The 52,992-nt window shown below is 71.2% G+C and carries 58 protein-coding genes and 1 tRNA gene (2 of these 59 running past the window's edge); 24 read left to right on the forward strand and 35 right to left on the reverse strand.

Going from position 1 to position 52,992, the window contains the following annotated elements:
- Positions 1–733, forward strand: the 3' portion of a protein-coding gene (locus tag ACQPZA_RS03310; RefSeq protein WP_433278256.1) for a LysR substrate-binding domain-containing protein. Its footprint begins 179 nt before the window's first position; the window shows 733 of its 912 coding nt (coding positions 180–912); its start codon lies off the left edge, out of view; it ends in the stop codon at positions 731–733.
- Here ACQPZA_RS03310 and ACQPZA_RS03315 read toward each other — a convergent pair.
- From ACQPZA_RS03315 to ACQPZA_RS03345, 7 genes are all read right to left on the reverse strand, one after another.
- Complete coding sequence (locus ACQPZA_RS03315; protein WP_433278258.1) at positions 723–1,985, reverse strand: class I SAM-dependent methyltransferase; 1,263 nt, start codon at positions 1,983–1,985, stop codon at positions 723–725. The two genes, ACQPZA_RS03310 and ACQPZA_RS03315, sit on opposite strands and share 11 nt — an antisense overlap.
- Positions 1,986–2,018: 33 nt before the next feature.
- Positions 2,019–2,765, reverse strand: coding sequence for a hypothetical protein (locus tag ACQPZA_RS03320; RefSeq protein ID WP_433278260.1), 747 nt, complete (start codon positions 2,763–2,765; stop codon positions 2,019–2,021).
- An 11-nt stretch (positions 2,766–2,776) separates the two neighbouring features.
- A complete protein-coding gene (pip, locus tag ACQPZA_RS03325; RefSeq protein WP_433278262.1) occupies positions 2,777–3,733 on the reverse strand; it encodes a prolyl aminopeptidase in 957 nt (318 codons plus the stop codon).
- Between the two features lie 72 nt (positions 3,734–3,805).
- Positions 3,806–4,618, reverse strand: coding sequence for a hypothetical protein (locus tag ACQPZA_RS03330; protein ID WP_433278264.1), 813 nt, complete (start codon positions 4,616–4,618; stop codon positions 3,806–3,808).
- 266 nt (positions 4,619–4,884) lie between these two features.
- Entirely contained in the window at positions 4,885–5,367 is a 483-nt protein-coding gene (locus ACQPZA_RS03335) for a GNAT family N-acetyltransferase (RefSeq protein ID WP_433278266.1), read from the reverse strand.
- A 7-nt stretch (positions 5,368–5,374) separates the two neighbouring features.
- Positions 5,375–6,094 carry an anti-sigma factor family protein gene (locus ACQPZA_RS03340; RefSeq protein WP_433278268.1) on the reverse strand — a complete coding sequence of 240 codons (720 nt, stop codon included), beginning with the start codon at positions 6,092–6,094 and terminating at the stop codon, positions 5,375–5,377.
- On the reverse strand, positions 6,094–6,630 hold the full coding sequence (locus tag ACQPZA_RS03345; RefSeq protein ID WP_169396112.1) for a sigma-70 family RNA polymerase sigma factor: 537 nt from the start codon (positions 6,628–6,630) through the stop codon (positions 6,094–6,096). Before ACQPZA_RS03345 ends, ACQPZA_RS03340 begins: the two co-directional genes overlap by 1 nt.
- A gap of 496 nt (positions 6,631–7,126) precedes the next feature.
- Here ACQPZA_RS03345 and ACQPZA_RS03350 point away from each other — a divergent pair, with 496 nt between their 5' ends.
- Positions 7,127–7,849, forward strand: coding sequence for a hypothetical protein (locus ACQPZA_RS03350; RefSeq protein ID WP_246266310.1), 723 nt, complete (start codon positions 7,127–7,129; stop codon positions 7,847–7,849).
- Positions 7,850–7,962: 113 nt separating this feature from the next.
- Here the strand turns inward: ACQPZA_RS03350 and ACQPZA_RS03355 are convergent, their stop codons facing one another.
- Positions 7,963–8,670, reverse strand: a complete 708-nt coding sequence (locus ACQPZA_RS03355; protein ID WP_433278270.1) for a hypothetical protein — start codon at positions 8,668–8,670, stop codon at positions 7,963–7,965.
- A gap of 116 nt (positions 8,671–8,786) precedes the next feature.
- On the opposite strand from ACQPZA_RS03355, the gene ACQPZA_RS03360 reads away from it, so the two are divergent.
- Positions 8,787–9,476, forward strand: coding sequence for an ATP-binding protein (locus tag ACQPZA_RS03360; RefSeq protein WP_433278272.1), 690 nt, complete (start codon positions 8,787–8,789; stop codon positions 9,474–9,476).
- Here ACQPZA_RS03360 and ACQPZA_RS03365 read toward each other — a convergent pair.
- Positions 9,473–9,841, reverse strand: coding sequence for a winged helix-turn-helix transcriptional regulator (locus tag ACQPZA_RS03365; protein ID WP_433278274.1), 369 nt, complete (start codon positions 9,839–9,841; stop codon positions 9,473–9,475). The two genes, ACQPZA_RS03360 and ACQPZA_RS03365, sit on opposite strands and share 4 nt — an antisense overlap.
- Before the next feature lie 160 nt (positions 9,842–10,001).
- Between ACQPZA_RS03365 and ACQPZA_RS03370 the strand changes: the two genes are divergently transcribed.
- From ACQPZA_RS03370 to ACQPZA_RS03380, 3 genes are read left to right on the forward strand one after another with little or no spacing between them, the layout of a single operon-like run.
- The gene (locus ACQPZA_RS03370; RefSeq protein ID WP_433278276.1) at positions 10,002–10,988 is read left to right on the forward strand and encodes an NADP-dependent oxidoreductase; all 987 of its coding nucleotides are present in this window, start codon (positions 10,002–10,004) and stop codon (positions 10,986–10,988) included.
- A complete protein-coding gene (locus tag ACQPZA_RS03375) occupies positions 10,985–12,091 on the forward strand; it encodes a Gfo/Idh/MocA family protein (protein ID WP_433278278.1) in 1,107 nt (368 codons plus the stop codon). Before ACQPZA_RS03370 ends, ACQPZA_RS03375 begins: the two co-directional genes overlap by 4 nt.
- Complete coding sequence (locus ACQPZA_RS03380; protein ID WP_433278280.1) at positions 12,088–12,534, forward strand: nuclear transport factor 2 family protein; 447 nt, start codon at positions 12,088–12,090, stop codon at positions 12,532–12,534. The genes ACQPZA_RS03375 and ACQPZA_RS03380 overlap by 4 nt, the downstream gene beginning before the upstream one ends.
- Positions 12,535–12,552: 18 nt before the next feature.
- On the opposite strand, the gene ACQPZA_RS03385 is transcribed toward ACQPZA_RS03380, so the two are convergent.
- The 5 genes from ACQPZA_RS03385 to ACQPZA_RS03405 all read right to left on the reverse strand — a co-directional run bounded on the left by ACQPZA_RS03385 (position 12,553) and on the right by ACQPZA_RS03405 (position 16,541).
- Positions 12,553–13,785, reverse strand: a complete 1,233-nt coding sequence (locus ACQPZA_RS03385; protein WP_433278282.1) for an acyl-CoA dehydrogenase family protein — start codon at positions 13,783–13,785, stop codon at positions 12,553–12,555.
- Positions 13,786–13,831: 46 nt separating this feature from the next.
- Entirely contained in the window at positions 13,832–13,894 is a 63-nt protein-coding gene (locus ACQPZA_RS03390; protein WP_433282661.1) for a putative leader peptide, read from the reverse strand.
- A gap of 3 nt (positions 13,895–13,897) precedes the next feature.
- Complete coding sequence (gene sfnG / locus ACQPZA_RS03395) at positions 13,898–15,028, reverse strand: dimethylsulfone monooxygenase SfnG (RefSeq protein ID WP_433278284.1); 1,131 nt, start codon at positions 15,026–15,028, stop codon at positions 13,898–13,900.
- 225 nt (positions 15,029–15,253) lie between these two features.
- Positions 15,254–16,093 carry an oxidoreductase gene (locus tag ACQPZA_RS03400; protein WP_433278286.1) on the reverse strand — a complete coding sequence of 280 codons (840 nt, stop codon included), beginning with the start codon at positions 16,091–16,093 and terminating at the stop codon, positions 15,254–15,256.
- A gap of 34 nt (positions 16,094–16,127) precedes the next feature.
- Positions 16,128–16,541, reverse strand: coding sequence for a hypothetical protein (locus tag ACQPZA_RS03405; protein WP_433278288.1), 414 nt, complete (start codon positions 16,539–16,541; stop codon positions 16,128–16,130).
- 124 nt (positions 16,542–16,665) lie between these two features.
- On the opposite strand from ACQPZA_RS03405, the gene ACQPZA_RS03410 reads away from it, so the two are divergent.
- Positions 16,666–17,211, forward strand: coding sequence for a TetR/AcrR family transcriptional regulator (locus ACQPZA_RS03410; RefSeq protein WP_169396094.1), 546 nt, complete (start codon positions 16,666–16,668; stop codon positions 17,209–17,211).
- 3 nt (positions 17,212–17,214) lie between these two features.
- On the opposite strand, the gene ACQPZA_RS03415 is transcribed toward ACQPZA_RS03410, so the two are convergent.
- The 6 genes from ACQPZA_RS03415 to ACQPZA_RS03440 form a co-directional block, all read right to left on the reverse strand.
- Positions 17,215–17,556, reverse strand: a complete 342-nt coding sequence (locus ACQPZA_RS03415) for a hypothetical protein (RefSeq protein WP_433278290.1) — start codon at positions 17,554–17,556, stop codon at positions 17,215–17,217.
- Positions 17,557–17,660: 104 nt separating this feature from the next.
- Positions 17,661–18,620, reverse strand: coding sequence for a hypothetical protein (locus ACQPZA_RS03420; RefSeq protein ID WP_433278292.1), 960 nt, complete (start codon positions 18,618–18,620; stop codon positions 17,661–17,663).
- Positions 18,617–19,498 carry an ATP-binding cassette domain-containing protein gene (locus ACQPZA_RS03425; protein WP_433278294.1) on the reverse strand — a complete coding sequence of 294 codons (882 nt, stop codon included), beginning with the start codon at positions 19,496–19,498 and terminating at the stop codon, positions 18,617–18,619. The genes ACQPZA_RS03420 and ACQPZA_RS03425 overlap by 4 nt, the downstream gene beginning before the upstream one ends.
- The gene (locus ACQPZA_RS03430; protein WP_433278296.1) at positions 19,491–19,886 is read right to left on the reverse strand and encodes a GntR family transcriptional regulator; all 396 of its coding nucleotides are present in this window, start codon (positions 19,884–19,886) and stop codon (positions 19,491–19,493) included. The genes ACQPZA_RS03425 and ACQPZA_RS03430 overlap by 8 nt, the downstream gene beginning before the upstream one ends.
- 176 nt (positions 19,887–20,062) lie before the next feature.
- Positions 20,063–21,124, reverse strand: a complete 1,062-nt coding sequence (locus ACQPZA_RS03435; RefSeq protein ID WP_433278298.1) for an isopenicillin N synthase family dioxygenase — start codon at positions 21,122–21,124, stop codon at positions 20,063–20,065.
- A gap of 27 nt (positions 21,125–21,151) precedes the next feature.
- The gene (locus ACQPZA_RS03440) at positions 21,152–22,597 is read right to left on the reverse strand and encodes a purine-cytosine permease family protein (RefSeq protein ID WP_433278300.1); all 1,446 of its coding nucleotides are present in this window, start codon (positions 22,595–22,597) and stop codon (positions 21,152–21,154) included.
- Between the two features lie 152 nt (positions 22,598–22,749).
- Here ACQPZA_RS03440 and ACQPZA_RS03445 point away from each other — a divergent pair, with 152 nt between their 5' ends.
- The gene (locus ACQPZA_RS03445; RefSeq protein WP_433278302.1) at positions 22,750–23,355 is read left to right on the forward strand and encodes a helix-turn-helix domain-containing protein; all 606 of its coding nucleotides are present in this window, start codon (positions 22,750–22,752) and stop codon (positions 23,353–23,355) included.
- Positions 23,356–23,378: 23 nt separating this feature from the next.
- Here the strand turns inward: ACQPZA_RS03445 and ACQPZA_RS03450 are convergent, their stop codons facing one another.
- Positions 23,379–24,263, reverse strand: coding sequence for an AraC family transcriptional regulator (locus ACQPZA_RS03450; RefSeq protein WP_433278304.1), 885 nt, complete (start codon positions 24,261–24,263; stop codon positions 23,379–23,381).
- A 112-nt stretch (positions 24,264–24,375) separates the two neighbouring features.
- Between ACQPZA_RS03450 and ACQPZA_RS03455 the strand changes: the two genes are divergently transcribed.
- Positions 24,376–25,458: an aldo/keto reductase gene (locus tag ACQPZA_RS03455; RefSeq protein ID WP_433278306.1), complete on the forward strand. Its 1,083-nt coding sequence runs from the start codon at positions 24,376–24,378 to the stop codon at positions 25,456–25,458.
- On the opposite strand, the gene ACQPZA_RS03460 is transcribed toward ACQPZA_RS03455, so the two are convergent.
- Positions 25,455–26,447: a helix-turn-helix transcriptional regulator gene (locus tag ACQPZA_RS03460; protein ID WP_433282663.1), complete on the reverse strand. Its 993-nt coding sequence runs from the start codon at positions 26,445–26,447 to the stop codon at positions 25,455–25,457. The genes ACQPZA_RS03455 and ACQPZA_RS03460 overlap by 4 nt on opposite strands.
- 69 nt (positions 26,448–26,516) lie before the next feature.
- On the opposite strand from ACQPZA_RS03460, the gene ACQPZA_RS03465 reads away from it, so the two are divergent.
- Positions 26,517–26,978 carry a VOC family protein gene (locus ACQPZA_RS03465; RefSeq protein WP_433278308.1) on the forward strand — a complete coding sequence of 154 codons (462 nt, stop codon included), beginning with the start codon at positions 26,517–26,519 and terminating at the stop codon, positions 26,976–26,978.
- A gap of 174 nt (positions 26,979–27,152) precedes the next feature.
- Entirely contained in the window at positions 27,153–27,740 is a 588-nt protein-coding gene (locus ACQPZA_RS03470; RefSeq protein ID WP_433278311.1) for a hypothetical protein, read from the forward strand.
- 33 nt (positions 27,741–27,773) lie between these two features.
- Here ACQPZA_RS03470 and dnaE read toward each other — a convergent pair whose 3' ends face one another.
- From dnaE to ACQPZA_RS03485, 3 genes are all read right to left on the reverse strand, one after another.
- Positions 27,774–31,337 (reverse strand): DNA polymerase III subunit alpha, encoded by a 3,564-nt coding sequence (gene dnaE / locus ACQPZA_RS03475; RefSeq protein WP_433278313.1) that lies wholly within the window; start codon positions 31,335–31,337, stop codon positions 27,774–27,776.
- A gap of 168 nt (positions 31,338–31,505) precedes the next feature.
- Positions 31,506–32,042, reverse strand: a complete 537-nt coding sequence (locus tag ACQPZA_RS03480) for a GNAT family N-acetyltransferase (protein ID WP_433278315.1) — start codon at positions 32,040–32,042, stop codon at positions 31,506–31,508.
- A 161-nt stretch (positions 32,043–32,203) separates the two neighbouring features.
- Positions 32,204–33,448 (reverse strand): alpha/beta fold hydrolase, encoded by a 1,245-nt coding sequence (locus ACQPZA_RS03485; protein WP_433278317.1) that lies wholly within the window; start codon positions 33,446–33,448, stop codon positions 32,204–32,206.
- A gap of 179 nt (positions 33,449–33,627) precedes the next feature.
- Here ACQPZA_RS03485 and ACQPZA_RS03490 point away from each other — a divergent pair, with 179 nt between their 5' ends.
- Positions 33,628–33,903, forward strand: coding sequence for a DUF4440 domain-containing protein (locus ACQPZA_RS03490; protein WP_433278319.1), 276 nt, complete (start codon positions 33,628–33,630; stop codon positions 33,901–33,903).
- Between the two features lie 539 nt (positions 33,904–34,442).
- Here the strand turns inward: ACQPZA_RS03490 and ACQPZA_RS03495 are convergent.
- Together ACQPZA_RS03495 and ACQPZA_RS03500 are read right to left on the reverse strand one after the other, a co-directional pair.
- Positions 34,443–35,141, reverse strand: a complete 699-nt coding sequence (locus ACQPZA_RS03495) for an alpha/beta hydrolase (RefSeq protein ID WP_433278322.1) — start codon at positions 35,139–35,141, stop codon at positions 34,443–34,445.
- Between the two features lie 217 nt (positions 35,142–35,358).
- Entirely contained in the window at positions 35,359–36,177 is an 819-nt protein-coding gene (locus ACQPZA_RS03500; protein ID WP_433278324.1) for an NAD(P)H-binding protein, read from the reverse strand.
- Positions 36,178–36,265: 88 nt separating this feature from the next.
- On the opposite strand from ACQPZA_RS03500, the gene ACQPZA_RS03505 reads away from it, so the two are divergent.
- Both ACQPZA_RS03505 and ACQPZA_RS03510 read left to right on the forward strand, forming a co-directional pair.
- Entirely contained in the window at positions 36,266–36,655 is a 390-nt protein-coding gene (locus ACQPZA_RS03505; RefSeq protein WP_433278326.1) for a winged helix-turn-helix transcriptional regulator, read from the forward strand.
- A gap of 93 nt (positions 36,656–36,748) precedes the next feature.
- The gene (locus ACQPZA_RS03510) at positions 36,749–37,126 is read left to right on the forward strand and encodes a DUF4440 domain-containing protein (RefSeq protein WP_433278328.1); all 378 of its coding nucleotides are present in this window, start codon (positions 36,749–36,751) and stop codon (positions 37,124–37,126) included.
- Positions 37,127–37,163: 37 nt separating this feature from the next.
- Here ACQPZA_RS03510 and ACQPZA_RS03515 read toward each other — a convergent pair whose 3' ends face one another.
- Positions 37,164–37,784: a TetR/AcrR family transcriptional regulator gene (locus ACQPZA_RS03515; protein WP_433278330.1), complete on the reverse strand. Its 621-nt coding sequence runs from the start codon at positions 37,782–37,784 to the stop codon at positions 37,164–37,166.
- Between the two features lie 106 nt (positions 37,785–37,890).
- Here ACQPZA_RS03515 and ACQPZA_RS03520 point away from each other — a divergent pair, with 106 nt between their 5' ends.
- On the forward strand, positions 37,891–38,910 hold the full coding sequence (locus ACQPZA_RS03520) for a hypothetical protein (RefSeq protein WP_433282664.1): 1,020 nt from the start codon (positions 37,891–37,893) through the stop codon (positions 38,908–38,910).
- A gap of 54 nt (positions 38,911–38,964) precedes the next feature.
- On the opposite strand, the gene ACQPZA_RS03525 is transcribed toward ACQPZA_RS03520, so the two are convergent.
- From ACQPZA_RS03525 to ACQPZA_RS03535, 3 genes are all read right to left on the reverse strand, one after another.
- Entirely contained in the window at positions 38,965–39,405 is a 441-nt protein-coding gene (locus tag ACQPZA_RS03525; RefSeq protein ID WP_433278332.1) for a VOC family protein, read from the reverse strand.
- Positions 39,406–39,679: 274 nt separating this feature from the next.
- Positions 39,680–40,528, reverse strand: a complete 849-nt coding sequence (locus tag ACQPZA_RS03530) for a CPBP family intramembrane glutamic endopeptidase (protein ID WP_433278334.1) — start codon at positions 40,526–40,528, stop codon at positions 39,680–39,682.
- Between the two features lie 300 nt (positions 40,529–40,828).
- Positions 40,829–40,904 (reverse strand) — tRNA-Arg (locus ACQPZA_RS03535).
- Positions 40,905–41,073: 169 nt separating this feature from the next.
- Between ACQPZA_RS03535 and ACQPZA_RS03540 the strand changes: the two genes are divergently transcribed.
- A complete protein-coding gene (locus tag ACQPZA_RS03540) occupies positions 41,074–41,796 on the forward strand; it encodes an SIR2 family NAD-dependent protein deacylase (RefSeq protein WP_433278336.1) in 723 nt (240 codons plus the stop codon).
- Here the strand turns inward: ACQPZA_RS03540 and ACQPZA_RS03545 are convergent.
- Entirely contained in the window at positions 41,777–42,550 is a 774-nt protein-coding gene (locus tag ACQPZA_RS03545; protein ID WP_433278338.1) for a TetR/AcrR family transcriptional regulator, read from the reverse strand. The two genes, ACQPZA_RS03540 and ACQPZA_RS03545, sit on opposite strands and share 20 nt — an antisense overlap.
- Before the next feature lie 110 nt (positions 42,551–42,660).
- Here ACQPZA_RS03545 and ACQPZA_RS03550 point away from each other — a divergent pair, with 110 nt between their 5' ends.
- The 6 genes from ACQPZA_RS03550 (at position 42,661) to ACQPZA_RS03575 (ending at position 49,018) form a co-directional block, all read left to right on the forward strand.
- Positions 42,661–43,611, forward strand: a complete 951-nt coding sequence (locus ACQPZA_RS03550; RefSeq protein ID WP_433278340.1) for an ATP-binding cassette domain-containing protein — start codon at positions 42,661–42,663, stop codon at positions 43,609–43,611.
- A gap of 29 nt (positions 43,612–43,640) precedes the next feature.
- Positions 43,641–44,441: an ABC transporter permease gene (locus ACQPZA_RS03555; RefSeq protein ID WP_433278342.1), complete on the forward strand. Its 801-nt coding sequence runs from the start codon at positions 43,641–43,643 to the stop codon at positions 44,439–44,441.
- 100 nt (positions 44,442–44,541) lie between these two features.
- Positions 44,542–45,300 (forward strand): alpha/beta fold hydrolase, encoded by a 759-nt coding sequence (locus ACQPZA_RS03560; protein WP_433278344.1) that lies wholly within the window; start codon positions 44,542–44,544, stop codon positions 45,298–45,300.
- 98 nt (positions 45,301–45,398) lie between these two features.
- Entirely contained in the window at positions 45,399–46,097 is a 699-nt protein-coding gene (locus ACQPZA_RS03565; RefSeq protein ID WP_169396071.1) for a response regulator transcription factor, read from the forward strand.
- A gap of 260 nt (positions 46,098–46,357) precedes the next feature.
- Positions 46,358–47,695, forward strand: a complete 1,338-nt coding sequence (locus tag ACQPZA_RS03570; protein ID WP_169396108.1) for a sensor histidine kinase — start codon at positions 46,358–46,360, stop codon at positions 47,693–47,695.
- A gap of 72 nt (positions 47,696–47,767) precedes the next feature.
- Positions 47,768–49,018, forward strand: a complete 1,251-nt coding sequence (locus ACQPZA_RS03575) for a S1C family serine protease (RefSeq protein ID WP_433278347.1) — start codon at positions 47,768–47,770, stop codon at positions 49,016–49,018.
- 142 nt (positions 49,019–49,160) lie between these two features.
- Here the strand turns inward: ACQPZA_RS03575 and ACQPZA_RS03580 are convergent, their stop codons facing one another.
- Genes ACQPZA_RS03580 through ACQPZA_RS03590 form a run of 3 tightly spaced genes read right to left on the reverse strand, consistent with a single transcriptional unit; the run spans position 49,161 to position 51,162 of the window.
- On the reverse strand, positions 49,161–49,796 hold the full coding sequence (locus ACQPZA_RS03580) for a methyltransferase domain-containing protein (RefSeq protein ID WP_433278349.1): 636 nt from the start codon (positions 49,794–49,796) through the stop codon (positions 49,161–49,163).
- On the reverse strand, positions 49,793–50,506 hold the full coding sequence (locus ACQPZA_RS03585; protein WP_433278351.1) for a TIGR04282 family arsenosugar biosynthesis glycosyltransferase: 714 nt from the start codon (positions 50,504–50,506) through the stop codon (positions 49,793–49,795). The genes ACQPZA_RS03580 and ACQPZA_RS03585 overlap by 4 nt, the downstream gene beginning before the upstream one ends.
- Positions 50,503–51,162, reverse strand: a complete 660-nt coding sequence (locus ACQPZA_RS03590; protein WP_433278353.1) for a glycosyltransferase family 2 protein — start codon at positions 51,160–51,162, stop codon at positions 50,503–50,505. The genes ACQPZA_RS03585 and ACQPZA_RS03590 overlap by 4 nt, the downstream gene beginning before the upstream one ends.
- Before the next feature lie 125 nt (positions 51,163–51,287).
- Between ACQPZA_RS03590 and ACQPZA_RS03595 the strand changes: the two genes are divergently transcribed.
- Together ACQPZA_RS03595 and ACQPZA_RS03600 are read left to right on the forward strand one after the other, a co-directional pair.
- Positions 51,288–51,995, forward strand: a complete 708-nt coding sequence (locus tag ACQPZA_RS03595) for a response regulator transcription factor (RefSeq protein ID WP_433278355.1) — start codon at positions 51,288–51,290, stop codon at positions 51,993–51,995.
- Positions 51,992–52,992, forward strand: partial view of a sensor histidine kinase gene (locus ACQPZA_RS03600; protein WP_169396065.1) — the 5' portion only. Its footprint extends 25 nt past the window's final position; the window shows 1,001 of its 1,026 coding nt (coding positions 1–1,001); its start codon is at positions 51,992–51,994; its stop codon lies off the right edge, out of view. Before ACQPZA_RS03595 ends, ACQPZA_RS03600 begins: the two co-directional genes overlap by 4 nt.

A 52,992-nucleotide genomic window follows, 5' to 3' on the forward strand; every position in this document is an offset into this window, starting at 1 on the left:
CGGGCGAGCTCTCCTCCCCGAGGCCCGCGCGACGCTCGCCGCGGCGACGGCGGCCAGGGAGTCCGTCGAGCAGGTGGCCGGCGGTCTGCGGGGCACCGTGACGCTGGGAGTCATGCAGGCGATGCGCACGATCAGCGTGCCCGGCGTGCTCAGCGTGTTCCGCACCGAGCATCCGAACGTCACCGTCGAGGTCCGCCACGCCGGCGGCTCGCCCGGCAACGCCGAGCAGGTGCGTGACGGCCGGCTGGACCTGGCGTTCGTCTCCCTGCCCGACGGGCGGATGCCCGGCCTCGCCGTGACCCCGCTGACCCGGGAGCCGATGCTGCTCGCCGTGTCGCCCGAGCACCCCCTGAGCGGCCGCCGGTCGGTGGAGCTCGGCGCGCTGAGCGGGGAGGTGTTCGTGGACTTCCCCGCGGGATGGGGCATGCGCGAGGCCAACGACCGGGCCTTCGCCGCGGCCGCGGTGCAGCGCACGGTGGCCTACGACATCAACGACGCGGCCACCGTTCTCGACTTCGTCGGCCATGGCCTGGCAGCCGGGATGATCACGGCCTCGGCGGTGGAGGGACGGCGCGACATCGTCCTCGTCCCGGTGCGCCACCACGTCCCGCACTTCGAGACCGCGGTCGCGGTCGCGGCGGGCAGGCGGCTCGGTGCGGCCGCCGATGCGCTGCTGGCCACGATCTGCCGGGCCGCCGGGGTGGGCGATCCCGACGGGTGTCTCAGACGGTGATGAGCTCGGTGGTGTGCAGGCCGAGCTCGTCGATCAGGGACCGCACCTCACCCGCGTAGACGGGGTTCATGAGCAGCACGGTGCGAGGCGGTGCCGGGACGAGGTCGTGCGGCGCGACGATGGGGAGCCCCAGGCCGCCGATGTAGTGGTGCTGCAGGCCGGGGTTGATGTCGACCACCGCGGACACCGCGGCCGCGTGGTCCCGGAGCATGTTGAGGAACGTGAGGCCCTTGGCCCCGCCGCCCCAGACGACCACCCGCTCGCCTGCGGCGGCGCGGTCGTCGAGCCATGAGCCCCAGTGGGCGATCCGGCCGAGGGTGTGCGTGGCGAAACCCTCACAGAGCAGGTGCAGCCGGTCCAGCTCGGCGGCCGGGCCCGGCTCGCCGGAGGGCGCGGGGTGACGGGCCGGTGCGGCCTCGGCGACGACGTACTGGTCGGTGTAGGTCGTCCGCACGTCGAGCACGTCGAACCCGAGGCCGCGGAGGTAACCGGCCAGCGTGTCCGGGGTGAAGTAGGAGCAGTGCTCGTACTGCAGGTCCCAGAACGCCCCGTCGGTGAGGATGCGGCCGAGGTCGGGCACCTCGGCCAGCAGCACCGGCACGCCGGCCGCCCGCATCCCGGCCATGATGTCCGACCCGAACACGGCGAGCTCCGGGATGTGCTCGAGCGTGTGCCGGCAGACGATCGCCGCCGTGCCGGGCTCGACCATCCGGGGTGAGTAGAACGCGGGCACCGCGCTCAGCCGCTCGGCGAGGTCGGCCGGAACGCGGTCGGGACCGAAATGGGGGTCGATGCCCGTGACGGTGCCGACGCCGGCACGGAGCAGTTCGGCGGCGAAGTCGCCCGCGCCGCAGCCGATCTCGACGACGTGCGCGCCGCGCAGCCCGTGCCGCTGCACCCACTGCCCGCTCAGCTCCGCTGCGTACGCGGCGAAGCGGGGGGAGAGGTGCTGCGACTCCTCGTGCTCTCCGGTGTAGTCCAGCTTCGACATGTCGAAGGACCGGTTGAACACGACGCCGCAGGTGCCGCACAGGGCGAGCTCCTGGTCTCCCGTGGTGACCGCCCGGGCCTCGTCCGGGGTGGTGAAGACCGCGGTGCCGTGGACCGGCAGGCCGGCCAGGCGGATGAACGCCTCGGGAGCCGGAGCGGCACAGGCCGGGCAGGCGGCCGGCTCGCTGCGCGCCGCCGCACCGGCCGTCGCCGAGGCGGTCAGGTCGATCATGGTCACCTCTGCGTGCGGATCAACAGCCATCGCAGCGGAGGGTAGTGGGGCGCGCCGCCGTTCTCAGATGCGGTCGTCGAACGCCGTCCGGAACCGGCGGTCCCCGACCTTGAGCAGCACGTCCTGGAGGGAGAAGGTGCTGTCGAGCACCTGCCGGATCTCCTCCAGCAGTGACCGGATCTCGCGCACACGCTCCTCGGGACGCTCGTTCTCCAGGTACCGGACGACGTCGCGGTACACGTGCTCGTCCCAGCGGTGCTCGGTCGACACGGCCCCGTTCTCGAGAACCGACCGCACCGCGTCCACGCGCATGAACGCCTCGTGGTCGTCGACCCCGGCCTGGTCCTGGAGAAGCGCGATCTGCCTCGGCGACGGTTCGGCCATCGGGAACCGGCCGCGGGCCATGACGGCCAGCAGGATGTCGAGGGCGTTCACCTTCCCGCGGAGCAACGGTGCGAGGCGGGCGATCGACCCGGGAGCGAGGATGTTGAGCTGGGTGCTCAACCGGCTCATCGTCGAGCCGATCCGGTCGAGCGTGAAACGCTGTTGCTGGACCATGTCGCGGATCCAGGCGCCGCCCGTGACGGCGGAGGGATCGTCGCCGTGCTCCAGGTGCCGCGCCATCCGCCTGGTGTAGGTCCGGAGACTCTGGACGATGTCCTCGGCACAGAGCATCGCCTCGTTCAGCTGCGCGTACAGCATGAACAGCTCGGCGCCCATCTCGTTCAGCCGCCTGGTCCGCGCGGCGGCCCCCGCAGCAGGCAGCGCTCTGGTCACCGTCTCGATGAGCACTTTCAGCAGCTCGAGCACGCCTCTCGCTCCTAGCGCGCGAAGGCGTCGAGAGCGCCGAGCAGCCGGTCGCGCAGGCCGTCGCTGCCCTTGTGCCCGGAGTCGCTGATGGCGAAGAGCTCCGCGTCGGGCCAGGCGCGGGCGAGCTCCCACGCCGTGTGCAGTGGCCCGCTCATGTCGAGGCGGCCGTGGATCAGGACGCCGGGGATGCCCGCGAGGCGGCCGGCGTCCCGCAGCAGCGCGCCCTCCTCCAGCCACGCGCCGTGGGAGAAGTAGTGCGCGCAGATGCGGACGAGGGCCAGCACGTCGTCCGCCGGGCGGTCGCTGAAGACGTTCGGCTTCCCGTTCGGCTCCAGGGAGAGGATCGCGTCCTCCCAGGTGCACCAGTCGTTCGCGGCGCGGTGCCGCACGAGCGGGTCGGGATGCTCCATCAGGCGCGCGTAGGCGGCCACGAGGTCGCCGTCGCGCTCGGCTTCGGGGACGCCCGCCCGGAACTGCTCCCACTCCTCGGGGAAGAACCGCCCGACGCCCCGGTAGAGCCAGTCGATCTCCGAACGCCGGCTGGTGGTGACGGCGACGAGCACGATCTCGGACACCCGGTGCGGGTAGCGCTCGGCGTAGGCGAGGGCCAGCGTGCTTCCCCACGAGCCGCCCGAGAGCAGCCAGCGTTCGATGCCGAGGTGCTCGCGTAGCCGCTCCATGTCGGAGAGCAGGTGCTCCGTGGTGTTGACCGACATGTCCGTGGCCGGGTCACTCGCGTGCGGACGGCTGCGGCCGCAGCCGCGCTGGTCGAACAGGACGGCGCGGTACCGGTCGGGGTCGAACTGCCGCCGCATGTTCGTGGAGCAGCCGCCCCCGGGGCCGCCGTGCACCAGGACGGCCGGTTTGCCGTCGGGGTTGCCGCACGTCTCCCAGTACACGAGGTTGCCGTCGCCGACGTCGAGCATCCCCTGGTCGTACGGCTCGATCGGCGGGTAGCTCTCGACCATGTCCGTCCCCTTTCGCCCGCCGGTACGGTACGGGCGGAGGGGACGGGTCGCGAAGATCGGGTCGGGTCGTGCTCAGCGCAGGTCGGCAGGGTCTCCCCGGCCGGGCCATATCTTCGAGCCGAGCGCCCCGCCGAGTGCGGCGGCGGCCACCGACACCCCGAGCCCGAGCGCGGCCCAGCCCGCCATCTGCCGGGCGGAGTTGAGCACGAGCACCGGGTCGAACCCGATGTTCTGCTGCTGCCCCGCGCCGAAGAGGTCGGCCAGCGGCCCCACCAGCGCGCCGCTGCCGACCACCGCGAGGGTGACGATCACGATCAGGCTCAACGCCCAGACGAGGACGCCGTGCAGCAGGCCGTCGCCCACGCGCCGCCACATCGTGGACGCCCCGGCGAGCAGGCCGCCGACGAAGAACGCGACCAGCGCCAGGATGCCGGCGACGATGCCCCCGGTCGTGGTGCCGCCGCCGTAGCCCATGCCGAGCAGGCCGAGGGCGAAGAACAGCAGCTGCAGGACGATGAACGTCGCCAGTGCGACCAGAGCACCGGCCCACACCGCTCCCCACCGCACCCGGTCGTGCCATGGCGCCGCCGCCTCCGCGGTTGCTGCTGCAGCCCCCGTCGCCCAGTTGGTCGTCGACGCTCTCGGCGGTGTCGTCTGTGTCGTCTGCGGCGCTGTCGTCTGCGGCGGTGTCGGCGGCGGGGTGGGAGTCGGCATCGGAGCCGGAGCGGGGGTCGCTCGGGGGGTCGGGCTCGGGGTCGCCGCCGTCGGCGCGGTACCGGCCTGGTCGTAGCCGCCTGCCGGGGCTCCCTGCTCCGCCAGCCCGCCCTGCCCAGCCCGAGGGTCGACCCCGGTTCTCGCGGCGCCCGTCTCATCCGGTGTGGTCATGTGGATCTCCTGCTCTTCCGAGAAGCCGGGATCACCCATTCGGGCCGCCTCGGGCGGCCGTCGGGATCCATTTCTCTGCGGCTGAGGACAACGGAGAACTGCCTACGCCGTCTGATCCGGCAATTACTCACCCCGGCGCAGGTGAAGGGATGTTAGAACCGGACGTTGCGGGCCGCAACGGCGTCACCCTATCGATGCGCGCGTACTCGGCGACCTGATCTACGAATGCGTCCGGAATCTCACCGAACTGATTCGTCCCGGGACCATTACGAGCGCCCGGACGGGTGGGGGCGCCCCGGGAAGTCGATCCGTCCCAGCGGCCAGTCCGCGGCGAGCCAGTGCGCCACGGCCTCGTACAAGGGGTGGTCCAGCTCGGCCCGGTCGGCCCGTACCCAGCAGCGCACCACGGTGTCGAAGTCGGCTCCGCGCGCGGGGTAGATGTAGACGCACCCGATCACGTCACCACCGGCTGGCTCGATGACGGTGTAGGTGAAACCACTGCGCCGGGCGAAATCCTGCGCGTGACCGCGCAGGTCGGCGAGATTCGCCTCCGGGGTCATGCCGGTGGCCGGAGGCCAGTCCCGGCCCGCGAACCCCGGCGTGGCGCGGATGTGCTCGATGCTGCTGGTCCAGGCGGCGAGATCGGCCTCGTTGTGCTCCGGCCCGAGGGGCTCCAACCGGAACCGCGGGGCGAGAAGCTCCCGCGGAACCGTGAATCCCTCGGGCACGAAGGGCCGATCCGTCGTCATGTGCCGGTCAGACCTTCGCCTCGACGAACTGCTTCCCGGCGGTGTTCTGGACGGCCACTCCCGCGACGTCGTCGGGAGCGATCAACGCCGACCCGTCGAGTGTGGTGCCTCCGGTGGCGCTCTGCGCGGACACGAGCCACCCGCCTGCCATCTCCCTGCTGCCGTCCTTTCCGATGACGATCAGCTGGCAGCGCTCTCCGGCCGGTATGCCGGTGACCGCCACGTTGACCCGAACCCATCCGGCTGCCGGCGTGATCGCCGCCGTCAACCGTGCGCCGGTGCCGGGATCGAGCGCGCTCGCGTACCGGATGCCGGCCTGGACCGGTGCAGCCGGCTGGGTGGTGGAGGCGGGCGGTGCCGCGGCGATGACCGTCTGCTCGCCCAGGGTGACGCGACCGACGAGTACACCCCCGACAAGCGCGACGGCCGCCACGGCCGCGGCGGCCGCGGCGGCCAGGTGTCTGCGCCTGCCCTCTGCCGCTGATGACTCGGATCTCACCTGCCGGAGGGTGCGTTGCAGGAGGAGGTCCGCGTCATCCGGAGGTCCGTCGAGCAGCACCTCGGGCGGCATGTCCGCCAATAGCTGCTGGAGTTCCCGGAGCACGGCCGCCTCCTCCCGGCACTCGGTGCACGTCTCGAGGTGTTCCTCGACGGCCCGGATCTCGTCCGGGGTCAGTTCGTCGGCGACGTAGGAATCGATGTCCGCATGGTCACGCCCCGCACTCATCAGGCTGCTCCTTCCATCCCTAGCCGCCGTTCGGGAAACATCTGGCGCAGTGCCCTCAGCGCGTAATGCGATCGGGACTTCACGGTGCCTGCCGGGATGCCCAGCTCCTTCGCGGTCTCGTCGACCGACCGGCCCTGGAGGTACACCTGCTCGAGCACCTCCCGGTGCTCGACGGAGAGCCGTCCGAGCACGTCGAGCACCACCATGCTGTCGACCACGCGGTCCGCGTGATCCCTCTCGACAGGACCCGTGGTGGGCGACTCGGCCACCTCGGCGGGCCGCGCGTTGCGTGCCCGAACCCGGTCCGTGACGATGTTGCGGACCACGGTCAGCAACCAGCCGCGCACCGAGCCCTTCCCGTTCACCAGGACGTCCGGATTGCGCCACGCTCTCACGAGAGCCTCCTGGACGATGTCCTCGGCGGCGGCGCGGTCATTGGTGAGCCTCGTGGCGTACGCGAGCATCGCCTTCCCGTGCTCGTCGAACAGGGACCGCACGAGTGCCTCGTCGGCTCCCACCGGCCGCCTCGTCCTCATCCCGACCACGCACGTGTCCCTTTCCCCGCCACCCACGACGTGGGTACCCCGCACGTCGTACCGACGGCCATCGTGATGTTCGTCCGCCCACCCGGGGGATCTGGAGGGTGGTGGCGTCTTCGTCGAACGCCGGCGGCCGCTGGGACGGGCGGCGCGGCCGGGGTGGGCGCCGGGAGCCTCGTCATGGATCGAACCCCTCAACTCGGAACTGGGACCGGAGCACCGGCCACCCCCCACACGTCGCGTACGGCGGTGAGGTTCAAATCTTCTTTGCCGGATCTTCGGAGGCTCATCCATCGCCGGAGAGCCGCAGACGGGCTACGGCACACCGAACTCCCGACCTTCCATGGAATACGTCCTCGGGCGCGGGTCGGTTCGTTCTCCGAGGGGTGTCATGGATCACCCCGAATGCCGGAACCGCAATGCGGCACGGATCCGTGTGTTACTCCGAACGGGTCGGAGCGACCGGCCCGCAGATCTCCCCGAGGAACTCACCATGATGCTCCGCTCCGTTGCCCGGCATGCCGTCATCGCCGCCGTGGGCCTCGCGGCGCTGGCTGCCTGCGGCACTGCGGCCGCCCCGCCCGCTGCGCTGCCGGCAGCGGCCGCACCGCCCTCCGCCGAGCAGCAGGCCCCGGACCAGACGCAGCAGCAGTTCGGACAGGTCATCGCCACCGAGGCACCCACCATCACCCGCACCCAGGGCAAGGTCAAGATCTACACCGGGGCGTCGACCGCGGCGATCACCCCGCCGACCGACCACGCGTCGAACACGATCCAGCTGCAGGTGATCGCCAACACCCAGATCGGCCCGTACGTCAGCGACAGCTCCGGCATGACCCTGTACCGCTTCGACAAGGACACCGCGAAGCCGTCGAAGTCGAACTGCACGGGCGACTGCGCGACGACCTGGCCGCCGCTGCTGGTGAAGTCCCCCGGTGACATCTACACCGTCGGCCTCGACGCCAAGACCGTCGGTTACGTCGAACGTCCCGACGGCACCTGCCAGGTGACCATCGCCGGCTGGCCGATCTACTACTTCTCCAAGGACCAGCAGCCCGGCGACATCAAGGGTCAGGGCGTGGGCGGCACCTGGTTCGCGGTGAACCCGAAGGGCGGCAAGACCGCGGCCACGCAGGAGCCGGCGGCAGCGGGCACCCAGCCGGGATCCGGCAGCGGACAGCAGCAGTCCTCCTCCGGCGGCTCCGGGGGCTACTGAGCGACAGGGGTCCGGGCGGTCGGCGTCGCCGAGCCGCCCGGACCTGCCCTCGTGGTCGCTCGTCAGGCCAGTGCCCCGGTGGTGATGCAGCCCACCGGGGCACTGCCGCGTGTTCAGGGGCCGCCGTGGCCGGGCCCGGTGGTCCGGTGGGAGCGGGCAAGGGTCTCGCGGCTGTCGGCGATCCGCTGCCGGGACGTCTCGACCGCTTCCGACCAGTCGTCCAGATGGGACTCGGCGAAAGGGTCCGCGGACGCGGCGACCTCGGGCGGGTCCACCTGGGCCCGTTCGATCGCCGACTGGTCGCGGTCGACCGCGGCGAGGTCGCGGTCGCCTGCCGAGGCGATGCGGTCCTGGGCGGAGGCGGTGCGGTCGGACGCCGAGCCGGTGCGGTCGGCAGCAGCGGCCCGGTGCTCGTCGTGACCCGGCCCCACCTCCGTGAGGATCTCGTCGATGAGGGACGAGACGGCGGCGCGGTCGAGAGCCGCGAGCCGCCCCTGCTCGGCAGCGTGGTCGCGCAGCTGCGCCAGGGCGGCCGGGGTGAGGTTCTGCCACGCGGCCGGGTCGATGTCGGTGTCCTCGATCCGCCGCAGGCGTTCGACGATCTGCCGGCGGATGTCCCAGAGCCGGTCGCCGAGATCGCTGCGGTGCGTGCGGGCGGCCGCGTCCCGGTCCTCGGCGTGCTCGTCGCGGGACTCGGCCGTGCGGTCCCGCCGGGCCGAGGAGACGTCACGCTCATCGGCGCCGTCGTCCCGATCGGCCGCCGCGTCGTCCCTGCGCTCGGCGGGAGCGGAGGAACCGGCCGGCGTGCCGCTGCAGTCCATGCGTCTGCTCCTCCCTGACGCTGACGCGTGCCATGGTGCACCTCTGCCGACCGGTCGTGCGACCTGTGCGGCCGAGGTCGTGGTGGGAACGTGCAGTTCCCGTCATGCTTGCCCGCGTGACTGACTCGGACGGTTCCGGCCACGGTGCTGCGTCCGGGCAGGCAGGCGCGGCCGGGCTCGCGCTGCGGCTGCACGCGGAACCTGCCGCGCTGCGGGTCGTCCGAGCCGAGATCGACGGCTGGCTGCGCGGGCTCTGGTGGCCCGACGCCGACCGCGACGACGTCGTGTTCGCGGTCAGTGAGGCGTGCACCAACGCGGTGGAGCACGGGTACTCGGCCGTACCGGCGGGCGAGGTCGAGGTCGTCGGCGGGCTCCACGCGGAACGCCGCGAGCGATTCGTGGTTCTCGTCGTACGCGACTGGGGTCGCTGGCGCACCGCACCCGCGGACTCCGGGTTCCGGGGCCACGGGCTCACCCTCATGCGGGAGTGCGTGGCCGACCTCGGCCTCCGTACCGGCACCGACGGCACCGTCGTGACGATCACGAGCTGTCCCGTCCCGCTGCCCGGCTCGCGGTCCAGGGCACTGCTCCGCCGGGCCCCGACGGGGGTCGCGTGCCCGGCCGTCGACCGGGCGACCGGCGACCGGCGCCACGGCCGGGCCGTGCTCATCCGCCGGGCGGCGGAAGCGCGGAGCCGGTCCGCTGCCGCCGTCGCGGACGCCGGTGCCGCGAACGTGCGCGCGCGGGAGATCCTGCTGGCCAGCGAGCGGCTGCTCGCCCGCGGCCACGCACTCTCGTCGCTCTAGCCTGCGCCGACCGGCTGCGGCTGCTCGTGGGCCCGCCGGTCGAACTCCTTGCGTGCGACGTGCACCGTCTCCGCGTTCGCGCCCGCCCAGCCGACGAGGGCCTGGACGACGTCCAGCAGGGTGCGGCCGGAGTCGGTGAGGGCGTACTCGACCCGCAGCGGGACGGTGGGGAAGACCGAGCGGGTCACGAGCCCGTCGCGCTCCAGGCCGCGCAGGGTCGCGGTCAGCATCCGCTGGGTGATGCCGTCGACGAGCCTGCGCAGCTCGTTGAACCGCCGTGGTCCGGGCCCCAACCGGCAGATGACGATCACCGACCACTTGTCCCCGATGCGTTCCAGCACGCTGCGGACGAGTTCGGGCGCCACACCCGCGCACATCGGTGGGCCTCCGGCAGCCGGAGTGGTTCCCTCGGGGGTACCTGGGCAGGTCGAACTGCCTTCTTGTGGCGACGGTCCGGCGGAGCTGAGACTCATGGGGCCAGTATCAATCAGATACCTGGCGGCTGACCAGGTACTGGAGACCGTCGTGAGAGCAGTAGGTGTCGAGCGGTACGGGGGGCCCGAGGTCCTGCGGGTCGTCGAGCTTCCCGAACCGCACGCCGGGCCGGGGCAGGTCCGGATCCGGGTGCACGCCGCCGCCGTCAACCCGGCCGACACGTTGCTGCGCGCGGGCGTGGTCGACCATCTGCTGACCGAGCTCGACCCGCCCTACCGCCCCGGACAGGACGCGGCGGGCGTCCTGGACGAGATCGGTCCGGGCACGCAGACCGACCTGCGGGTCGGCGACCGGGTCATGGCGATCGTGACCCCGATCGAACCCTCCGGTGGTGCCTACGCCGAGTACATCGTGCTCGACGCCGACCAGGTGGCGCACGCACCGGCCGGGAGCAGCCACGCGGAGGCGGCGACGCTCCCGCTGAACGGGCTCACCGCGCGCCTGGCTCTCGACATGCTCCGGCTGCCACCTGGGCGCACGGTCGCGGTGACCGGAGCCGCGGGGGCCGTCGGTGGGTACGCCGTTCAGCTCGCGAAAGCCGACGGGCTGCGCGTGCTGGCCGACGCCTCGCCGTCCGACGAGGAGCTCGTGCGGCGACTCGGGGCCGACGTCGTCGTCGCCCGTGGGGCCGACGTCGCGGAACGCTTCCGCGCCGCCGCCCCGGACGGCGTCGACGCGGTGATCGACGCCGCGCTGCTCGGCACCGCTGTGCTGCCCGCCATCCGTCCGGGCGGCGCGCTGGCGCTGTTGCGCAGCACGGGCGAACCCGGCACCGACCTGCTCGCTGGCCTGCCGAACGGGGTCACGGTCCACGAGGTGTACGTCCCGCAGTACGGCCATGCCCGCGACAAGCTCGAACAGCTGGGTCGCCTCGCCGAACAGGGGGCGCTGTCCCTGCGTGTCGCCGGCACCTTCCCGCCGGAGCGAGCCGCCGACGCTCACAGGGCCTTCGAGGCAGGTGGCGTCCGCGGCCGCCAGGTCCTCGAATTCGACCATCAGAACCAGGAGAACGTGTGAACACCATCGGAGTCGGCATCATCGGGGCCAGCCCGGGACCCACCAGCTGGGCGGCGAACGTCCACGTCCCCGCATTGCAGGCACTGTCGGCCTACGAGCTGCGCGCCGTCAGCACCAGCCGCCGCGCGTCGGCGGACGCCGCCGCGGCCACGTTCGGGGTGGACGCCTTCGACAACGCGGCCGACCTGATCGCCCACCCCGACGTGGACCTGGTCGTGGTGGCGGTCAAGGTGCCGGAGCATCACGCCCTGGTCAGCGCGGCTCTCGCGGCCGGAAAGATGGTCTACAGCGAGTGGCCGCTGGGCACCGACCTCGCACAGGCCCGGGACCTCGCCGCCCGTGCCGACGCCGCCGGTGTCCGCACCGCCGTCGGCCTGCAGAGCAGGTTCGTGCCGGAGGTCCGCAGGGTCCGGGAGCTCGTCGATGCCGGTTACGTCGGGGACGTGCTCGGCACGACGATCGTGGGCTCCGGGACGTCCTGGGGGGCGACCACCCACCGCGGGCAGACCTACCTCTTCGATGCCGCCAACGGCGTGACCCCGCTGACCGCGTCGGCCGCCTACGGCCTCGATGCCATCGCGTTCACGCTCGGCGAGCTCACCCGCGTCACCGCGACCGCTGCGGTCCGCCGCGCCACCGTGCGGATGGTCGACGACGGTACGGACGTTCCCGTCACCACGCCCGACCACATCGCGCTGACGGGAACTCTCCGCTCCGGCGCCGTGGTGTCCGCCTACTACCGCGGGGGAGTGTCCCGTGGTGAGAACCTGCGCTGGGAGATCAACGGCACCGACGGCGACCTCGTACTGACCTCGCCGCTCGCCAACGGCAACATCCAGGCCACCCAGCTCGTCCTCGCCGGCGGCAGCGGCACGGAGACGGTGGTCAAGGAGCTCGCGCAGCCGGTGCCCGACGACCCGGAGGTCGCCGCGATCTCGACGCCCCCGGCGCGGGCCGTCGGGGGGCTGTACGCCGCGCTGGCCCGCGACATCCGGGAGAACCGGAACGAGGTGCCAGACTTCGCCGCCGCGGTCCGGATGCACGCCTTCCTCGACACGATCACGGCAGCGACCACGCCGGAACGGGCGTTGCTGGTCGGATGAGCGAGGAAAACCTGTATCGGCGCCTGGTGGACGTCGAGGAGATCAAGCAGCTGAAGGCCCGATACTTCCGCCTCCTCGACACCAAGGACTGGGACGCCTGGCGCGGGCTGTTCACGGCGGACGCCCGCATCGAGGCCGGCGGCGTCGCGATGGCTCTCGACGAGTTCGTCACCGTCACGCGTAGGTGGATCGAGGACGCCTCCACCGTGCACACCGGGGGCATGCCCGAGATCGTCATCACCGGCCCGGACACCGCCACCGGCATCTGGGCGATGCACGACCTGCTCCGATTCCCCGAGGACGGCGGGGAGCCGCGCGGAATGGACGGCCACGGCCACTACCACGAGCAGTACCGGCGAGTCGACGGTCGCTGGCACATCGAGGCCATGACACTGACCCGCCTGCGGGTCGACCTGCTCAGCGGCGGCGTTCCCGATGTCTGAGCAGGCCGACCCGGCCGGTCAGCTGTACCACGTGGGCTCGGGGAGCTCGTCCTTCAGCAGGTACGCCCCCACCTCGCGGCGCTTGTAGAACACCGGGTCGTGCAGGGTGTGGGTCCGGACGTTGCGCCAGAACCGGTCGAAGCCCAGCGCCCGCGTCGTCGAGCGGGCCCCGGTGCCCTCCAGCACCCGGCTGGTGACCTCCAGCGCCACGTCCGTGGCCCTCGCCTTCACCGCGGCCACCCGGACCTCGTGCTCGCCGCGCTGCCGCTCGGTGACGTTCGCCGCGTCGCGGTGGATGGCCAGGCCCTCCTGTGCCACCTGGTCGGCGAGTGCCTCGACGGCCCACAGCTTGGACGCGAGGTCGCCGTACAGGTCCAGCTGGTACGGCTCGTCGACCGCGCGCTCGTGCCCGCCGTGCAGCCACGCCCGCGTCTGCGTCCTGGTGTACTCCACCGCGGTCTCCAGGGCGCCGCGGGCGACGCCCAGGTAGAAGCTGACGAACACGAGCTGGATCGTCGGGACGTTCAGGGTGTTGTAGACGCGCGGCTGGAACGCCTTGTCCACGAAGCCCGCCGCGGCGCCCCACGGCACGTGGACCTCGCTGATCGTGACGCTGCCGCTCTCGGTGAGCCGCTGGCCGATGTTGTCCCAGTCGTCGTGGAAGGTGATGCCCGGCTGGTCGCTCGGCACGATGGCGAAGACGTGCGTGTCGGTGCCGTCCAGCACGCCCTCCAGCACCGTCACGTCCGAGACCTTGCTCCCCGTCGAGAACGACTTCCGTCCGTTGTAGACGATGTGGTCGCCGTCGTCGCGGATCACCACGTCGGCGTCGCGGGGGTTCACGGCTCCGCCGAAGAACCAGCGGTTGCGGGTGGCGTCGGCCTCCACGGCCGCGATCTGCTCGGGGGTGCCCACCAGCCGCGCGGCCCAGAACCACAGGTAGTGGTAGCCGAGCAGCTGGCCGATCGACCCGTCTCCCGCGGCCACCTCGCGCACCACCCGGTAGGCGAGCGGCCACTCCTGGCCGCCGCCCCCGCGCTCGACGGGGCCGAGCAGGGTGACGAGCCCGGAGTCCTTGAGCAGGGCGATCTCGGCGTAGGGGGTGGCGCCTGCCTGGTCGCGGGCGGCCGCGTCGGCGGCGAGGATCGTGCGCACCTCGCGGGCGCGGGCCAGCCATTCGTCGGGGGAGGCCGGAGCGGGCAGGGCCGCCCAGTCCGGGGTCGTGGTCGGACGGTTCTCGAGCGTGGTCATGGTCGTTCCTCTCGTGGTCGGCGTCCTGGGGCGGCAGTCGCTTCGGTCAGCGACAGCCGCTGGACGCGACCCGGAGGAGGTCGATGTGCCTGCGCCGGGTGAGGAGCACGGCTCAGCGGGTGCTCGACGTGCTCAGCTCGCGGGCGTCGAGCTCCGCCTCCTTCTCCCGGATGATCGGGAGCACGTGCCGGCCGAAGTACTCGACCTCCTCGTGGTAGTGCAGGAAGCCGAGCAGCAGCAGGTCGGCCCCGCGGCGCTTGTACTCGATCGCCCGGTCGGCGATCTGCTCCGGCGTGCCGATCAGCTGGGTGCGGAAGCCGTCGTTGTACTGGACGAGATCGTCGAACGACGAGTCCGCCCACATTCCGCGCTTGTCCGATGTGGACGATCCGGCCTGCTGCACGGCCCCGCGGAAGCCCTCGACTGCCACCGCGTCGGCCTTCGCGATGATCTCGCGCAGGGTCTCGCGCGCCTCCCGTTCCGAGTCGCGGGCGATGAGGAAGCCGTTGAGACCGAACCGCACCTGCCCGAGGCGGCCGGCGTCGGCGGCGTGCCCGTTGACCTCCTGCACCTGCTCGGCGAACCCGTCGTAGTCCTTGCCGTTGGAGAAGTACCAGTCGGACACGCGGCCGCCGTTGCGACGGGCGGCGGTGGAGTTGCCGCCCTGGAAGATCTCCGGGTGTGGTCTGCCGGGCACCTCGACGGGCTTGGGCTTCAGGTCGAAGTCGTGCAGCCGGTAGAAGTCGCCGCGGAACTCGGCGTGGTCGCTGGTCCAGATCTCCCGCAGGACCCGGATGAACTCCTCGGTGCGCCGATAGCGCTCGTCGTGCTCCAGCCAGGGCTCGCCGAGCTTGGTGAACTCGTCCTTGAACCAGCCGGACACGACGTTCACCGCGGCGCGTCCCCCGGAGAGGTGGTCAGCCGTGGAGATGAGCTTCGCGAGCACGCCGGGCTGCCAGAGCCCGGGGTGCACGGCGGCGATGACCTTGAGCCGTTCGGTGGCGAGCAGGAGCGCGAGCGAGAAGCTCGTGGACTCGTGCTGGTAGGCGGCGCCGTAGCTGGCGATGTAGCGCACCTGGCTCAGGGCGTACTCGAACCCGTTCGCCTCGGCGAGCTGAGCGAGCTTCCGGTTGTAGTCGTACCCCCAATCCGTGCGCTGCTCGATGGTGCTGGTGACGAGGCCGCCGCTGACGTTGGGCACCCAGTAGGCGAACTTCAGCGGAGCCTGTTCGGCGTGGGACATGGCGGGGCAACTCCTCGATGCGAGGGAAGAGTGCGGGGGCTGTGGCGGAGCGTGGACCGCAGGTCAGGAAGCCGGACAGCGCGGTGCGACACGGTGCGCGCAGGCCACGGCCGGGACACGACCCGGGGCGGCTGACTGCGGCACGTTCCGAATACAGCACACATCCCAGGTGAGCGCCACATAATCCCAGATAGGGGACGGTGTTCCGCGCTGCCCGGACAATTGCTACCGAGCGTGCGGAAAGTCGGCCGAGCGGCTCACCGGCGCCCACTGCGCCGCCTCGGCGGCCCGGGAGCGGGACGACCGCTCGGCCGCCTCCACAGCGTCCGAGCCGAGGAGCAGCCGCAGCGGCGGCTCGGCAAGGTCGACGAGATCGACGATGATCCGGGCGCCACGCGCGGGGTCCCCCGGTGCCGATCGGTCCATACCGGCGCGCCGGCGGTTCATCGCCCCGACGGTCTCCTCGTAGTCGGGCCCGACGGGGGCGAGGCGCATCGACGAGCCCGCCCAGTCGGTGCGGAACGCGCCCGGCTCGATGATGGTGACCTTGATGCCCAGCGGCTTCACCTCGTTGTTGAGCACCTCGGAGAAACCTTCGACGGCGAACTTCGCGGCCTGGTACGCGGCGGCGCCCGGGGAACCACCCACGCGCCCGCCAACGGAGGAGAACTGTACGAAGTGGCCGGAGCGCTGTGCACGCAGTACCGGCAGGGCGGCCTTCGTGACGTTGACGACGCCGAAGAAGTTGGCCTCGACCTGCGCGCGGAAGTCCTCGTCCGGGGTCTCCTCGATCGCCGACGAGTTCGCGTAGCCCGCGTTGTTCGCAACCACGTCGAGGTGGCCGAACTCGTCCACGGCGAACTGCACAGCGGCGCGCGCGGCCTCGGCATCGGTGACGTCCAGGGCGAACGTGCGGGCGCGGTCGCCGTACTTCTGTACGAGGTCCTCGACCTGCTCGCGACGGCGGGCGGTGGCGACCACCTGGTCCCCCTTCTCGAGTGCGGCGACGGCGAGCTCGCGGCCGAAGCCTCGCGAGCTGCCGGTGATGAGCCATGTCCTGGTCATGCTTCGTTCCCCTGTTCTGTCGGATCGGATGGCGTCAATCCGACGATGTGGCGTCTTCTGTCGTCGCCTGCCGGGTGAAGCCCCCGAGGTGCGTCGGCAGGACGGTGATGGGGACGTCCGGTCCCACTGCCCGGCGCAGCATCTCGAGAACGGTCGCGGTGAGCTGTCCGTAGATGCGGATGTTCGTGGTGCCTTCGAGGGTCTCGGTGTAGGAGAGGTTCGATCGGTCCGCGAGGACCCGCATGTGGTGCTCGAAGGAGTCGCTGTCCGGATGGACCTGGACGTACTCGACTTCGGTGCCGTCGCCGCTGAGGAACTGGTGGAAAGCGATGAGGCGCGGCTCGTTCTCCTCGATGAAGTCGACCCAGCCGGGTACGCGCCGCTTCTCGTCCGCCAGCCTGCCCTCTCGGATCTTGTTGGTGGCTATGAAGACGAACGCGGCGGACATCTGCCGACCCTCCTGATGCGCTACCAAGTAACTGTCACATCAACGTAGCAGTACAGACGTCTCATGCCACTCGATCGAGGACTCTGATCCATGAGGTGCCTCACATGGCTAGGCTGGACCTGTCATGAGAGCTGATGCCGCGCGCAACATCGACGCCGTCCTGCGCACCGGAGCGCGGCTGCTCGCCGAGGACCCGGCCACGAGCATCGCCACCATCGCGGCCGAGGCGGGGGTCGACCGGCGCACCGTCTACCGGCGATTCACCACGCGGGAGGCCCTGCTCGCCGCCGTCTTCCAGGCGAAGCTCGACTCGGCCGAGCGCGTGCTCGACGACGCCAGGCTCGTCGAGGCGCCGGTGGCGGTGGCCCTGCACCGTTACGTGGAGGGCATCGTCCCGGTCAGCCGGGAGTGGCCGGTGGACGTGCGCCGGATGATGCGTGCCGACCCGGAGGCACACGCGCGCCGGGAGCAGCAGAGCCATCGGCTCGACGTGTTCCTCCAGCGGGCGGCCGACGACGGTCTCCTGCGAGCCGACATGCCGCCCGGTTGGACCCGTGCCGTCCTGGACCAGCTCGTCGACTCCGTCGCCCACGCCTTCCCGCGGGTCGAGCCCCCGCAGGCCGCCGACCTCGTCGTCGACACGCTGCTGGTCGGTGTGGGCCGGCGCTGACGACTACCGGGGGGCGATCGACGCGCAGGCGGCCTGCACGCGGTCGGGCACGAAGGCGTCGGGGCGGGAGTCGCCGAGGGCGCGGGCCTCGTCGACGATCTCGCGCAGCGCGTCGGCCTGCTGCGAGCTGAGCCCGCGGTGCTGGTAGTCGTACCCCTGGTCGGGAGCCCCGCGGAGGTCCTCCGCGGCCCAGTAGGTGAGCTGGTTGACGCACACCGTCACGGGATCCGGCGGCGGCGGGGTGGCGCTGAACTGCGGGGGTGCCGGCGGGACCGGTCCGGCGGCGCAGCCGGCGAGCACCGCGCCGAGAAGCGCCACCCCCAGCCACCCCACGGCCCGCGTCACCGGCGGAGTCTGACCGACCACCCCAGGTTCAGGAAAGCCACTTTCAGGCCCTCTGCGGGCAGGAAAGTGGCTTTCCTGAACCTCGGGGCGCGCTGCGCCGGCGGTCAGACCACTCGGCGGAGCCGGAGTTTGCCGGCTGCGAGGGTCAGGGCACTGAGCACGATCATGATGGCGGTCGTGATGCCCTGGAGCGGCCAGTAGTTCGCGTCCGGCTGGTAGTCCCGGTAGATCGAGACAGCGCCGGCATCGTGCGCGCAGACGCGCATGTCGTCCGACGCGCATTGACGGTAGACGGCGGCGACGTCGATCCGGTTGCCTGCGGCGTCGAGGAAGCCGAGGTCCCGCGGCATGGTGCCCGGGCCGGTGTTCGTGTCCCAGCCGCGCCACGTGTCGGCGAGCGGGTCGGTCATGGTGCTGGCGGGCAGGTAGTCGTAGCGGCCGTAGACAACCACGAAGAAGACGAGCGTCCAGCCGAGGACGGTCACCACGATCGTGGCGAGCGAGTTGCGGAGCAGCAGCCCGGCGGCCGCCGCGATGGCGAAGGCCAGGAGGGCGTAGCCGACCGGCAGCACGCCGGACAGGTCGAAGTCCAGCGGCTCGATGCGGTAGTGCTCGTAGAGCACCGCGAACGGTGCCAGGGCCCACGACGCGACGAGCGTCAGCCCGGCGACGGCGACGAGGACCGGCACGAGCGTCACCGCGATGCCGGTGGCCCACCAGCGGGTCCGGCTGGTCGCTTGGGTCAGGGCGAACACCTGGGTGCGCTGCTCGAACTCGCGTGCGAACAGCCCGGCTCCGGCGATCATCCCGACGATCGGGGCGAGGACCCACAGCCACGCCCGCGCGGGACCCTGGAAGCCGCGGAAGGACTGGTAGAGCTCGTAGCGCCGACCGCCGTCGGTGCAGTCGACCGCGCGGTCCGTCAGGCATGCGGTGACGCCGAGCTCGGCGGCGGCGCCGGTGAGCAGCAGCCGCGCGGCGACGAGGACGAGCGCGGTGCCGCCCAGCAGGGCCGCGCAGAGCAGCAGTGCAGCGCGTTGCCTGCGCCAGACCAACCAGGTCATGCCGCGCTCCCGGTGCTCGTCGGTGCAGGTTCTTGCTGCAGGTAGCCGAGGACGAGGTCGTCCAGTGTCGGTGTGACCGCCCGGAACCCGGGTGGGACCTCGGTGTCGCGGATCAGGGCCGTGGTCTGTCGCCCGACGGTCGACCGGTGCACCACGTGCCCGGCGCCCGGATCGGCGGCGCTGTCGGCGGGACCGGTGAGATGCCGGTGCGCGGCGAGAAGCTCCTCGACCTCACCGCAGAGCCGGACCCGGCCGTCGCGGAGCAGGACGAGGTAGTCGCACGAGTCCTCGAGGTCGGCGATCACGTGGGAGGACAGCAGCACCGTCGTGCCGGTCTCGGCGGCCTCCGCGAGCAGGGTCGCCATCACCTGCTTGCGGGCGAGTGGATCCAGCTCGGCCAGCGGCTCGTCGAGAAGCAGCAGCTCAGGCCGGCGTCCCAGCGCGAGCGCCAGCGCCACGCGGGCCCGCTGCCCCGGGGAGAGCTCTCCGACCCGCTCGCCCAGCCCGATCTCGGCCTCGTCGACCAGCCGGAGCACGTACGGCGTGTCCCACCGGCCGCGCGCGTTGAGCACGGTCCCGGCGCGCAGCATCTCGTCCACCCGCAGGGCCCCGTAGAGCGGCTTGTCCTGAGCGACGAAACTCGCCCCGGCCGCCATCCCGGAGCGGCCGGGATCGACGCCGAGCACGTCGACCCGCCCACTCGTGGGGCGCATCAACCCGCTGGCCAGCATGAACGCGGTGGTCTTTCCGGCCCCGTTGGGCCCGACCAGCGCGGCGATCCGGCCGCCGGGCAGCTCCAGCTCGCAGTCGCGCAGCGCCCAGCGCCGTCGGAACCGCTTGCCGACCCCGTCGAACCGCAGGACGACCCCCTCACCCATCCCTGCCATCCCTTCGGAAGTGCCGATCGCGGACGTCGGCGACCAGCGCGTCGATGTCCTCGTGCTCGAGCCCCGCGGCCGTGGCCTGTCTCATCCACTGCTCCAGGTCGGCCCGCAGCCGCGCGTCGACCTCCGAGCCGGGCCGGGCGAGGGACCGCAGCACGAACGTGCCCAGCCCGGGGCGGGGCTCCACCAGACCCTCACGTTCGAGCTCGCGATAGGCCTTGAGCACCGTGTTGGGGTTGACCGCGGTGCGGCTCACCACGTCCTTCGCGGTTGGCAGCCGGTCACCCGGCTGCAACGCTCCGAGCCGCAGCGCCTGCTTCGTCTGGGCGACGATCTGCAGGTAGGTGGGCACCCCCGAGCGTCGCTCGATCCGGAACTCCACCCGTTCACCCTCAAACAACTAAGTAGTTAGTGGAATGATGGTGGTGCGGGCGGACGGAAGTCAAGCCCAGCGGCCGCCGAAACCGAGCACCCGAGTTCAGGAAAGCCACTTTCCTGCCCGCAGAGGACCTGAAAGTGGCTTTCCTGAACTCTCGGGGCTGCCCCCGGCGGGTGCTCTTAGCGGCCCCCTGCTGTCGAGCGTTCGAGGCGGGCGGCCTCGCGCTGGGCGCCGTCGGTGAGGGTGCCGCCGCGGGAGCCCGCGAGCTTGGCGCGCAGGTGCTCGCCGACGGTCACCGGCTCGTACAGGGCCGGGTGTCCGGAGTCGAGGCACGTGGGCAGGGGCGCGATGACGGCGTCGACGTTGCCGTCGTGGAAGAACGCCGCCGAGCGCCGGGGGACCAGCACGCCGTCGACCCGCGGGGCGGCGACGCGGTGGATGGTCGAGATCCACTGGTCGTTGGTCCAGCGGGCGAGTGCGTCGCCGAGGTTGACCAGCAGGGCCCCGGGGGCCGGCTGCACCGGGTGCCACCGGCCGTCGAGGTCGAGGATTTCGAGGCCGGGGACGGCGTCGGCCCACAGCACGGTGACGATCCCGTAGTCGGTGTGCGCACCCATCCCGACCTGCTCGGGCTCCAGCGCGACGGCCGGGGAGGGGAGCCGATAGTTGATCATCCGCAGGACGTCGACGGAGTGGTCCGTCGACGGGACGAAATAGTCCTCACCCAGTCCGAGTGCGCGGCCGAAGATCCTGGTCATCGTGCGGGCGACGCCGCCTGCCGCGGTGAACCAGGCGTCGACGGCCGGTTGGAAGCCGGGCACGTCCGGCCAGATGTTCTCCTCGTGGTCGTCGGGCGAGAGGGTGAGGGTGGGGAAGTCCGAGGCCTGCGTGCCCACGTTGAACGCCTCGAACAGGTCGGCTGCGCTCGTCAGGCCGAGGCTGTTCGCCAGTGCCTCGGACTTCGGCGGGGTGTAGCCGCGGTTGATCCCGGGCGGGCAGCGGTAGGCGACCTTGGTGTCGAGGTCCTGGCCGAAGAAGGCGTCGGTGGCGGCGGTGAACGCGTCGAGCGTCCCCTGCGGGATGCCGTGCCCGACGATCTGCATGAAACCGACGGTGCGGGCGGCATGGTCGACGGCCGCGGCGACGGCGGCACGTGCGGTGTCGTCGGCGTCCGTGCGGAACGGGGTGATGTCGATGACGGGGACGTCGAGGACGCCGTTGCGGGTCAGGGCTCCGGTCATGAGCGTGCTCCTCTCGAGTGGACGGGTTCAGCCGATGGTTGTCGCGGGCCGGACGGTGCGGCGGGCGAGCAGCAGGTAGACCAGTCCGCCGACGGCCAGTCCGGCGGGCGCGCTGAGGTCCAGACCGCCGGTGGCGGAAGCGAGTGGCCCGGCGTAGACGCTCGTGTGGAGCCAGAGGGTGGCGGCGGCCATCCCCGCGACCTGGGCCACCAGGCCCGCGGTGCCGAACCCCCGGTCCCGGTCGTCGCCCACCGGACCGTCGTCGGCGAGCCTGCGGAGGTCGTAGCGGCCGTCACGCAGGAGGTAGTCGACGACGAACACGGCGGCCCATGGCGCGAACCACACGATCATGAAGAGCAGGAAGTCGCTGAGGATCCTGCTGAAGTCGCCGGAGAAGACGACCGCGAGGGTGACGACGGTGCAGATGGCCCCGTCCAGCACGACGGCCTGCCAGCGTCCGATCCGCACGCCGATGGCCTGCAGGGTGACCCCGGAGGAGTAGAGGTCGACGGCGTTCAGCGCGAGCATCTGCACGATCAGCAGGACGAGGTAGGGCACGACGAACCACAGCGGGAACGCCGCAGGCAGACCGCTGATCGGGTCCGACGCGGCGGGGACGACGAGCCCGACGCCGACGCCGAGCAGCATGAGCAGCGACTGCGGGACCGCACCGCCCAGCGCGACCGAGGCGACGAGGCGGCCCCGGCTGGTCGATCGGGGCAGGTATCGGGAGTAGTCGGCGGCGTTCGGCGACCAGCCGAGCCCGGAGGCGGATGCGGCGAGGGCGACGCCGCCGAGGAACACCGCCCACCCCGCCGGTTCCCGGGGGGCCACGGTCAGGTGGCCGGCGGTGAGCCACGCGAGCACCACGAACAGCGCCGCGAACGGCAGTACCAGCGTCCGGAGGACCCGGCTGACGGCGGCGTGCCCGATCACGGGCAGCACGCTCTGCACCACGGCGAGGACCAGGACCACCGCGATCGTCCCGCCCGTGCTCAGCCGGAAGCCGGCGAGGGAGAGCAGCGCGACCACGGCGAAGGTCATCAGGACCATGTCGAGCACCTCGTAGCCGAGCTGCATGACCCAGTTGAAGAACGCGATCGGCCGGTTCCCGTGGCGGCCGAAGGGCGCCCGGTTGATCGTGAACGTGGTGGTGCCCGCAGCGGGGCCCGCCAGGCTGCAGAGCCCGGTGACCAGCCAGGTGAGGTTGCCGACCACGACCGCCAGCAGGCACTGCCACCAGGTCAGACCGAACCCGACCAGCAGCGCCCCGTAGACGACGACCTGCACGTTGAGCACGACGCCGCTCCACATCAGGCCGGTCTGACGCGCGGTGCCGTGCCGTTCGCCGTCCGGGATGTGCTCGATGCCGCGCTTCTCCACGCCCAAGCGATTGGCGGCAGGAATCATGTGGCCGGGCGGAGCGGGCTGTGCGAGCGCTTCGGTGTCGCCGGTGCCGGTCTGTAGAGCCATCGGGCATACTCCTGCCACAGCTGTCGCGTAGTCGGGGCGGGCGTCGGCGCGCGCCCCGAGGTACCGGGATCGAGCTCTTGATAAGTACCAGCAGTCAAAGTGGCCGTTTTGAATGTCCTAGGCGTTCGGAAACTGTAACCAATGTGTGAACGATGACGTCAGCGGACGAGGCGGCGTTGAACGCCAGGGTCGGCGCCGCCGTGCGGGCGCTGCGTGAGAAGTCAGGCTTCTCGATGCGGGAGCTGGCGCGCCGGTCCGGAGTGAGCCAGCCGTTCCTGAGCCAGATCGAGCGCGGGGTGAGCGCGCCCTCGATGGTCACCACGTACCGGCTCGCCGAGGCCCTCGGGGTGCTGCCGGGAGCGCTGCTCCCGGCGCCGGCCGCCGCGCAGGTCACCGTCGTGCGCTCGGGAGAAGGCCGCGGGATCCCGGTGGCGAACCGGCCCGATGCCGCGGTGGGGCGTGCACTGTTGATGCAGCCCGGCAACCCGCTGGAGATCGTCGAGTACCGGATCGACCCCGGCCAGCACATCGCCGAGTGGTTCGAGCTGCCGGGGGACTGCGCGGTCTACGTCGTCGACGGCCGGCTCGACGTCGAGGTGCAGGGGTACGGAGTCGTCCGGCTCGCCGCGGGCGACCTCGTCTCCCACCCCGCGGCCCTGCCGCACCGCTGGCACCTCGTCGACGGCGGAGCCGCCCACGTCCTGTTCGCCATCGCCCACCCGTCGGAGGGAGCGCGCCGCCGTCCTCCGCAGCCGTGACGCCCACCGGTCGGAACGCACTCCTAACGGGCGGGTGACGGCGTGCGCAGCCGGGCGGCATCGCGGCCGGGCGAGACGCCGAACATCCGGCGGTACTCCCGGCTGAACTGGGACGGGCTGTCGTAGCCGACCGCGAACCCCACACCGGCGACGGTGCCGGGCTGGGCGATCAGGCGGGCCCGGGCCTCCTGCAGCCGGACCTGCTTCTGGAACTGGATCGGGGTCATCTCGGTGACCGCCCGGAAGTGGCGGTGGAAGGAGCTGACGCTCATCGCCGACATCTCGGCCAGGTCCTCGACCCGGATCGTCTGGTCGTAGTGGCCCCGCAGCCAGCAGATCGCGCGGCCCAGGTGGGACAGGTGGCTGTCGGCCAGGCCGATCTGGCGGACCATCGCGCCCTGCTCGCCGCTGACCAGACGCCAGAGGATCTCGCGCTCATAGCCGGGTGCCAGCGCGGTGACGTCCTGAGGCTGCTCCAGCAGACCCAGCAGGCGGGCGGCCGCGTCCAGCAGCGCGGGTCCGGCGTCGCTCACCGCGATACCGCGTACCGGACCGGGCCGCACGGCCGCGGCGGTCTCCCGCAGCAGCGCCGCGATCGCCCCCGGGTCCAGACGCAGGATCAAGGCGAGGAAGGGCTCGGCGGCGGAGGCGCGGGTGATGGCGCCCGTGACCGGCAGGTCGACCGAGACGACGAGGTACTGGCCCGCGCCGTAGGAGAAGACGCGGTCGCCGAGAACGGTCTTCTTGGCGCCTTGCACGACCACCGCCACCGTCGGCTCGGCCATGCTCCCGACGGGCTCGGTGGTCGTGGCCGAGGCCATGACGCCGACGCCGGGCAACGCCGTGGGCGTCACGCCCTCACCGGCGTGACGGCTGATCAGCGAGCGCAGCCGGCCCAGCGCGTCCATGGGTGGCAGCCAACCACCTCCGTGCTGGATCCGGGGACGGTTGGCAGGATCGTGCATTCATCGAGCAGGATCGGTCTACGGCGGGTCGCCGGTCCGGTGCTGTGCTGGAGGCATGCCTGCACTCGACTCCTACGTGACCCTCGGCCGCTCCGGCCTGCGCGTCAGCCCGCTCACCCTCGGCACGATGACCTTCGGCGAGGACTGGGGGTGGGGCGCCGACCCGGAGACCAGCCACCAGTTGCTGTCGACCTATCTCGACGCCGGCGGCAACTCCATCGACACCGCCAACATCTACACCAACGGCCACAGCGAGAAGATCGTCGGCGACTTCCTCGCCGCCCGGCCGGGCCTGCGCGACCGCGTCGTCCTCGGCACGAAGTTCTTCGGCAACCTGCACCTCGGCGACCCCAACGGCGGCGGCGCCGGGCGCAAGGCGCTCATCGAACAGTGCGAGCAGTCGCTGCGCCGCCTGCAGACCGACTACGTCGACCTGCTGTGGCTGCACAACTGGGACCGCAGCACGCCGATCGAGGAGACCTTGCGGGCCCTCGACGATCTGGTCCGCGACGGCAAGGTCCGCTACCTCGGCTTCTCCGACGTCCCGGCGTGGGTCGCCAGCGAGGCGCAGACCATCGCGCACTTCCGCGGCTGGTCGCCGGTGGTCGCGCTGCAGGTGGAGTACTCGTTGCTCGCGCGCACCGTCGAGGGCGCGCAGATCCCGATGGCCCGGGCGCACGGCATGGGCGTGATGACCTGGAGCCCGTTGAAGAACGGGCACCTGTCGGGCAAGTACCGCCGTGACCGCGCGGTGCCCGAGGACGCCAGGCGCGCCGAGATGGTCAGCGGGACGAGCGAGGCCGAGTGGGCCGTGGTCGACGAGGTCGACGCGGTGGCCGCCGAGCTCGGCGCGGCGCAGGCGGCGGTCGCGATCGCGTGGGTGATGGGCCGTCCCGGAGTCGCGTCGACGCTGCTCGGCGCGCGCACCCCGCAGCAGCTGCAGGCCAACCTCACCGCGCTGGACGTCACGCTCGACGACGTGCAGCGCGCCCGGCTGGATGCGGTCTCGGTGCCCGCGCTCGAGTTCCCCGCCCAGTACCTCGCGCATGCGCCGATCCTGCAGTTCGCAGGGGCGACGGTCGACGGCGTGACCCACGCCGCCAACCCGCCGCTCGCCGGCAGCCGGACCCGCTACTAGTCGAGATCGGTGTCGCCGGGACCGGCACTCGCGGCACCGGCCGACAGCAGCCTCTCCGCCAGCACGCGGCAGCGCCTCCCGAGCTCCGGTGGGTCGAGCACCTCGAAGTCGTGCCCCAGCAGGAGCACGTGCATGAGCAGGAAGTCGAGGTTCCCGGCGCCGCTGAGCACCTCGCAGAGCTCGTTCCCCCGCGGCTCCACGACGGCCGCCGACGCCGGGACCTGCGCACGCACCGTGTCGGCCGGCGCGTGCACGAGGAAGCGCGCCTGGTACGGGTAGGCCCGGCTCGCCACACCCTCTTGCACGTAGGTCGCCGCGTCGGGCGCCACACGCGGGCGGAAGCGCCAGCTCCGGGCCGAGACGCCGGTCATCCGGTCGACGCGGAAGCTGCGCCAGCCGTCGCGATCGAGGTCGTAGGCGAGGAGGTACCAGCGCCGGTCGGAGGCGACCAGGCGGTAGGGCTCGACCCGCCGCCGTCGCACCTCGCTCCGGGACGGGTAGTCGAAGCCGGCCTCGACCTCGTCCCTGCAGGCTCTGGCCAACGTGGTGAGCACCTCGGGGTCGACCGGCGTGCGGCCTCCGCCGAAGGACTCCACCGAGCCGGCCAGCGCACGCACCTCGTGCCGCAGCCGGACGGGCAGCACCTGGTCGAGCTTGGTCAGCGCCCGCAGTGCGGCGTCGCCCGCGCCGGTGACCGCGCCACCCGCGCCGGCGAGCAGCGAGACCGCGGTGGCGATCGCCTCCTCGTCGTCGAGAAGCAGCGGCGGCAGGTCCTGCCCCGGGCCGAGCCGGTAGCCGCCGCCGACACCCTGGCCGGCATGCACCGGATAGCCGAGCGTGCGCAGCCGCTCGACGTCGCGCCGCACCGTGCGCGCCGTGACCCCGAGCCGTTCGGCGAGCTCGGGGCCGGTCCAGAGCGGGCGCTGCTGCAGCAGCCCGAGCAGGGTGAGCACCCGCTCCGTCGTCCCCCGCTCGGCACCGCTCGCCATGCCCATGTCGCCCAGCCTGCCCGAGATAGCGGACCGATCCTGTCCGCCAGGGGTGTCAGGGTGATGCTCATGAGTCGACAGATCCAGGTCACCTTCGATGCCCACGACCCGCGGGCGCTCTCGTCCTTCTGGCGCGACGTGCTGGGCTACGTCCATCCCGGACCGCCCGGCGTCGACCTGCCCGAGGGCGCCGACCCGATGGCCGCGTGGGATGACTTCCTCGTGCGGATCGGCGTGCCGGAGGAGGAGCGCACCACGAGATCGGCCGTCGAGGACCCGGAGGGGCGTGGTCCTCGGCTGTTCTTCCAGAAGGTCCCGGAGGGCAAGCTCGCCAAGAACCGCGTCCACCTCGATGTCCGGGTGGCTCCCGAACTGCGGGGGGACGAGCGGATGGCGGCGCTGGAGGCCGAGTGCGACCGGCTCGTCGCACTGGGGGCCACGCGCGTACGGCGCGACGAGCCCGCTCCTCCCTTGAGCCCCGGCGTCATCGTGATGACCGACCCCGAGGGCAACGAGTTCTGCCTGGACTGAGAAATTCCACCATCGGAGGAACAACCTGACTGAGGGTATTCCACCCGTTCAGTGGTGTTGCGCTGTTTGTTGCCGTATGCGGCGCCCGCTAGGTTCCGCACGTGCGCAGGCTCCCCGTCGAAGCGCGCTGAGTCCGAGCGTCGGAATCATTCCGGCTCGCATGAGGAGACGTCTGTGTCGAAGAAGATTGGAATCGTGGCGGTCGCCGCCACAGCCGGGATGCTCGCGCTGAGCCCACTGGCGTTCGCGAACGACGACGGCGACCGTGACCGCGGTGGCAGCGGGACGGGCTCGTTCCGGTTCTGGCTCGACGACGACGTGCAGCGGGAGCAGATCAACCGCTGCACCTCCGAGCGGACCATCAACGGGCTGCCGCCCACCACGCCCGCCCCGGTCCCGCCGCTGGTGGTCCAGGAGCAGAGCGGCAACTGCGTCAATGTTCCCGATGGCGCAGAGCGGACCAGGCCCACGCCACCTCCCACGACGACGGTTCCCCCCGCCCCGACCGATACGTACACGAGGTCGAACATCATTACGGCCGCCCCCGGCACGCCCCCGAACGAGGACAGCGCCTACTGCGATCCCGGCGACACCCGGCTGGACTTCTCGTACACCGACCCGTCCGGAGTTGCTTTCGGGCCTGCTTACCCAGCTCAGTTCCAGGACCGCCAGGGCGCGACCATCGCGTACAGCAACCCCACCAGCGAACCGGCGCAACTCAGCGTCACCGTCCTCTGTGAGGACACCAACTCCGACCTCTGAGCGCACTGCCTGCGCAGCTCCGAGGTCCGGACACTAGGACGCGACCGCGATCCCCGGGATGTGCTTGAGCTCGCCGAGCAGGGCGGAGGAGACGGTCACCGAGAATCCGTCGATCGCCAGCGGTGTCTCCCGGTTGCGGTAGCACAGCACCAGCGTCAGCGGGGTGCTGCCCGAATGCGCCACGAGCGCCGACTTCAGCTCCGACACCACCGCGTGGTCCAGTTTCAGTGCGTCGGCCTTGAGCACGAGCGGCGCCTCACCCAAGCCTGCCTGCGCGGCGGCCACGTCGAGAGTGATGATTCCCGACGCGAAGATCGACATCCGTTGTTCGTCGCGGATGTTGACCCGTCCCTTGACCGCGACGGCCGAGTCGGCGATGAGGTCCTCGTGCATCGCGAGGTACGACTTCGGGAAGAACAGCACCTCGATGGCGGCGTCGAGGTCTTCGATCGTGACGATCGCCCAGGGCTCGCCCTTCTTGTTCACCCGCCGGTCGACCGAGACGATCATGCCGGCGATGGCGACCTCACCTTCCTTCGGCGGGTCGTCGAGGATCGCGGCGATGGGCCGCGGAGCGTGCTTGCGCAGAATCCGCTCGGTTCCGTCGAGGGGATGCGCGGAGACGTAGAGCCCGAGCATCTCGCGCTCGTAGGCGAGCATCTGCTTCCGCGGCCACTCCTCGTCACCGATCTTCAGGTGGGCGAGCGGCGAGCTCTCGGCGGGCGGCGGGCCGTCACCCATGCCGCCGAACAGGTCGAACTGGCCGCGCTCCTCGTGGCGCTTGAGGTTGGTGACCGCGTCGACGGCATCCTCGTGGACCATCAGCAGCGACTTGCGGGGCTGGCCGAACGAGTCGAATGCGCCTGCCTTGATCAGCGACTCGATGGTGCGCTTGTTGCAGCAGACCAGGCTGACCTTCTCGAGGAAGTCGCTGAACGAGGTGAACCGGCCCTTGTTCTTGCGGGTCTCGATGATGGCTTCCACGACGTTGGCGCCGACGTTGCGCACCGCTCCGAGCCCGAAGCGGATATCGCCGCCGACCGCGGAGAACCACAGGTCGGAGTCGTTGACGTCCGGCGGGAGGACCTTGATGCCCATCCGGCGGCACTCGGCCAGGTAGACGGCCGATTTGTCCTTGTTGTCGCCGATCGAGGTCAGCTGGGCAGCCATGAACTCGACCGGATAGTTGGCCTTCAGATAGGCCGTCCAGTACGCGACGAGCCCGTAGCCTGCGGTGTGTGACTTGTTGAAGGCGTACCCGGCGAAGGGCAGCATGACGTCCCAGAGGGTCTGGCACGCCTCCTCCGAGAAGCCCTTGCCGGTCATGCCGGCACGGAACCCCTCGAACTCCTTCTCGATGATCTCCTTCTTCTTCTTGCCCATCGCGCGGCGCAGCAGGTCGGCCTGGCCGAGGCTGTAGCCGGCGAGCTGCTGGGCGATGGCCATCACCTGCTCCTGGTAGACCAGCAGGTGGTAGGTCTCGCCGAGGATGGGGTCGAGCGCGTCCTGGAGCTCCGGGTGGATCGGAGTGATCTTCTGCCGCCCGTTCGAGCGCTCCGCGTAGTCCATGTGCGCGTTGGCGGCCATCGGGCCCGGCCGGTAGAGCGCGAGCGCCGCGGCGATGTCACCGAAGTGGGTGGGCGCCATGGCCTTCAGCAGCGTCCGCATCCCACCGCCGTCGAGCTGGAACACGCCGAGCGTGTCGCCGCGGGTGAGCAGCTCGTAGGTCTTCTTGTCGTCCAGTTTGAGCGTCGGCAGGTCGATCTCGATGCCGTGGTTCGCGGCGACGGCTTTCACCGCGTCGTCGACAACAGTGAGGGTGCGCAGCCCGAGGAAGTCCATCTTCAGCAGGCCGATGTCCTCACACGACGGGAAGTCCCATCCGGTGATGACAGAACCGTCGTCGCGCTTCCACAGCGGGATGACGTCGAGCAGCGGTTCGGAGGACAGAATCACCGCGCAGGCGTGCACGCCTGCGTTGCGGACCAGTCCCTCCAGCCCGCGCGCGGTGGACATGATCTTGCCGACCTCGGGGTCGGTCTCGGAGAGGGTCCGGACCTCCGTGGCTTCCGCGTACCGCTCGTGGGTCGGGTCGAAGATGCCGGAGAGCGGAATGTCCTTCGCCGCGATAGGCGGCGGCAGCGCCTTCGAGATCCGGTCGGCGATGGAGAAACCGGGTTGCCCGTGCAGAACCCGGGCCGAGTCCTTGAGCGCGGCCTTGGTCTTGATCGTGCCGAAGGTGATGACCTGGGCGACGTTCTCCTCGCCCCACTTGTCGACGGTGTAGCGCATCACCTCGCCGCGCCTGCGCTCGTCGAAGTCCAGGTCGATGTCGGGCGGGCTCACCCGCTCCGGGTTCAGGAACCGCTCGAAGATGAGCTTGTGCTCGATCGGGTCCAGGTCGGTGATGTGCAGGATGTAGGCCACGAGCGAACCGGTTGCCGAGCCCCGGCCGGGCCCGACGGCGATCTTCTGGGACTTGGCCCAGCGAACCAGGTCGCCGACCACCAGGAAGTAGCCCGGGAAACCCATCTTCGAGATCACGCTGAGCTCGATCTCGATACGTTCTTTGTATTCGGCTGACAAGCCGTTGGGGAATCGCGACGGCGTGTACTTCTCGACGTCCGCGCGGAGCAGGTCGTCTTCCGTCTCGCCGGGCTGCAGCGGGAATCGCGGCATCCGGTCGATCTCGGCGTAGACCTCGGCGTACGACTCGACGCGTTCAGCGATCAGCAGAGTGCTGTCGGCGGCCCCCGGGACTTCTTTGTCCCAGTATTCGCGCATCTCCGCCGCGCTCTTCAGGTAGTAGCCGTCGCCGTCGAACTTGAAACGGTTCGGATCGTCGAGGGTCTTTCCCGACTGCACGCACAGCAGAGCGGAATGCGCTTCGGCCTGATCCTTCGTCACGTAATGCGAGTCGTTCGTGGCGACCGGCGGCAGATCGAGCTTCTTCGCGATCGTGAGCAGGCCCTCGCGAACCGAGCGTTCGATCGGCAGGCCGTGGTCCATCAGTTCGAGGAAGAAGTTCTCCCGCCCGAAGATGTCGCGGTAGTCGCTCGCCGCCTGCAGCGCTGCGGCTTCCTGGCCGAGACGTAGCCTGGTCTGCACTTCTCCGGACGGGCAGCCGGTGGTGGCGATGATTCCTTCCGCGTGTTCCGCGACGAGTTCGCGGTCCATGCGCGGCTTGCGGTAGTAGCCCTCGAACGAGGCCAGGCTGGAGAGTCTGAACAGGTTCCGCAGGCCGGTGGCGTTGCGGGCCACCATCGTCATGTGCGTGTACGCGCCCGCGCCCGAGACGTCGCCGCCCTCACCGAACTCGTCAGAACCCCGCTGCGACGCCTGGCCCCAGAAAATGGGTTTCTTGATGTGCCGGCTGGCTGGCGCGAGATACGCCTCGATACCGATGATCGGTTTGACGCTGCTCTTCGTGGCGCGGCGGTAGAATTCCGCAGAGCCGTACATGTTGCCATGGTCGGTCATCGCCACCGCAGGCATGTCGAGGCGCTCGGCCTCGCTGAACAGCGCATTTACTTTCGCTGCGCCGTCGAGCATCGAATACTCGGTGTGCACATGCAGGTGAACAAATGAATCCGCCACAGGCCCCGTCTCTCCCTCGCGCTGCCCGACAGTTCTACCAGGCCTTCGGGCCCGCGCCTCCCAGGTCCCGGCGCGCGTCGTCGAAGCGGCTTGTGCTCGGGGCTGAACGGGTGGGCGGCGCGTCCGGGGCCGCGCAGGCCGGGGCTGCCGCCTCGGCGCCGGGAGGAGTCATGCGCCCGGCTCGCCGATCGTGATCCAGTAGCGCCGCACGGCGCCGAGTCCGGTGTCCCGGACCTCGTCGAGGACACCGCCGTTGCGCTCGATCGTCCGCGCCGAGGCGATGTTGTCGGCCGCACAGACGACCAGCACCCGGTCCAGGCCGATTCCCCGCGCCTCGCCGAGCATCCTGCCCAGGGCCCAGGTGGCCAGTCCGCGTCGGCGCGCGGACGGGCGGACGCCGTAGCCGATGTGGCCGAGCCGCAGCACGTGGTCGTCGGGTCCGTGCCGCAGTGCGATCCCGCCGAGCACCCGGTCGTCCTCGACGATCCACCGGCACGTGGCCCGCAGCCGGCCGGCCTCCACCGGCTTCGCCGGATCCGACCCGTCGACGAGTCGCGCGACCCAGGCCCTGAACCCGGCAGGCGAGTCGACCTCGTCGGACGGCCGCAGCCCGAAACCGTCCTCGTGGACGCCGGGCCCCCAGTCGTCACGTGCCTCGAGCCAGGCGGTGTGCAGGCGTGCGGTGGGCGCGATCAGGTCGGGCACACCGTGACGATAGTGATCGGACCGGCCGAGGAGCACGGCCGCCGCATCGGCATCGTCGCCGCCCCCCGAGAACCTGAAGAACGTTGGATGTACGTAGCCCGGAGCGGCTTCAGTGACGTTCCGGGCCTTTCACGGGGAGCGAACTTCAGGGGAGCGCGACCTCACACGGAGGCGAGTTCATCCTTGATCATCTGCGCGAGCGCGGCCGGCTGCGACAGGAAGGGGGAGTGGGAGGTGTTGCTCCGCAGCACCTTTTCCGTGCGCTTCGCGAAGAGCTCCTGTACGAACGGCGGAACGGCGTCGTCGGACTCGCACAGAATGTACGTGCTGGGAATTTCCTTCCAGGCGACCTCCGTCAGCGGCTGGGTGGTCGCGAGGTAGGACATGTAGCCCAGGTCGGCGACCGCCTGCTCGGCGACGGCAGGGTCGACGTCGCGGTAGAAGATCGCGGCAGGATCGTTGGCCGTGATGTAGGTCTGGGCGTCCCCGTCCTGCTCGTGGATCACCCAGAACGGCGGAGGGGTGCCCCCGGCGCTCGAGAGCAGGGAGTCACCCTCGTCGAGCAGGAACGCCGCCAGATAGACGATGCGCCGGACATTGCTCAGTCCGGCGAGTGCCTGAGTGGTCGGAACACCGCCGTAGGAGTGTGCGAGCACGACCAACGGGCCGTCGATCGCCTCGGCTGCGGCGCGGATGGCTGCGGCGTCGGAGTACATGTCACCCAACGTCGTCAGATCTTCGCCGGTGCTGGCCAGGGCAACGGTGTGGACGTCGACGCCGTCGAGCTCGTCGATCAAGTACCGCAGGTGCGCGGGCTTGTGCCAGGCACCGGGGACGAGCAGGAGCGAAGGAAGTGTCACGGAAACCTCTGTCAGGAAGAACGGACATAGAAGATCAGCGCGGTGAGCCGAAAAGTAGATATAGGACGCTACGACCTCGCGATCCGCGGTCGCGTTTCCGGGTGGCCCGCGTTGATCACCGCGAGCACTGTACATCGATCTCCAACCGTGCAGTTTTCGATCTGCTGGGAGTCGAGGGACGTACCGGATCAGTCGGCGAACGGCACGACCGGTGGCCGCAATGTTGTGCCCGTGGCGCGAACAAGGGCCGTTCGTGATGAAATGCCCGATTCCCGGGGTAATGATCGACCGGAGCAGTTCTCGACCGCCGTGCGCGAGGTCCCGCCAGGACATGGGTTTCACGATCGTGTCGGCGAACGCGACGCCACGCACCCGGCCCGGATGGCGGGCCGCCCAGTCAAAGGCGAGTGCGCCGCCCCAGTCGTGTCCGAGGAGGACGACGCTGGCCAGGCCGAGGGTGTCGAACCACGCGTCCAGGTATCGGGCCTGGTCGTCGAACGTGTAGGTGATGCCCGGCTTACCCGAGCCGCCCATCCCGATCAGCATCAGGGTCCGTGCCTCGGGTGGCGTCCGGCGCCGATGCCCTGGGAGGACACGACGCACGGCAACAGGCTCGCAACCGTCGAAGCTGAGCGGCTGTGGATCGAGCGACTCCGATCGACCTGGAGAAGGGGGTTCCCTTTCGTCCATGACCGGAGCGCTGGGCGTGGGCAGGATTGCGCCCCATGCGGACTCATGAGGAAGGCGGACCGGCCGATCTGGAGGAGCGGGGGTGGCAGGCACTGGCCACCGAAGGGGCGGGCGCCGAGTTCTATCGCGAGGTGCTCGACGACACGGTGGTGATGCTGCTGCCCGGCGGCCTCGTGCTCGACGACCGGGCCGCGATCATCGAGGCGATGAGCGGGCCGCCGTGGTCGACGTACCGAATCGAACGGCTGACCGAGCACCACCCGACGGCGGACACCGGGCTCGTCACCTACGAGGTGGCGGCTCGGCGTTGACAACCTCGGTGGCGGAGTCGGCGGCGACGACCTGCCCGCCGATCCAGTGGCCGGCCACGCTGAGTGTGAGTGCTTCTGACATGGCTCCACCGTGCGTCAGCGCAGCCGTGGCATCCATGTCATGACAGTCCCCGGATAACCGGGCCAACGCACCGTCCGTAGTGGCGAGATCGACGTGGGAGTGGTGGGGGCGCGGGGCACGGGGCGTCGGAGTTCGACCCGATGCACCGGATCCCGGTGGTCGAGAGCCTCGGCGCCACCCTGGTCACCGGCGCCACCCTGCGCCTGACGGCCCCCGACGAGACCTACCCGCTGTAGCGGCGCCCGGTCCCGGCCGGCGGAACGGGCGCTCAGTAGTTCTTGACCACCGACCGCGGAACGGTCCGCCACCGCCGGGGCGTACCCCGTCGCCGAACTCGATCAGCTCGTCCACCGCGGGCTCCTGCCGTGCGGACGGCACGGCTCTACGCGGCCCGGAGCGGCTTCGGCGACGTTCCGGGCCTTGCACGGGGAGTACACCTTGGCGGGAAGCGTGCACCTCAGACGGAGGCGAGCTCACCCTTGATCATCTGCGCGAGTGCGGCGGGCTGCGACAGGAAGGGGGAGTGGGAGGTGGTGAGCCGCAGCAGCTTCTCGGCGCGCTTCGCGAAGAGCTCCTGTGCGAACGGCGGAAGGGCGTTGTCGGCCTCGCACAGGATGTAGGTGCTCGGAATGCCCTTCCACGCGGCCTCCGTCAGCTCCTGGGTCTTCCCGGCGTAGCGCTGGTAGCCCAGATCTGCGATGGCCTGCTCGGTGAGGGCCGCGTCGACGTCGCCGTAGAACACGTCGGCGGGGTTGTCGACCGTCATGTAGTCCCCGGCGCCCCCGTCGTGCTCGTGCATCACCCACCACGGCGCAGGGCTGCTCCCGACGCTCGAGAGCAGGGACTCACCTGCATCGAGCTGGAACGCCGCCAGGTAGATGATGCGTCGGACATTGCTCGCACCGGCGAGTGCCTGCGTGGTCGGAATGCCGCCGTAGGAATGCGCGAGGACGATCACCGGACCGTCGATCGCATCGACCGCGGCGCGGATGGCGGCGGCGTCGGAGAACATGTCACCGAGCGTGTTCACATCGTCGCCGCAGCTGGTCAGGGAGACGGTGTGGACGTCGACGCCGTCGAGCTCGTCGATCAGGTGCTGCAGGTGCGCGGGCTTGTGCCAGGCGCCGGGGACGAGCAGGAGTGCAGGAAGTGTCATGAAAACCTCTGTTCGGGAACGAACGGATTAACGATGATCAACACAAACGGGCCAGGGCTGAAAACAGGACATAACCGGCGTCATGGAAACCCTGGGCAGTCTGTGGTGATCACGGCGAGCACTGTACATCGACCTTGTTTCGATGAAGTACTAAATCTAAACTCAGATCGGACGCCGACCCAGAGTCCGAGCGAGGCCGGCAGCGCCTCCTGGCGGGTCACGTGAACGCCGCGACGTTGCGCGACGCCCAATCGGCGAAGGTGTGAGGTGCACGACCGAGGAGCCGCTCCACATCCGGGCTGACGCGCTGCTCCGCGGCAGACGGTTCGCCGAGGATGGCGAGGGTGGCCTCCACGACGGGCCCGGGCATGTGATCCAGCATCCGGGCCCGCGCCTCCGCGCGGGTCTGCTCCATGAACCGCACGGGCTCGCCCAGGGCGTCTGCGATCGCCGCGACCTGCTGTCGCGGCGAGATCGGTTCCGGCCCGGTGAGCGTGTAGATCGCGCCGTTGTGGCCGGGTTCGCGCAGGGCGAGGGCGGCCACCTCGGCGATGTCGGCCGGGTCGACGGCGGGCAACGCGACGTCGCCGAACGGCGCCGCGACCACCCGTCGTGCGCGGACCGAGCCGGCCCACTGGAACGTGTTGGAGTCGAAGTTGCCCGGCCGCAGCATCGTCCAGTCCAGACCGGACTGCGTGACGGCGTCCTCCAGCACTGCGGGGTGGCGTCCGGAGCCGACGCCCTGGGAGGACAGCAGCACGACCCGCCGGACGCCGGCCGCCCGCACGGCGGTCATGACGTCACCGAGATCGCCGTTCGTCATGAAGTCGGAGGAGGTCAGGACGAACAACGCGACAGCACCGTCGAGGGCGGGCCCGAGGCTCTCCGGTTCGCTCAGGTCGGCCTGGACGTGCCGGACTCCGGCCGGCACGTCGACCGGCCTTCGGGAAACGGCCGTCACGTCCTCGCCTGCTTCGACGAGTGCCCGCGTGAGCGGCTGCCCGACGTTGCCCGTCGCTCCCGTCACCACGATCATGTCTTTCTCCTGGTCCGCGCTGGTTGAACTGACGCGGCGACGCTACTTTCGATCTGCCAGTAGGTACCCAGAGGAAAGTGGGCGTGAAGTGATCGAAACCACATCGGCCGTCGCTCCGGAGCAGGCCTGCCCGATCGCCCCCGTGGTGGACATCGTCTTCAGCCGCTGGACCACCCCGATCCTGTGGACGCTCCACGAGTACGGGCGGCAACGGTTCGGGGAGCTCGAACGCCGCATCACCACGATCACGCCCAAGGTCTTGACGCAGCGGCTCCGGCAGCTGGAACGCGACGGGCTCGTCGTGCGCACCCACCACCCCGAGATCCCACCCCGGGTGGAGTACGAGATCACCGAGCTCGGGCGCAGCCTCGCGCCCCTGTTCGCCACGCTCGCCGAATGGTCGGTCAACCTGGCCGAGGTCGACCGGGCACGCCTGGACTACGACGCACGGCAACAGGCTCACAACCGTCGAAGCTGAGCGGCTGTGGATCGAGCGACTCCGATCGACCTGGAGAAGGGGGTTCCCTTTCGTCCATGACCGGAGCGCTGGGCGTTGGCAGGATTGCGCCCCATGCGGACTCATGAGGAAGGCGGACCGGCCGATCTGGAGGAGCGGGGGTGGCAGGCGCTGGCCATCGAGGGGGCGGGCGCCGGGTTCTATCGCGAGGTGCTCGACGACACGGTGGTGATGCTGCTGCCCGGCGGCCTCGTGCTCGACGATCGGGCCGCGATCATCGAGGCGATGAGCGGGCCGCCGTGGTCGACGTACCGAATCGAACGGCTGACCGAGCACCATCCGACAACGGACACCGGGCTCGTCACCTACGAGGTGGTGGCCCGGCGCGGGCACGGGCCCGAGTACGCGGCGCTGATCGGCAGCCTTTATGTCCGGCGCCCCTCGGGGTGGCGGTTGACGTTCCACCAGCAGACCCCGAGCGGCACTGCGTAGCCGACCCCGGGGAGACGGCGCAGCGTTCGCATGGGGATCAGGTCGATGTCGCACCGCGCTGCCGGACGAGCGGCAGATACACCTCGTCGACGATCTCGACGAGGACGTCGTCGGGGACGGTCGGCACTCCGCGCACAACGAACTCGTTGCGGAGCAGGACGATGGCGACGGTGGCGACCCGAGGGTGAAGTGCCTCCGGGGAGATCTCGCCACGTGCCACCGCGCGGCCCAGGACGGTCAGCCAGGGGGCGGCCAGTGCGTCGGCGGACTGTTCTGCCAGCCGGGTGAGGAGCCCCGAAGCGCCACCGGCCGCGGAGACCAGCTCCCGGAGGATCATGCCGAGCGGGGAGCTCCAATGACGGTTCGCACCGCGTAGGAGTTCGAGGGCATCCGCGCGCAGGTGGCCGGTGTCCGGGAGGGGGACCGTCGTGGTCAGCTGCTTGTAGGCGGCGACGCCCAGCGCGAGACGGTCCGGCCAGCGGCGGTAGATCGCGTTCTTGTTGGTGCCCGCTCTCCTGGCGACCCGGTCCATGGTGAGCCCGGCGTATCCGTGCTCGGTGATCTCGTCGACCGCGGCACGAAGGATCGCTTGCTCCAGCGCCGCCCCCCGGCGCCGCGTCTGTCCACCCCGGACCTGCTCGGCCGGGTCGTCCGTCATGGTCGTCCTCGCATCCGGTTCCGCTCGTTCCCCCCAGTATCGACGGGATGGCTCCGCGGCGGCAAGATAGGGTACGTTGAGTACCCAATCGGCAGGAGAGGTGGCCATGCGCGCCAAGGGCATCAGCTACAGCACCGGGTTCGTCCTTCGGGGTGTGAACTCCCGTGTGTCCTTCGACCCGGCACTGATCGAGCGTGAGCTGCGCGTCATCCACGACGATCTGCACTGCACCGCGGTCCGCGTGATCGGCGGCGATCCGGAGCGGATCGAGACGGCAGCGAGGATCGCCATCGACCTTGGCCTGGAGGTGTGGTTCTCCCCGTACCCTCTGGAGCTGAGCACCGAAGAGATGTTGTCGCTGTTCGCCGACTGCGCCGAGAGGGCGGAGCGGCTTCGGCGGCAGGGCGGCGAGGTCGTGTTCGTCACCGGCGCCGAGCTGAGCTTGATGAACCCCGGATTCCTGCCCGGCGACAGCACCGACGAGCGGGTGGCGCTCCTGACCCGATCGGACCGGGCGCGCGAGGCGATCGGGCAGGTCGGCGCCCGCGTCAACGACTTCCTCGGCGCCGCCGTCGCTGTGGTCCGCGAACGGTTCGGAGGCAAGATCACATACGCCTCGGTGCCGCTCGACCGCGTCGACTGGACGCCCTTCGACTTCGTGTCGGTCGACCTCTACCGCTCGAAGGAGATCGAGGACCAGTTCGTCGACGGGGTGCGGGACCTGGTCGCGCTGGGCAAGCCGGTCGCGGTCACCGAGTTCGGTGCCGCCGGCTACCGCGGCGCGGGCGACCGGGGCGCGCGCGGACTGGAGATCGTCGAGTACGACAAGGAGACGGGATGGCCGGTCCGACTGAACGGTGACTACGCCCGGGACGAAGCCGGCCAGGCCTCCTACGTGCGTGAGCTGCTGGAGGTCTTCGATGCCGAAGGCGTCGACAGCGCTTTCGTGTTCATCTTCGCGCTCGACGACTTCCCGCACTGTCCCGACGGAACGCCGAGCGAGGACCTCGACCTTGCCAGCTACGGCATCGTCAAGGTCCTCGAGGACCGCTACGGAGACACCTACCCCGACATGCCATGGGAACCGAAGCTCGCCTTCAGCGCGATCGCCGACTTCTACCGATGACGAACTCGGCACTCTCGCCGGCCGGACGGCGATCCACGGTCCCTCCGGCGGCCGTCAGCTGAGCTGCTCGGCCAGTCCGACGACGATGCCCTCGGGGCCACGGACGTAGCAGAGCCGATAGCTGTTCTGGAACTGCGCCACCTCGCCGACGAGTTCGGCGCCGTGGGTGCGCAGGCGGGCGAGGACGTCCTCGATGTCGTCGACGGCGAACATGATGCGGCGAATGCCCAGCGTGTTCGCCGGTGCATCCTTCGGCTCGGAGCTGATCGCCTTCGGCGTGTGGAACATCGCCAGCTCGATCCGGCCGTGGCCGTCGGGGGTCCGCAGCATCGCGATGTCCTGCCGGACGTCGTCGACCGCGATGACACGCTCCACCCAAGGGCCCTCGATCGGCCCCTTGCCCTCCAGCTCCATGCCGAGCTCGACGAAGAACGAGATGACGGCGTCGAGGTCGTCGACGACGATGAGAACGTTGTCCATGCGCTGGATCGCCATGCCAGGTCTCCTCGGTGTTGTACGGCCACGATGGCCGCATCCGCCACTGGGACGGAGCCGCCCGTCCGGTCTCGACACGAGATCGCCCCGCCTGCCGGCGTGAACCGTGTCCGTGGCGCGTGCCGGAAAGCGTGGAGGGTTGGTGTTCGGTCCCGGGCTGGACGGCGGCGAATTCGGCACGTGGCCACGACAGTGAGTGGCTACCGCCTGGAGCGGAGCTACGCGCGTTGATCGAGCACGGACGGATCTTCCGGGAAACCTGGCCGGGACCGCGCTATCGCGGGTCGGTCAGGAAGATGTCCGCCAGGGTGGGGTTGTAGGCGTGCACGAGGATGCCGAAAATGATGGCGTCGAAGGTCAGATGGACGGTGACCACGTAGGGCAATGATCGGGTGCGCTGGAAGATGTAGCCCTGCAGCAGGGCGAAAGGCGCCGTGAGCAGCGGACCCCAGCCGCGGTAGCCCAGCTCCCAGAGGAACGAGACGAACACCACGGATTGCAGGAGGTTCGCCTGCCAGAATGGGAAGTGGTGGCGGAGCAGGGCGAAGACGATGCAGATGAAGAACAGCTCGTCCCACAGCCCGACGGCGTTCACCCCGATGAACAGCCGGATGATCTCGTTGGCGCCGGCGATGTCCGGCCAGTTCCGGTAGGCGCCCGAGCCCAGGAAGTACACCGGCAGGATGAGGTAGCCCCCGACAACTACCAGGGCCAGGTAGCCGAACTCGAACCGGCTCCACCGGTTCCCGGTTCCGACCGGGAACGTGATGATGTCCTCCCCGTACCACCACCGGGAGAGGGCGTATGGCAGGGCGACGGCCGCCGACAGGGTGATCGCGAACCGGACCATCGCGGCGTTGCTCAGGTCCGCCTCCAGCGACATCGTGCTGATGACGACCAGGCCGGCGGCGATGAAGATCAGGTGCCGCAACAGCATGCGGTCCACCACCGCCGCGACGACCAGACCGGCGACGATCAGCGCGTACCCGACCAGCCGCTCCTGCAGGCCGAACAGCGCGACTGCGGACACCACCACGAGTGTCGCGGCCAGCAGCTGGGTCCACGGGGGGCGCGCGAGGGACCGGCCCTCGTGGCGGTCGGGAGTCGTCGCACCGTGGCTCACCTCGCCAGCATGGCCGGACCGTGCAGATGCGACAAACTTCGCCACATCTGCCGGCTGCGTGTCGACGCAACTGGTAGGCGGCCGTCGGCCTGACTTCGCCCTTGACCTCGCGCAGTCGGTCGCCAGACCGATTGCGGGTGAAGCCTGCTCTCTCAGGGGCGGCTCGGGATGGGGCGTTGTCGGCGTGGGTCCACACGGATAGCCGCATCTGGCCGGCCACGGCCGGACAGCACCGGGCAGAACAAGCTCGGCCCCCCACCTGTTTGGGCAGGTAAGGGGCCGATTCTTGCTGCTAGCGCGTGGTGCCCCCGGCAGGATTCGAACCTGCGACACACGGTTTAGGAAACCGATGCTCTATCCCCTGAGCTACGAGGGCGTACCCCGCTGATCCTAGCTGCGCAGCGGGGGGTGTGGCCCCTCGGCCCGGGTGCTGTGGGGGTGCCGGCCGCAGGCTGGTCCTGCGGAGTCCGACACCCCGCCCGCGGCGGTGGGATGATCGCAGGTGTGGCTGCTGGGACAGGCGGCACGGGAAGGTCGGAACGCACGTGGATGTGAAGACGCTCGCCGAGGTCGCGCCCCGCGACCGGTTCACCCGGGTCTGCGCGCTGACGGGAGCGGGGATCAGCGTGGCCGCAGGCCTGGGCACGTTCCGTGGGCCGGACGGCCTCTGGCGGCTGTCGCCGGAGATGGAACGCGCGATGCACGTCCAGCTGCTGCCCGGCAACGTCGACGCCCTGTGGTCGGTCTGGGGTGGCATGTACGAGAAGGCCAGCCGCTCCGGGCCCACGGTGGCCCACCGGGCACTCGCGGACGCGGGGGCGTCGGTGATCACCCAGAACGTCGACGAGCTGCACCAGCAGGCCGGGTCGAGGAACGTCGTGGAGATCCACGGTTCGGCGGGTCGCGCGCGGTGCCTCGACGAGGCGTTCTGCGGCTGGACGGGCCGGGCGGACGAGGTGGTGCGGACCGATCCGCCGCAGTGCCCGCAGTGCGGGGAGCCGGCTCGTCCGGCCGTGGTCCTGTTCGGTGAGATGCTCGACCCGGACGACCTGAGCACCGCCCGGGATCTCGCGGCGGAGTGCGACCTCTTCCTCGCCGTGGGCACCTCGGGCCGGGTCGCCCCGGCGTCCTGGCTCGCTCCCACCGCCCGGGCGGCCGGCGCCTACTGCGTGAACGTCGACCTGTACCCCGACGGCGAGCTCGACCCGGCGTTCCACGTCCGCGTGGTGGGTGACGCGCAGGACGTGCTCACGGACTGGGTGCGCTGACCGTCGACGGGGTGCGGGTGGCGAGGAAGCCCGCCAGCCCGTCCAGGTAGAGCGTGAGGCCGAAGTCGAAGTCGGCGTCCGTGTCCTGCTCCTCGAGCAGGGAGTCGACGTCGAACACCCCGGCCGCCAGCACCCTGCCGAGTGCCGGCATCCGGCGGGGGTCCACCACGCGCGTGAGGACGGCGGCGTACTGGCGGCTGAACGCGTCCGGGTTCTTCGCATGTCCCGCGGCCAGTGCCGAGCTGAGCCGGACCTGACCGTGCACATAGGTCAGCAGGCCCATCACGACGCCGACCTTCTCGTACTCCTCGAGCGCGGTGCGGGACAGGGCGGCGAGTGCGCACTCGAACCACGCGAGGTTCTGCGGCCCGACGGGCGGCCCGCCCAGCGGTAGCTGGGCGTACCACGGGTGCTGCTTGATCGCGGCCAGCACACCATGGGTCCAGAGCGTCAGCCCCGACCGCCAGTCCGTGTCGCCGGGTAGGTCCGGCGGCTCCTCCAGGGCGGCGTCGAGCATCAGGAGGAGCAGCTCGTCCTTGCTCTTCACGTGGCGGTAGAGCGCCATCGTGGAGTTGCCGAGCTGGGCGGCGACCCGGGACATCGACACCGCCGCGAGCCCTTCGGCGTCGGCGAGCTCGATGGCCGCACGGGTGATGTCCCCGGCGGTGAGGGACGGCTTGGGCCCCTTCCGCGGCGCCTCCCGCAGGCCCCACAGCAGGGCGACCTCGTCCGGCAGGTCCGTCTGGTCGGCCATCCGCGCCCTCTCGTCGTCGACGGGCACCAGTCTAGGAAGGGGGCTTCCACGCCCTACTGCGTATCAGCTACGCTTTTGAGCGTATCTCATACGCAGTAGGGGAGAGGCGAATGATCGTCGAGGCATCGGGCCTGCGCAAGGCCTACGGATCGACCGTGGTCCTGGACGGGGTGGACCTGCAGGTCGAGGAGGGGTCGGTACTCGCCCTGCTGGGACCCAACGGGGCGGGGAAGACGACCACCGTCCGCATCCTCACCACGCTGTCCCGGGCGGACGGCGGCCGCGCGACGGTCGCGGGGTACGACGTCCTCCGCGAGCCGGCGAAGGTGCGCGCGGCGATCAGCCTGACCGGCCAGTACGCCGCGGTCGACGTCGAGCAGACGGGCCGCGAGAACCTCGTCATGGTCGGCCGGCTGATGCACCTGGGCCGGGTCGGCGCGCGCAGGCGGGCGCTGGAGCTGCTGGAGCGGTTCGACCTGGTCGAGGCGATGGACCGGCGGGTGAAGGCCTACTCCGGCGGGATGCGCCGCCGGCTCGACCTGGCGATGAGCCTGGTTGCTGCGCCGCGGGTGATCTTCCTCGACGAGCCGACCACGGGCCTCGACCCCGCCAGCCGCGCCACGATGTGGGCGGCGATCACCGAGCTGGTGCGGGGCGGGACGACGATCGTCCTCACCACCCAGTACCTGGAGGAGGCCGACCGGCTCGCCGACCGGATCGTGCTGCTCGACCACGGGCGGATCGCCGCGTCGGGCACGGCGGACGAGCTGAAGGCGCAGGTCGGCGGGGAGCGGCTGGACCTGCAGTTCGCCGACCCCGTCGAGCTCGCCCGCGCGGCCGGTCTGCTCCCGGGGCGTGGCTGCGTGGCCGATCCGGGGCGGCTCGTGCTCGGCGTCGCGTCCGACGGGAGCGCGGACCACCTGCACCAGGTGCTCGACCACCTGCGGAGTGCGGGGGTCCGGGTCGCGCGGGTGACGTCGCACCGCCCGACGCTCGACGACGTGTTCCTCACCGTGACCGCCCCGACCGGTGGGCGCGTCCCCGCCGCCGTCCCCGCATGACCGTCATCGACCCCGACCGGAGGACCACCATGACCACCGCAACAGCCACCGGGGAGCGCACCCACGGCGGCCTCGGGAACGCCGCGGGCGACGCTCTGACCATGATCGGGCGCAGCGTCCGCCTGTCGCGGCGCAACCTCGACACGCTCTTCATGTCGATCGTCCTGCCGCTGCTGATGATGGTTCTGTTCGTCTACGTGTTCGGCGGTGCGATCGACACCGGGACGGCCTACATCACCTACGTGGTGCCCGGGATCATCCTGCTCTGCACGGGCTACGGGGCGTCGTCCACGGCGATGTCCGTGGCCGCCGACATGACCAGCGGCATGATCGACCGGCTGCGGTCGCTGCCGATCCGCAGCTCCGCGGTCCTCACCGGGCACGTCACGGCCAGCGTCGCGCGCAACGCGCTCTCCACCACGATCGTCGTGCTGGCCGCGGTGGCCATGGGCTTCCGCCCGACCGCCTCCCTCGGGGCCTGGGTGCTCGTCGCCGGGCTGGTGCTGCTCTACGTGCTCGCGCTGTCCTGGCTCGCGGCGGGGCTCGGAGTCATCGCGAAGAGTGTGGAGTCGGCGAGCGTGCTCGGATTCGTGATGCTGTTCCTGCCCTACCTCAGCAGCGCGTTCGTGCCCACCGACACCATGCCCTCGGTCCTGCAGGGGATCAGCGAGCACCAGCCGATCACCCCCGTCATCGAGACGGTGCGCGGCCTGCTCACGGGTACGCCGGTCGGCGACCGGGGCTGGGTGGCACTGGCCTGGACGGTGGGGATCCTGGTGGTCGCGTTCGCCGGCTCGACCTGGCTCTACCGCCGTCGCAACCGCGCCTGACGCCAGGCCCGCGGAGCGTGCCGAGACCCGGCTCCCGATGCCGGATATGCGGCGAGAGCAGCGCAAATAGCGGCGACGAAGATCGTGCTAGCGTCGCTGGATGGTGCAACCGCTGTCGTACCACATGCACGGCAGCGGCCCAGGAATCGTCCTCGTGCCCGGTATCGGCACTACGGGGGTTGACTCCTGGGGACCGGTGCCCAGAGATCTCGCCGACAGCCACACGGTGGTGGTCCCGGATCTGCCGGGTTCGGGCGAGAGCCCCCTCCCGGACGGCCCGCTGGAACTTGACACCGTCGCCGACCAGGTGGTCGCCACCGCCCAGGACGCAGGGTTGGAGCGGTTCACGCTCGCCGCGGTCCTTCTCGGGCCGGGTATCGCGCTGAGAGTGACCACCCGTCACCCCGCCCGCGTGTCGCGGCTGGCGTTGCTCGCCGGGTTCGCCCGGCCGCGGCCCAGCCTGCGCCTGTGGTTCGAGATCTGGGCCGCCCTCTCCGGCGACGACGAGGCGGTGAGCAAGCTGATGGTCCTGCTGAGCCTTTCGGACGGGTCGCTCGCCGCGTCGAGCGACGAGCAGATCGACCTGTTGGTCGAGCAGATCACGAGAGGCAGGCAGCCCGGTGCCGCCGCCCAGCTCGATCTCGCCACGCGGCTGGATGTCCGGGCGGACCTGGCGAAGATCGGGGTGCCGACTCTCGTGATGACGGGCACCGGCGACGGTTTCGTCGCGCCTGCCCATTCCCACGAGATCGCCGACGGAGTTCCCGGTGCTCGGCTCGTCGAGATCGCCGGCGGGCACGGCTTCTGGATGGAGAACCCGGACACGGTCGCCGTTCTCCGTGAGTTCCTCGGTGACTGACCACGGGGCCCATAGCCACCCCGACTGCGGAAAACACATGGTGCTCTGCACAAGTACCTCTCAGGCGCGTCTCAGACGCGCAGGTCACACTAGGTGTCATGCGCATCCTTGTTGTCGACGACGACCGGGCCGTCCGCGACTCGTTGCGCCGTTCGCTCGCGTTCAACGGCTATCAGGTCGAACTCGCGAATGACGGGCAGGCCGCACTCGATGCCGTACTCACGCAGCGGCCGGACGCGATGGTGCTCGACGTGATGATGCCGCGCGTCGACGGCCTGGAGGTGTGCAGGCGGCTGCGCAGTGGTGGCGACGACCTGCCGATCCTCGTGCTCACCGCCCGCGACGCCGTGTCCGACCGGGTGGCCGGCCTCGACGCGGGCGCCGACGACTACCTGCCCAAGCCGTTCGCCCTGGAGGAGCTGCTCGCGCGGTTGCGGGCGTTGCTGCGCCGCCGGACGCCCGACGAGAACGACGGGATGGACGGTCCGAGCAGGTCGCTGCAGTTCGGCGACCTGACCCTCGACCCCGACACCCGCGAGATCCGGCGGGGGGACCGGCCGATCAGCCTCACCCGCACCGAGTTCTCGCTGCTGGAGCTGCTGCTCGCCCACCCCCGCCGGGTGCTCACCCGCGCCCAGATCCTCGAGCAGGTGTGGGGCTACGACTTCCCGACCACCGGCAACGCGCTCGAGGTGTACATCGGTTACCTGCGCCGCAAGACCGAGGCGGACGGGGAGTCCCGGTTGATCCACACCGTGCGGGGGGTCGGGTACGTCCTGCGTGACACGCCGCCGTGAGCGAGCGGGCGAGATGGCGCATCGACGCCGGCCGCCACCGGGTGGGGTCGCGCATCGCCGCGCTGCGTGAGCGCCTCGGCATCGTCGGCCGGGGTGTGAACGCTCCGGACGGGGCCGAGGGCCCGTCCCCGCAGACCGAGGCCGACCAGACGAGCCCGGGCATCCGGCCGGCGCGACCGGCGCGACAGGGCCGCCCGGACGGTTCCACACCACGCATCGAGGCACTCGACCACGTCTCGCTGCGCGCCCGGATCGGGATCATGGCCGCGTTGGTGGCCGCGCTCGCCGTGGTGCTGGTGTCGGTCGCGGCGTTCGTGACCGTGCGCGTCAACATCCTGGAGACACTCGACGCCAACCTGCTGCAACGGGCGTCCGCCGCCGCCCAGAGCGAGCTGGCCGACCCGCGGCAGCTGGCCACCATCCCCACCGAGGTGCTCGGCGCGGGTGACATCCGGCTCGCCCTCCTCCTGGCGGACGGCCGGGCGAGCTCTGCTGAGGGCCAGGCGTCGGCGCCCCCGCTCGGAGTCGACGAGCTGGCGGTGGCCCAGGGCCTCGAGACGTCGTCCACCCGCACCGCGTCCGAGGACGGCGTCCAGTACCGCGTGGTGGCCGTCCAGGCCGGCGCCGACCAGGCTCTGGTGATCGCGCAGCGGCTCGACTCCACCCAGCAGGTGCTCACCAAGCTGGGGGTCGCCCTGCCGATCGTCGGGGGGATCGGGGTGGTGCTCGCCGCGCTCGCTGGCGTCGTCATCGCGAGGGCGGGGCTGCGTCCGGTGGACCGGCTCACCGCCGCCACCGAGCGGGTCGCCGCCACGGGGGAGCTGCGGCCGATCCCCGTCGACGGGTCGGACGAGCTCGCGCGGCTCACCCGCAGCTTCAACGACATGCTGGGCGCGCTCGCCGCGTCCCAGGAGCAGCAGCGGCGCCTCGTCGCCGACGCCGGACACGAGCTGCGCACCCCGCTGACGTCCATGCGCACCAACCTGGAGCTGCTCGCGGCGGCCAGCAGGCCCGGGGCGCCGACACTGCCGGACTCCGACCGCGCCGAGATCCTCGACGACGTGCAGGCCCAGGTGGCGGAGCTGTCGACGCTGGTCGGGGACCTCGTCGAGCTGGCGCGCGACGATGTGCCGCTCGTGGTGCACGAACCGCTGGAGCTGACCGACGTGGTTCTGCGCGCCCTCGAACGGGCCAGACGGCGGGCGGGCGACGTGGAGTTCGTGCCGACGCTCGTGCCGTGGACGCTCATGGGTGACTCGACCGCCCTGGAGCGCGCCGTGCTCAACCTGCTCGACAACGCGGCGAAGTGGAGCCCGGCCGGGGGCCAGGTCCGGGTACAGGTGCGTCCCGTGGACGAGTGGTCGGTCGTGCTCGAGGTGGCCGACGCCGGGCCCGGGATCGCCGAGGAGGACCTGCCCCGGGTGTTCGACCGGTTCTACCGCTCCGCCACGTCCCGGACCATGCCCGGCTCGGGGCTCGGGCTGGCCATCGTCCGGCAGGTGGCGGTGCGCCACGGCGGCGCCGTGTGGGCGGGCCGGGCCCCGGAGGGTGGCGCGTTGCTCGCCATGCGGCTGCCCGGTCGCCAACCACGCTTCTGAACAGGTCGTCGCGAATCGCTCCGACTAGGCTCACCGGACTGAATCCCGGCGAATTCGGACACGGTGGATGGCATGGCGAACGAGACCCCTGACGACCCCGACGCGACGCCGACCGGCCCGAACCCGCGAGTGACGCCGGACGGGGCAGGCGGTTACGGGGCCGGGCCCTCCTACCCGGCCGGCCCACCTCCCGGTCCGTACGGCACCGCCGGCTACCCCCTCGGCAGCCCGGGGTACGGGCCGCCGCCGCCCCCGGCGGCATCCGGCAGGCGGCGGTCGGCCCGGCTCGCGGCGCTCGGTCTGGTCGGCGCGGTACTGGCCGGCGGCATCGGCGGCGCTGTCGGCTACTCGCTCGCCGAGAGCAGGAGCACCGGCGGTTCCACCGGCGTGCTCGGCGTTCCGCTCCCGTCGGTCGAGGAGGCCGCGCTGCCGGCCGGCGCGGTGGAGGCGGTCGCCGAGCGCGTGCTGCCCGGGGTGGTGCAGCTGCGGGTCGAGGGGTCGGGCTCGGCGGGGGAGGGGTCGGCGCTGGTGCTGAGCACCGACGGTCTCCTGCTCACCAACAACCACGTGGTCGAGGCGGCGGCGAACCGCGGCCGGGTCACCGCGGTGTTCCAGAACGGCGACACCGCCCCGGCGGCCATCGTCGGGCGCGACCCCAGCTCGGACCTCGCCGTCATCCGGGCGCAGGGCGTGTCCGGGCTGACGGCCCTCGAGCTCGGCAACTCCGACGCGGTACGCGTCGGTCAGCAGGTGGTCGCGTTCGGCTCGCCGCTGGGCCTCGGGGGCACGGTCACCACCGGCATCATCAGCGCGCTCAACCGTCCGGTCAGCGTGGGAGGTGACCAGGAGGCCAGCGAGGCGACCGTGCTCAACGCGTTGCAGACCGACGCCGCGATCAACCCGGGCAACTCGGGCGGCCCGCTCGTGGACATGGAGGGCCGGGTCATCGGGATCAACTCGGCGATCGCCACCACGGGGCAGCAGGGCGGTTCGATCGGTGTGGGCTTCGCGGTCCCGATCAACCAGGCCAAGCGGGTGGCAGAGGAGCTCGAACGCACCGGCAAGGCATCCCGGGCGGTCCTGGGGGTCACCGTCGGGAACGACCCGCAGGTCTCGGGAGCGCGGATCCAGGGCGTCACACCGGGCAGTGCGGCCGAGGCCGCCGGGATCAAGGCCGGGGACCTCGTCATCGCGTTCGACGGCCAGCGCATTCTCGCGGGCGACGGCCTGCAGGCGGCGGTGCGGTCCAGGGCACCCGGCGAGGTCGTCGACATCCAGCTCGCCGACCGGTCGGTTTCGGTGACGTTGGGCGCGGCGTCCTGACAGTGACCGCTCATGTGCTCCCAGTGGTTGACGAGAACGGTCTGAAGATGATTCCGTTTCGGACGTCCCGCCTGCGGTGCCCCGTGGGTAGGGACTGATGGATCGCGTCGGCGCCGGCACCCCCTCCCAGCGCCGGCGCGATTCACGACCAGCCCGCCAGCTCCGCGAAGGTGCGCTGCCCGCGGTAGAGCATGGTCAGCCGCAGCCCCGCGCGGCGGGCGATGCCGGGGAGCGCCGCCACGCCGGCGGCAGCCCACGGGAACGGGTTGCTCAGCTCCATCCGGCCCGCGCCGTGGTCCCAGCGCAGCCGCGCCAGCCCCTGCCACAGTCCGGGCTCGGTGGCATCGAGCTCCACGAGCACGGTGCCGGCCGGGCCGATCAGCGCGGCGGTCCGCCGCAGCAGGGCCACCGGGTCGCCGCCGATGCCGAGGTTGCCGTCCGCCAGCAGGACGTGCGACCAGGTTCCCTCCCCGGGCAGCGGATCGAACAGGTCGGCGTGCAGCACCTCGGCCCCGCGGCGATGGCACTGGGCCACCGCCTCCGCCGCCACGTCGACGCCGAGCGCGGGAATGCCCCGGGCGGCCAGACCCTCGATCAGCCGGCCCGGGCCGCACCCCAGGTCGAGCGTGGGCCCGTGGCAGCGTCCGAGCAGCCAGCTGTCCTCGCCCGCCGCGGTGCTCCGCCAGCGATCGGTGTCGAGCGGCGCGCTGCCACCGTCGCTGCGCAGCAGCTCGACCCCGGGTCTGGCGAGTGCAGGCGCGAACACCGCGGTCGTCATGCCGGGCGCCGCTCTGCCGGCCCGGCCGACGACCCGCGGGCCAGCAGGCCGGGCGGCAGCCCCGTGACGGCGGCGGCGAAACGGGTGCCCGGGGCCGCCGCGGCCACCGCGAGGGCGTCCGTTGCGGTGTCGACGTCGGACAGCTCGGGGAGCAGCGAGACGGTGAGGCCGGCGCTGCGCAACGCCGTACCGGTGCGTTCGCCGGTGTCGGCGCGCGAGGTCGGCACCGCGGCCACGAGCGCGGCATCCGCGGGCCTGCGCAGGCCGAGCCCCCACCAGCCGCCGTCGACCGCGGGGCCGAGCACCGCGTCCACCCCGGGCCGGGCCAGTGCGGCCGCCGCGGCCGCGAGCCGCGCAGCGTCGAGCTGCGGGGTGTCCATCCCGATCTGGAGCGTGGGATGCCCGGGGAACAGCGCAGCGGCATCGCAGTGGGCGGCCGCGATCCGTTCGCCGAGCCCGTCGCCGCGCTGCGGGAGCACGGCGACCTCTCGGAGTGCCGCGGCCAGTTCGGTGCCCCGCGCGGCCCGGTGCAGCAGGCCGGTGAGCACGACGACCGGCCGGGCGCCGGGCACGGTCGCCGCGGCCGTGATGGTGTCGAGCAGCGCGGCAGCGGCCAGCTCCGCGGCCTGCTCCGGACACAGTGGCGGGCAGAGCCGCGTCTTCACCCGGCCCGGCTCGGGAGCCTTGGCGAGCACCAGGATCGCGGTCATCGCAGCACCGACGCCATGTCCCGGGCGGCCCGGAGGGTGCCCCGCACCGAACCCGACACCTTCGACCGGCCGCCGGTGCGCGGCCGGTAGCCGACGTCGACCTCGGTGAGCCGCCAGCCGGCCGCGCCCGCCCTCAGCAGGAGCTCGAGGGGATAGCCGAACGCACGGTCGGCGATACCCAGATCCAGCAGGGCGGTGCGGCGCGCCACCCGGATCGGGGCGATGTCGTGCACGGGGACGCCCCGGCGGCGCAGCAGCGCGGCGATCACGACGTTCCCGGCGCGCGCGTGCCACGGCCAGGCGCCCCGGCCGACGGGCACCCGGCGCCCGACCACGAGGTCAGCGCCCGGTCCGTCCACGTCGAGCAGCGCGACCATCGCGGGGAGCGCACCGGGATCGAGGGAGCCGTCCGCGTCGAGGAACGCGACGACGTCCGCAGTGGCCCCCACGAGTCCGGTGTGGACGGCCGCGCCGTACCCGCGGCGCGGCTCATGGAGCACGGTGGCGCCCAAGGCCGCCGCGACCTGCGGCGTTCCGTCGGTGGACCCGTTGTCCACCACGATCGGGTGGAAGCCCTCCGGCAGCGCGGCGAGCACGCCGGGGAGCGCCTGTGCCTCATCGAGGCACGGGAGGATGACATCGACCGGACGAGGCATGCCGTCGACGGTAGGGAGAGCCGGTCGGTCACGCGGGTCGTTCACGCTTACCGATCGGTGACGTCGTCGTCACCGCCGCCTGTGCAGGATCTGCGCGGTTAGCCTCGTGAGGTGCGGAGACTGCGATGACGGACCAGCCGTTGGCTCTGGTCGTCGACGACGACGTGACAGTGCGGGACGTGGTGACGCGCTACCTCGACCGCGCGGGCTATCGCATCGAGGTGGCGGGCGACGGCGAGCAGGCGCTGCGCGCCGTGGCGGGCCGCGTCCCCGACGTCGTGATCCTCGACCTCATGCTGCCCCGCCTCGGCGGCCTGGAGGTCTGCCGCCGGCTGCGCCGGGAGCGCACCGATCTGCCGATCGTGATGCTCACCGCGCTCGGCGAGGAGGAGGACCGTGTCCTCGGCCTCGAACTGGGCGCCGACGACTACGTGACGAAGCCGTTCAGCCCTCGCGAGCTGGTGCTGCGGGTGGCGTCGGTGCTGCGCAGGTCCCGGGAGGTTCCCGGGCGGGAGGGCGGCACCGCGCTCGTGGTCGACGGCGATCTGAGCGTCGATGTCGCGGGCAGGCGCGCCTCCCTCGGTGAGCGCCCGCTGGCGCTCACCGTGCGGGAGTTCGACCTGCTGGCGTTCCTGGTGCGCAGGCCCGGTCAGGTCTTCACCCGCGCTGAGCTGCTGGAGCAGGTCTGGGGCTGGAACTTCGGCGACCAGTCCACCGTCACCGTCCATGTGCGCAGGTTGCGGGAGAAGATCGAGACCGACCCGACGAAGCCAACGCGCATCGCCACCGTGTGGGGGGTCGGCTACCGCTACGACGGGAACACACCGGCATGAGGGAGCAGCTGCACGCGGTGGTTCCGGTGGCACTGGCGTTCTCCGTGCCGGTCGCCGCGCTCGGCGCGCTGCTGCTGCACCGGATGCGCCGCCGCTCGATCACGGCGGCGGTCACCGTGCTGGTGCTCGTGCCGGTGCTCGCCGCACTGGTCGGCGTGATCGGGGTCAGCGGCTTCATGTACACCCCGCAGCTCGCCGGCGCCGTCGTCGTGTGCGGCGCGGTCGCGGTCGTCACGGTGCCCGCGGCGATGATGCTCGGGCGGGGGATCGCCAGCGACGTCATGTGGCTGCACGAGGCCCGCGACGCCGAACGCGCCGCCGAGGCGTCCCGCCGCGAGCTGGTCGCCTGGATCAGCCACGACCTGCGCACGCCGCTCGCCGGCATCCGGGCGATGAGCGAGGCGCTCGCCGACGGGGTCGTGGCCGAGCCCGACGAGGTGGCCGAGTACGCCCGGCGGATCCGCGGGGAGACCGTGCGCCTGTCCGGAATGGTCGACGACCTGTTCCAGCTCTCCCGGATCACCTCCGGTGCGCTGCAGCTGACGCTGTCGGCGGTGCCGCTGCAGGAGGTCGTGTCCGAGGCCGTGGCCGTCGAAGGGGTGGCCGCGGCGCGCAAGGGCGTCGTCGTGCGGGCCGAGGAGCACGGCATGTGGCCGGTGGTGCTGGGCAGCGACCCCGAGCTGGCGCGCGTGGTGCGCAACCTCCTGTCCAACGCGATCCGGCACACACCTCCCGACGGCGCCGTCGTCGTGGCGGCCGGGGTCACCGGCGACATGGCCTGGCTGCGCGTCGACGACGCCTGCGGCGGCATCCCCGAGGAGGACCTGGAGCGGGTGTTCGACGTCGCCTTCCGCGGCGTCACCGCCCGCACACCCGAAGAGCGGTCCGGTGGTGGCCTCGGGCTCGCGATCGCCCGGGGGCTCGTCCAGGCGCACGACGGGATGATCCACGCCCACAACCACGGCCCCGGCTGCCGGTTCGAGGTGCAGCTCCCGCT

The sequence above is a fragment of the Pseudonocardia xinjiangensis genome (genome assembly GCF_050948425.1).
Taxonomy (GTDB): domain Bacteria; phylum Actinomycetota; class Actinomycetes; order Mycobacteriales; family Pseudonocardiaceae; genus Pseudonocardia; species Pseudonocardia xinjiangensis.

What these genes read in the sequence shown, in the direction of transcription:
- ACQPZA_RS03425 (WP_433278294.1), bottom strand. Translation starts at nt 19,498, where the DNA reads ATGGGTGAGGGGGTCGTCCTGCGGTTCGACGGGGTCGGCAAGCGGTTC.
- ACQPZA_RS03355 (WP_433278270.1), bottom strand. Translation starts at nt 8,670, where the DNA reads ATGGACTGCAGCGGCACGCCGGCCGGTTCCTCCGCTCCCGCCGAGCGC.
- ACQPZA_RS03585 (WP_433278351.1), bottom strand. Translation starts at nt 50,506, where the DNA reads ATGACCGCGATCCTGGTGCTCGCCAAGGCTCCCGAGCCGGGCCGGGTG.
- ACQPZA_RS03455 (WP_433278306.1), top strand. Translation starts at nt 24,376, where the DNA reads ATGCCTGCACTCGACTCCTACGTGACCCTCGGCCGCTCCGGCCTGCGC.
- ACQPZA_RS03500 (WP_433278324.1), bottom strand. Translation starts at nt 36,177, where the DNA reads ATGATCGTGGTGACGGGAGCGACGGGCAACGTCGGGCAGCCGCTCACG.
- ACQPZA_RS03495 (WP_433278322.1), bottom strand. Translation starts at nt 35,141, where the DNA reads ATGACACTTCCTGCACTCCTGCTCGTCCCCGGCGCCTGGCACAAGCCC.
- ACQPZA_RS03400 (WP_433278286.1), bottom strand. Translation starts at nt 16,093, where the DNA reads ATGACCAGGACATGGCTCATCACCGGCAGCTCGCGAGGCTTCGGCCGC.
- ACQPZA_RS03350 (WP_246266310.1), top strand. Translation starts at nt 7,127, where the DNA reads ATGATGCTCCGCTCCGTTGCCCGGCATGCCGTCATCGCCGCCGTGGGC.
- ACQPZA_RS03440 (WP_433278300.1), bottom strand. Translation starts at nt 22,597, where the DNA reads ATGGCTCTACAGACCGGCACCGGCGACACCGAAGCGCTCGCACAGCCC.
- pip (WP_433278262.1), bottom strand. Translation starts at nt 3,733, where the DNA reads ATGGTCGAGAGCTACCCGCCGATCGAGCCGTACGACCAGGGGATGCTC.
- ACQPZA_RS03450 (WP_433278304.1), bottom strand. Translation starts at nt 24,263, where the DNA reads ATGGACGCGCTGGGCCGGCTGCGCTCGCTGATCAGCCGTCACGCCGGT.
- ACQPZA_RS03515 (WP_433278330.1), bottom strand. Translation starts at nt 37,784, where the DNA reads ATGACGGACGACCCGGCCGAGCAGGTCCGGGGTGGACAGACGCGGCGC.
- ACQPZA_RS03560 (WP_433278344.1), top strand. Translation starts at nt 44,542, where the DNA reads ATGGTGCAACCGCTGTCGTACCACATGCACGGCAGCGGCCCAGGAATC.
- ACQPZA_RS03465 (WP_433278308.1), top strand. Translation starts at nt 26,517, where the DNA reads ATGAGTCGACAGATCCAGGTCACCTTCGATGCCCACGACCCGCGGGCG.
- ACQPZA_RS03575 (WP_433278347.1), top strand. Translation starts at nt 47,768, where the DNA reads ATGGCGAACGAGACCCCTGACGACCCCGACGCGACGCCGACCGGCCCG.
- sfnG (WP_433278284.1), bottom strand. Translation starts at nt 15,028, where the DNA reads ATGTCCCACGCCGAACAGGCTCCGCTGAAGTTCGCCTACTGGGTGCCC.
- ACQPZA_RS03590 (WP_433278353.1), bottom strand. Translation starts at nt 51,162, where the DNA reads ATGCCTCGTCCGGTCGATGTCATCCTCCCGTGCCTCGATGAGGCACAG.
- ACQPZA_RS03340 (WP_433278268.1), bottom strand. Translation starts at nt 6,094, where the DNA reads ATGAGTGCGGGGCGTGACCATGCGGACATCGATTCCTACGTCGCCGAC.
- ACQPZA_RS03380 (WP_433278280.1), top strand. Translation starts at nt 12,088, where the DNA reads ATGAGCGAGGAAAACCTGTATCGGCGCCTGGTGGACGTCGAGGAGATC.
- ACQPZA_RS03555 (WP_433278342.1), top strand. Translation starts at nt 43,641, where the DNA reads ATGACCACCGCAACAGCCACCGGGGAGCGCACCCACGGCGGCCTCGGG.
- ACQPZA_RS03570 (WP_169396108.1), top strand. Translation starts at nt 46,358, where the DNA reads ATGGCCGCGTTGGTGGCCGCGCTCGCCGTGGTGCTGGTGTCGGTCGCG.
- ACQPZA_RS03550 (WP_433278340.1), top strand. Translation starts at nt 42,661, where the DNA reads ATGATCGTCGAGGCATCGGGCCTGCGCAAGGCCTACGGATCGACCGTG.
- ACQPZA_RS03335 (WP_433278266.1), bottom strand. Translation starts at nt 5,367, where the DNA reads ATGACGACGGATCGGCCCTTCGTGCCCGAGGGATTCACGGTTCCGCGG.
- ACQPZA_RS03525 (WP_433278332.1), bottom strand. Translation starts at nt 39,405, where the DNA reads ATGGCGATCCAGCGCATGGACAACGTTCTCATCGTCGTCGACGACCTC.
- ACQPZA_RS03315 (WP_433278258.1), bottom strand. Translation starts at nt 1,985, where the DNA reads ATGGCTGTTGATCCGCACGCAGAGGTGACCATGATCGACCTGACCGCC.
- ACQPZA_RS03595 (WP_433278355.1), top strand. Translation starts at nt 51,288, where the DNA reads ATGACGGACCAGCCGTTGGCTCTGGTCGTCGACGACGACGTGACAGTG.
- ACQPZA_RS03510 (WP_433278328.1), top strand. Translation starts at nt 36,749, where the DNA reads ATGCGGACTCATGAGGAAGGCGGACCGGCCGATCTGGAGGAGCGGGGG.
- ACQPZA_RS03330 (WP_433278264.1), bottom strand. Translation starts at nt 4,618, where the DNA reads ATGACCACACCGGATGAGACGGGCGCCGCGAGAACCGGGGTCGACCCT.
- ACQPZA_RS03490 (WP_433278319.1), top strand. Translation starts at nt 33,628, where the DNA reads ATGCGGACTCATGAGGAAGGCGGACCGGCCGATCTGGAGGAGCGGGGG.
- ACQPZA_RS03410 (WP_169396094.1), top strand. Translation starts at nt 16,666, where the DNA reads ATGAGAGCTGATGCCGCGCGCAACATCGACGCCGTCCTGCGCACCGGA.
- ACQPZA_RS03485 (WP_433278317.1), bottom strand. Translation starts at nt 33,448, where the DNA reads ATGCTGATCGGGATGGGCGGCTCGGGTAAGCCGGGCATCACCTACACG.
- ACQPZA_RS03460 (WP_433282663.1), bottom strand. Translation starts at nt 26,447, where the DNA reads ATGGCGAGCGGTGCCGAGCGGGGGACGACGGAGCGGGTGCTCACCCTG.
- ACQPZA_RS03420 (WP_433278292.1), bottom strand. Translation starts at nt 18,620, where the DNA reads ATGACCTGGTTGGTCTGGCGCAGGCAACGCGCTGCACTGCTGCTCTGC.
- ACQPZA_RS03385 (WP_433278282.1), bottom strand. Translation starts at nt 13,785, where the DNA reads ATGACCACGCTCGAGAACCGTCCGACCACGACCCCGGACTGGGCGGCC.
- ACQPZA_RS03565 (WP_169396071.1), top strand. Translation starts at nt 45,399, where the DNA reads ATGCGCATCCTTGTTGTCGACGACGACCGGGCCGTCCGCGACTCGTTG.
- ACQPZA_RS03435 (WP_433278298.1), bottom strand. Translation starts at nt 21,124, where the DNA reads ATGACCGGAGCCCTGACCCGCAACGGCGTCCTCGACGTCCCCGTCATC.
- ACQPZA_RS03345 (WP_169396112.1), bottom strand. Translation starts at nt 6,630, where the DNA reads ATGAGGACGAGGCGGCCGGTGGGAGCCGACGAGGCACTCGTGCGGTCC.
- ACQPZA_RS03520 (WP_433282664.1), top strand. Translation starts at nt 37,891, where the DNA reads ATGCGCGCCAAGGGCATCAGCTACAGCACCGGGTTCGTCCTTCGGGGT.
- ACQPZA_RS03545 (WP_433278338.1), bottom strand. Translation starts at nt 42,550, where the DNA reads ATGGCCGACCAGACGGACCTGCCGGACGAGGTCGCCCTGCTGTGGGGC.
- ACQPZA_RS03405 (WP_433278288.1), bottom strand. Translation starts at nt 16,541, where the DNA reads ATGTCCGCCGCGTTCGTCTTCATAGCCACCAACAAGATCCGAGAGGGC.
- ACQPZA_RS03445 (WP_433278302.1), top strand. Translation starts at nt 22,750, where the DNA reads ATGACGTCAGCGGACGAGGCGGCGTTGAACGCCAGGGTCGGCGCCGCC.
- ACQPZA_RS03580 (WP_433278349.1), bottom strand. Translation starts at nt 49,796, where the DNA reads ATGACGACCGCGGTGTTCGCGCCTGCACTCGCCAGACCCGGGGTCGAG.